At 36.7% G+C, this 57,671-nt stretch carries 51 protein-coding genes and 3 tRNA genes (1 of these 54 running past the window's edge); 32 read left to right on the top strand and 22 right to left on the bottom strand.

Annotated elements, in window-relative coordinates; translation table 11 throughout:
* Window positions 1-94: 94 nt before the first annotated feature.
* The 15 genes from ftsH to QM857_RS07195 form a co-directional block, all read right to left on the bottom strand.
* A complete protein-coding gene (gene ftsH, locus QM857_RS07125; protein ID WP_036756480.1) occupies window positions 95-2,053 on the bottom strand; it encodes an ATP-dependent zinc metalloprotease FtsH in 1,959 nt (652 codons plus the stop codon).
* 16 nt (window positions 2,054-2,069) lie between these two features.
* On the bottom strand, window positions 2,070-2,612 hold the full coding sequence (gene hpt / locus QM857_RS07130; RefSeq protein ID WP_004250918.1) for a hypoxanthine phosphoribosyltransferase: 543 nt from the start codon (window positions 2,610-2,612) through the stop codon (window positions 2,070-2,072).
* A gap of 4 nt (window positions 2,613-2,616) precedes the next feature.
* The gene (tilS, locus tag QM857_RS07135) at window positions 2,617-3,894 is read right to left on the bottom strand and encodes a tRNA lysidine(34) synthetase TilS (protein WP_195184353.1); all 1,278 of its coding nucleotides are present in this window, start codon (window positions 3,892-3,894) and stop codon (window positions 2,617-2,619) included.
* The gene (locus QM857_RS07140; RefSeq protein WP_414275514.1) at window positions 3,891-5,159 is read right to left on the bottom strand and encodes a serine hydrolase; all 1,269 of its coding nucleotides are present in this window, start codon (window positions 5,157-5,159) and stop codon (window positions 3,891-3,893) included. The genes tilS and QM857_RS07140 overlap by 4 nt, the downstream gene beginning before the upstream one ends.
* A complete protein-coding gene (locus QM857_RS07145; protein ID WP_414275515.1) occupies window positions 5,152-5,274 on the bottom strand; it encodes an SP_0009 family protein in 123 nt (40 codons plus the stop codon). Before QM857_RS07145 ends, QM857_RS07140 begins: the two co-directional genes overlap by 8 nt.
* 6 nt (window positions 5,275-5,280) lie before the next feature.
* Entirely contained in the window at window positions 5,281-5,649 is a 369-nt protein-coding gene (locus QM857_RS07150) for a septum formation initiator family protein (protein WP_414275516.1), read from the bottom strand.
* Entirely contained in the window at window positions 5,642-5,908 is a 267-nt protein-coding gene (locus QM857_RS07155) for an RNA-binding S4 domain-containing protein (RefSeq protein WP_414275517.1), read from the bottom strand. Before QM857_RS07155 ends, QM857_RS07150 begins: the two co-directional genes overlap by 8 nt.
* A 65-nt stretch (window positions 5,909-5,973) precedes the next feature.
* A complete protein-coding gene (mfd, locus tag QM857_RS07160) occupies window positions 5,974-9,477 on the bottom strand; it encodes a transcription-repair coupling factor (protein ID WP_414275585.1) in 3,504 nt (1,167 codons plus the stop codon).
* Window positions 9,470-10,039 carry an aminoacyl-tRNA hydrolase gene (pth, locus tag QM857_RS07165; RefSeq protein ID WP_178894383.1) on the bottom strand — a complete coding sequence of 190 codons (570 nt, stop codon included), beginning with the start codon at window positions 10,037-10,039 and terminating at the stop codon, window positions 9,470-9,472. Before pth ends, mfd begins: the two co-directional genes overlap by 8 nt.
* A 72-nt stretch (window positions 10,040-10,111) precedes the next feature.
* Entirely contained in the window at window positions 10,112-11,227 is a 1,116-nt protein-coding gene (ychF, locus tag QM857_RS07170) for a redox-regulated ATPase YchF (RefSeq protein WP_195184356.1), read from the bottom strand.
* Window positions 11,228-11,311: 84 nt separating this feature from the next.
* Complete coding sequence (locus QM857_RS07175; protein WP_006150549.1) at window positions 11,312-11,506, bottom strand: DUF951 domain-containing protein; 195 nt, start codon at window positions 11,504-11,506, stop codon at window positions 11,312-11,314.
* A 66-nt stretch (window positions 11,507-11,572) separates the two neighbouring features.
* Window positions 11,573-12,709 carry a DNA polymerase III subunit beta gene (dnaN, locus tag QM857_RS07180; protein ID WP_195184357.1) on the bottom strand — a complete coding sequence of 379 codons (1,137 nt, stop codon included), beginning with the start codon at window positions 12,707-12,709 and terminating at the stop codon, window positions 11,573-11,575.
* 158 nt (window positions 12,710-12,867) lie between these two features.
* Window positions 12,868-14,226, bottom strand: a complete 1,359-nt coding sequence (dnaA, locus tag QM857_RS07185) for a chromosomal replication initiator protein DnaA (RefSeq protein WP_414275518.1) — start codon at window positions 14,224-14,226, stop codon at window positions 12,868-12,870.
* Between the two features lie 212 nt (window positions 14,227-14,438).
* A complete protein-coding gene (locus tag QM857_RS07190) occupies window positions 14,439-15,203 on the bottom strand; it encodes a ParB/RepB/Spo0J family partition protein (protein WP_414275519.1) in 765 nt (254 codons plus the stop codon).
* A gap of 56 nt (window positions 15,204-15,259) precedes the next feature.
* Complete coding sequence (locus tag QM857_RS07195; protein WP_414275520.1) at window positions 15,260-16,444, bottom strand: S1C family serine protease; 1,185 nt, start codon at window positions 16,442-16,444, stop codon at window positions 15,260-15,262.
* A gap of 184 nt (window positions 16,445-16,628) precedes the next feature.
* Here QM857_RS07195 and rlmH point away from each other — a divergent pair, with 184 nt between their 5' ends.
* The 6 genes from rlmH (at window position 16,629) to QM857_RS07225 (ending at window position 19,662) form a co-directional block, all read left to right on the top strand.
* Complete coding sequence (gene rlmH, locus QM857_RS07200) at window positions 16,629-17,108, top strand: 23S rRNA (pseudouridine(1915)-N(3))-methyltransferase RlmH (protein WP_414275521.1); 480 nt, start codon at window positions 16,629-16,631, stop codon at window positions 17,106-17,108.
* 41 nt (window positions 17,109-17,149) lie between these two features.
* Window positions 17,150-17,223 (top strand) — tRNA-Arg (locus QM857_RS07205).
* A gap of 168 nt (window positions 17,224-17,391) precedes the next feature.
* Window positions 17,392-18,711, top strand: coding sequence for a competence system sensor histidine kinase ComD (gene comD / locus QM857_RS07210; protein WP_414275522.1), 1,320 nt, complete (start codon window positions 17,392-17,394; stop codon window positions 18,709-18,711).
* Complete coding sequence (gene comE / locus QM857_RS07215; RefSeq protein ID WP_049494633.1) at window positions 18,708-19,460, top strand: competence system response regulator transcription factor ComE; 753 nt, start codon at window positions 18,708-18,710, stop codon at window positions 19,458-19,460. Before comD ends, comE begins: the two co-directional genes overlap by 4 nt.
* Window positions 19,461-19,511: 51 nt before the next feature.
* A tRNA-Glu gene (locus tag QM857_RS07220) sits at window positions 19,512-19,583 on the top strand.
* Between the two features lie 5 nt (window positions 19,584-19,588).
* Window positions 19,589-19,662: transfer RNA gene (locus tag QM857_RS07225), tRNA-Asn, on the top strand.
* Between the two features lie 39 nt (window positions 19,663-19,701).
* Here the strand turns inward: QM857_RS07225 and QM857_RS07230 are convergent.
* On the bottom strand, window positions 19,702-20,244 hold the full coding sequence (locus QM857_RS07230) for a TetR/AcrR family transcriptional regulator (protein WP_004250951.1): 543 nt from the start codon (window positions 20,242-20,244) through the stop codon (window positions 19,702-19,704).
* A 128-nt stretch (window positions 20,245-20,372) separates the two neighbouring features.
* Between QM857_RS07230 and QM857_RS07235 the strand changes: the two genes are divergently transcribed.
* Entirely contained in the window at window positions 20,373-23,027 is a 2,655-nt protein-coding gene (locus QM857_RS07235; RefSeq protein WP_414275523.1) for a YhgE/Pip family protein, read from the top strand.
* 194 nt (window positions 23,028-23,221) lie between these two features.
* Here QM857_RS07235 and QM857_RS07240 read toward each other — a convergent pair whose 3' ends face one another.
* Complete coding sequence (locus QM857_RS07240) at window positions 23,222-24,844, bottom strand: ATP-binding cassette domain-containing protein (RefSeq protein WP_195183552.1); 1,623 nt, start codon at window positions 24,842-24,844, stop codon at window positions 23,222-23,224.
* 207 nt (window positions 24,845-25,051) lie between these two features.
* Here QM857_RS07240 and trpS point away from each other — a divergent pair, with 207 nt between their 5' ends.
* Together trpS and guaB are read left to right on the top strand one after the other, a co-directional pair.
* A complete protein-coding gene (gene trpS, locus QM857_RS07245; protein WP_414275524.1) occupies window positions 25,052-26,077 on the top strand; it encodes a tryptophan--tRNA ligase in 1,026 nt (341 codons plus the stop codon).
* A gap of 162 nt (window positions 26,078-26,239) precedes the next feature.
* Window positions 26,240-27,718, top strand: a complete 1,479-nt coding sequence (gene guaB / locus QM857_RS07250) for an IMP dehydrogenase (protein ID WP_368910438.1) — start codon at window positions 26,240-26,242, stop codon at window positions 27,716-27,718.
* Between the two features lie 54 nt (window positions 27,719-27,772).
* Here guaB and recF read toward each other — a convergent pair whose 3' ends face one another.
* Window positions 27,773-28,864: a DNA replication/repair protein RecF gene (gene recF, locus QM857_RS07255; RefSeq protein ID WP_414275525.1), complete on the bottom strand. Its 1,092-nt coding sequence runs from the start codon at window positions 28,862-28,864 to the stop codon at window positions 27,773-27,775.
* A 2-nt stretch (window positions 28,865-28,866) separates the two neighbouring features.
* The gene (gene yaaA / locus QM857_RS07260) at window positions 28,867-29,235 is read right to left on the bottom strand and encodes a S4 domain-containing protein YaaA (RefSeq protein ID WP_414275526.1); all 369 of its coding nucleotides are present in this window, start codon (window positions 29,233-29,235) and stop codon (window positions 28,867-28,869) included.
* Window positions 29,236-29,394: 159 nt separating this feature from the next.
* Here yaaA and yfmF point away from each other — a divergent pair, with 159 nt between their 5' ends.
* From yfmF to tsf, 12 genes are all read left to right on the top strand, one after another.
* Window positions 29,395-30,645 (top strand): EF-P 5-aminopentanol modification-associated protein YfmF, encoded by a 1,251-nt coding sequence (yfmF, locus tag QM857_RS07265; RefSeq protein WP_414275528.1) that lies wholly within the window; start codon window positions 29,395-29,397, stop codon window positions 30,643-30,645.
* Window positions 30,642-31,922 carry an EF-P 5-aminopentanol modification-associated protein YfmH gene (gene yfmH / locus QM857_RS07270; protein WP_414275529.1) on the top strand — a complete coding sequence of 427 codons (1,281 nt, stop codon included), beginning with the start codon at window positions 30,642-30,644 and terminating at the stop codon, window positions 31,920-31,922. Before yfmF ends, yfmH begins: the two co-directional genes overlap by 4 nt.
* A gap of 42 nt (window positions 31,923-31,964) precedes the next feature.
* The gene (gene rodZ / locus QM857_RS07275; protein WP_414275530.1) at window positions 31,965-32,792 is read left to right on the top strand and encodes a cytoskeleton protein RodZ; all 828 of its coding nucleotides are present in this window, start codon (window positions 31,965-31,967) and stop codon (window positions 32,790-32,792) included.
* A gap of 11 nt (window positions 32,793-32,803) precedes the next feature.
* Entirely contained in the window at window positions 32,804-33,343 is a 540-nt protein-coding gene (gene pgsA, locus QM857_RS07280) for a CDP-diacylglycerol--glycerol-3-phosphate 3-phosphatidyltransferase (protein ID WP_004250966.1), read from the top strand.
* Between the two features lie 2 nt (window positions 33,344-33,345).
* Window positions 33,346-34,173 carry an energy-coupling factor ABC transporter ATP-binding protein gene (locus tag QM857_RS07285; protein WP_414275531.1) on the top strand — a complete coding sequence of 276 codons (828 nt, stop codon included), beginning with the start codon at window positions 33,346-33,348 and terminating at the stop codon, window positions 34,171-34,173.
* Complete coding sequence (locus QM857_RS07290; RefSeq protein ID WP_414275532.1) at window positions 34,158-34,997, top strand: energy-coupling factor transporter ATPase; 840 nt, start codon at window positions 34,158-34,160, stop codon at window positions 34,995-34,997. Before QM857_RS07285 ends, QM857_RS07290 begins: the two co-directional genes overlap by 16 nt.
* On the top strand, window positions 34,990-35,784 hold the full coding sequence (locus QM857_RS07295; RefSeq protein ID WP_004250971.1) for an energy-coupling factor transporter transmembrane component T family protein: 795 nt from the start codon (window positions 34,990-34,992) through the stop codon (window positions 35,782-35,784). The genes QM857_RS07290 and QM857_RS07295 overlap by 8 nt, the downstream gene beginning before the upstream one ends.
* A gap of 31 nt (window positions 35,785-35,815) precedes the next feature.
* Complete coding sequence (gene mreC / locus QM857_RS07300) at window positions 35,816-36,637, top strand: rod shape-determining protein MreC (RefSeq protein WP_004250973.1); 822 nt, start codon at window positions 35,816-35,818, stop codon at window positions 36,635-36,637.
* Window positions 36,634-37,128 (top strand): rod shape-determining protein MreD, encoded by a 495-nt coding sequence (gene mreD / locus QM857_RS07305; protein WP_414275533.1) that lies wholly within the window; start codon window positions 36,634-36,636, stop codon window positions 37,126-37,128. The genes mreC and mreD overlap by 4 nt, the downstream gene beginning before the upstream one ends.
* A gap of 92 nt (window positions 37,129-37,220) precedes the next feature.
* Window positions 37,221-38,423: a peptidoglycan hydrolase PcsB gene (gene pcsB / locus QM857_RS07310; protein ID WP_414275534.1), complete on the top strand. Its 1,203-nt coding sequence runs from the start codon at window positions 37,221-37,223 to the stop codon at window positions 38,421-38,423.
* A 223-nt stretch (window positions 38,424-38,646) separates the two neighbouring features.
* The gene (rpsB, locus tag QM857_RS07315) at window positions 38,647-39,429 is read left to right on the top strand and encodes a 30S ribosomal protein S2 (RefSeq protein ID WP_004250981.1); all 783 of its coding nucleotides are present in this window, start codon (window positions 38,647-38,649) and stop codon (window positions 39,427-39,429) included.
* Window positions 39,430-39,507: 78 nt separating this feature from the next.
* Window positions 39,508-40,548 (top strand): translation elongation factor Ts, encoded by a 1,041-nt coding sequence (gene tsf, locus QM857_RS07320; RefSeq protein ID WP_414275535.1) that lies wholly within the window; start codon window positions 39,508-39,510, stop codon window positions 40,546-40,548.
* Window positions 40,549-40,648: 100 nt separating this feature from the next.
* Here the strand turns inward: tsf and cysK are convergent, their stop codons facing one another.
* Together cysK and QM857_RS07330 are read right to left on the bottom strand one after the other, a co-directional pair.
* On the bottom strand, window positions 40,649-41,575 hold the full coding sequence (gene cysK / locus QM857_RS07325; protein WP_006149073.1) for a cysteine synthase A: 927 nt from the start codon (window positions 41,573-41,575) through the stop codon (window positions 40,649-40,651).
* Between the two features lie 155 nt (window positions 41,576-41,730).
* A complete protein-coding gene (locus QM857_RS07330; RefSeq protein ID WP_414275536.1) occupies window positions 41,731-42,366 on the bottom strand; it encodes a YigZ family protein in 636 nt (211 codons plus the stop codon).
* Between the two features lie 55 nt (window positions 42,367-42,421).
* On the opposite strand from QM857_RS07330, the gene QM857_RS07335 reads away from it, so the two are divergent.
* The 9 genes from QM857_RS07335 to polA all read left to right on the top strand — a co-directional run bounded on the left by QM857_RS07335 (window position 42,422) and on the right by polA (window position 53,160).
* Window positions 42,422-43,720 carry a DEAD/DEAH box helicase gene (locus QM857_RS07335; protein WP_414275537.1) on the top strand — a complete coding sequence of 433 codons (1,299 nt, stop codon included), beginning with the start codon at window positions 42,422-42,424 and terminating at the stop codon, window positions 43,718-43,720.
* Window positions 43,717-44,379 (top strand): ComF family protein, encoded by a 663-nt coding sequence (locus tag QM857_RS07340; RefSeq protein ID WP_414275538.1) that lies wholly within the window; start codon window positions 43,717-43,719, stop codon window positions 44,377-44,379. The genes QM857_RS07335 and QM857_RS07340 overlap by 4 nt, the downstream gene beginning before the upstream one ends.
* A 79-nt stretch (window positions 44,380-44,458) precedes the next feature.
* Window positions 44,459-45,007 (top strand): ribosome hibernation-promoting factor, HPF/YfiA family, encoded by a 549-nt coding sequence (gene hpf / locus QM857_RS07345; protein WP_414275539.1) that lies wholly within the window; start codon window positions 44,459-44,461, stop codon window positions 45,005-45,007.
* A 278-nt stretch (window positions 45,008-45,285) separates the two neighbouring features.
* A complete protein-coding gene (locus tag QM857_RS07350) occupies window positions 45,286-47,133 on the top strand; it encodes a DHH family phosphoesterase (protein ID WP_414275586.1) in 1,848 nt (615 codons plus the stop codon).
* A complete protein-coding gene (gene rplI / locus QM857_RS07355; RefSeq protein ID WP_004250991.1) occupies window positions 47,130-47,582 on the top strand; it encodes a 50S ribosomal protein L9 in 453 nt (150 codons plus the stop codon). The genes QM857_RS07350 and rplI overlap by 4 nt, the downstream gene beginning before the upstream one ends.
* A 42-nt stretch (window positions 47,583-47,624) precedes the next feature.
* Window positions 47,625-48,983 (top strand): replicative DNA helicase, encoded by a 1,359-nt coding sequence (dnaB, locus tag QM857_RS07360; protein ID WP_247922285.1) that lies wholly within the window; start codon window positions 47,625-47,627, stop codon window positions 48,981-48,983.
* A complete protein-coding gene (locus QM857_RS07365) occupies window positions 48,980-49,246 on the top strand; it encodes a Veg family protein (RefSeq protein WP_004250994.1) in 267 nt (88 codons plus the stop codon). The genes dnaB and QM857_RS07365 overlap by 4 nt, the downstream gene beginning before the upstream one ends.
* A 94-nt stretch (window positions 49,247-49,340) precedes the next feature.
* Entirely contained in the window at window positions 49,341-50,462 is a 1,122-nt protein-coding gene (locus tag QM857_RS07370; protein WP_414275540.1) for an SH3 domain-containing protein, read from the top strand.
* Window positions 50,463-50,526: 64 nt separating this feature from the next.
* The gene (gene polA / locus QM857_RS07375; RefSeq protein ID WP_414275541.1) at window positions 50,527-53,160 is read left to right on the top strand and encodes a DNA polymerase I; all 2,634 of its coding nucleotides are present in this window, start codon (window positions 50,527-50,529) and stop codon (window positions 53,158-53,160) included.
* Window positions 53,161-53,494: 334 nt separating this feature from the next.
* Here polA and QM857_RS07380 read toward each other — a convergent pair whose 3' ends face one another.
* Window positions 53,495-55,582 (bottom strand): GH92 family glycosyl hydrolase, encoded by a 2,088-nt coding sequence (locus tag QM857_RS07380; RefSeq protein WP_414275542.1) that lies wholly within the window; start codon window positions 55,580-55,582, stop codon window positions 53,495-53,497.
* Between the two features lie 170 nt (window positions 55,583-55,752).
* On the opposite strand from QM857_RS07380, the gene QM857_RS07385 reads away from it, so the two are divergent.
* Both QM857_RS07385 and QM857_RS07390 read left to right on the top strand, forming a co-directional pair.
* The gene (locus QM857_RS07385) at window positions 55,753-57,033 is read left to right on the top strand and encodes a glycoside hydrolase family 125 protein (protein ID WP_414275543.1); all 1,281 of its coding nucleotides are present in this window, start codon (window positions 55,753-55,755) and stop codon (window positions 57,031-57,033) included.
* Window positions 57,034-57,109: 76 nt separating this feature from the next.
* Window positions 57,110-57,671: the beginning of an alpha-mannosidase gene (locus QM857_RS07390; RefSeq protein WP_414275544.1), read on the top strand. It continues 2,084 nt past the right edge of the window; only the first 562 of its 2,646 coding nucleotides appear in the window; it begins with the start codon at window positions 57,110-57,112; its stop codon lies off the right edge, out of view.

Raw genomic sequence — 57,671 nt, forward strand, 5'->3', positions numbered from 1 at the left:
CTGAAATTTTTTACTGGTTTTCATAGATTAGTTTTTATAAATAAGAAAGAGAGGGTATAATAGTATCCTCTCTTGTATCTCGTCTACTAATATTTTAGTTTTCTTCAGCCATTTTTGATTTGACTTCATCATATGATAGGGCACGTGATTCCTCTTCTACTGATTCAGGCATTTTCCCTGTTTCGTAAAGAGATTTGATTTGTGTACTATCCAATGTTTCATATTTCAATAATGCTTCTGCAATTAATTTATGCGTTTCACGATTTGATTGAATAATTTCAGCTGCTTTATTACGTGCTTCATTCAACAATGCCCGAACTTCTTCGTCAATTTCATAAGCTGTACGCTCTGAAATAGATTTTTGTGGAGTTTGAGCACCAAACATTGCATGATTTCCTTCGTATTGAACAGGTCCAAGTTTTTCACTCATACCATACTCCGTAACCATTGCACGCGCCATTTGTGTAGCTTGCTCAAAGTCGTTTGATGCACCTGTTGTTTGGACATTAAAGATGATTTCTTCAGCAACACGTCCACCCATCAAACCAGCTAATTGTTCTTTCATATCTTCTTTAGACAGCAACATTTGATCTTCTTTTGGAAGAGCAATCATGTACCCACCAGCTCGACCACGTGGAACAATTGTTACTTTATGAACGACACGCGCATTTGATAAGACTAACCCTACGATAGTGTGCCCGGCTTCGTGATAAGCAACCATTTCACGTTCTTTTTGGGAAACAGTTTTATCTTTCTTAGAAGGCCCTGCAATAACGCGATCTTCTGCCTCATCAATATCAGAAGCATCAATGACTGATTTGTTACGACGGGCAGCAACCAATGCCGCTTCGTTCAATACATTTTCTAAATCAGCACCAACAAAACCTGGAGTTTGTTGTGCGACTAACTTCAAATCCACATCTTCTGCTAGAGGTTTATTTCTAGCATGGACTTTCAGAATTGCTTCGCGTCCTTTAACATCTGGACGACCAACCAATACTTTTCTGTCAAAACGACCTGGACGAAGAAGAGCTGGATCTAGAACATCTGAACGGTTCGTTGCCGCAATGACAATGATCCCTTCATTTCCTTCAAAACCATCCATTTCAATCAAGAGTTGGTTCAAGGTTTGTTCACGTTCATCATTACCTCCACCAAGACCGACACCACGTTGGCGACCAACGGCATCGATTTCATCGATGAAGATAATAGCTGGTGCTGCTTTTTTAGCGTCCTCAAAGAGTGAACGTACACGGCTGGCACCGACACCGACGAACATTTCTACGAAGTCAGAACCTGAAATACTAAAGAATGGTACTCCAGCTTCTCCTGCTACTGCTTTAGCAAGTAATGTTTTACCAGTTCCCGGAGGTCCCTCTAAGAGAACACCAGCTGGGATACGAGCACCTAATTTTGTAAAGCGTTTTGGATCTTTCAAGAATTCAACAACTTCAACAAGTTCTTGTTTTTCTTCCTCAGCTCCTGCTACATCTGAAAAGCGTACTTTGATATCTTCCTTATTAGCAGCCTTAGCTTTACTGCGTCCAAAGCTCATCGGATTGCGTCCACTATTTCCTCCCATATTTCCCATCATAGAAAATAGGAAGAAGAATAAAATGGCAAATGGCACTACCGAAACTAGGATGTTAATCCACATACCACTTGAGCTTTCGTGCTTGACCTCAACTTGTGTTTGGTGTTCACCAGCTAGTTTTTGCAAATCTGCTACAGTAGTATCCGATGGAAGAATAATACTTGTAAATTTTTCTACTTTTGTTGCAGAAGGTGTGAAAAACTGAATACCTGTTTCCGGTTTTTCTGTTTTAGCAGTTTTATAGACACCAGACACTTCAATAACACTACCACTTGGTTGATAGGTTATTTCTTTTACATTGTCATTAGTGATTTCCTGCACCAATTCTGAGTATTTAATTTGTTGACTATGCCCTGCAGCCCTTCCAGCAAAGAAGTACTGGAATCCCGTTACTAGCAAGAAAATCATCAATAAATAAAGAAATGGATTTTTTATAAAACCATTATTTTGTTTTTGCATTCAACAACTTACCCTTCTATTTTGAGTAAACTTCCTCTTTCAATACGCCTACATAAGGAAGGTTACGATAATTTTCATTATAGTCTAAACCATAGCCTACAACGAATTCATTTGGAATTGTAAAACATGTATAATCTGCTTCAATTTCTACAGTACGTCCTTCTGGTTTATCCAGCATAGTAACAATCTTAACAGACGCTGCTTCTCTAGCAGTAAACATATCTCTCAAGCTTTTTAATGTTTGTCCAGTATCAATAATATCTTCTACAAAGACAATGTGTCTACCTTTAACATCTTGAGTGACATCTTGTTTGATATTGATGACACCACTACTTACAGTTCCACCATGATAACTAGAAACCATCATAAAATCCATTTCAAGATGAGTGTCGATATATTTGACTAATTCTGCCATAAAAGGAATAGATCCTTTTAAGATTCCAACCAGAATTGGATTCTTACCTTCGTAATCTTTTGTCAATTGAGCACCTAACTTCTTAGCTGCTTCTGTAATTTCATCTTGCGAAATCATAATTTTCTTGATGTCTTGTTCTAACATGATTTTACCTATCTATTTTTTCTATATAAAGTACAGTGTTCATTATATCATTTTTCATTTTTATACTCAAATCACTGAGTTCAATTCCTAAAATTGAACAAATCTTTCCGAATTGCTCAACAATAATCGCATTTTTTCGTTTTTCTGCAGGAATTTTTAAATCAATAAAAAGTCGCCTTACTTTTTTTCGATGACCATTTATTATCAAATAATCACCTGGCTGTCGATGTCGCAAAATCAATGATGTTTCACGGGAAACATTTATTTGTTGAACATTTTCACCTTTTAGAGGAATTCCAAATGAAAATAGAAAACCTTTATAAAAAACTTGATTTTGATAGTTTAACACACACTCACTACTATTTTCATCAGACTTTGGTCTGATTTTACTAATTTGAAAGTGCTGGTATTCTTTTATAAGTTCATAACCATTTTTTATATTATGGCGATATTGACTCTTAGTTTTTAAAATATGATGAATTTCTTGAAATTGTTCTCTTGTTACATTTAAATCAGCAAAACGACGAAGGTATTGTTGTAGTAAAACTCCTTGCGTTGCTTCACTAAAAGATAAAAACTGAGTTAAATCTTCTACATCAACCGCTTGAGATAATTCAGCCAAAGCAATTTGATAGTCAGAAACTTCTTTTCCAAACTCTAAAATTGCTTTTTTTACCTGAACATTTTCTTTTTCTAACTGTGGCAGATAGAGGTTGCGAATACGATTGCGAAGATAGTGATTTTCTTTATTCGTTGAATCTTCAAAATGCTCAATTTCAGGAAAATCCTTCTTATAAAAAGACAACAAAGGACGAATCAACTCTCCCTTATCAAATATTTGTCTTTCTTTAATAGCTGATAAATGTTGTAGTCTAACACCTCTAATCAATCGCATAAAGATTGTCTCAACTTGATCATCTGCATGATGAGCTGTTACAAGAGCTGTAGATGAAGTTTTCTCCATCACTTCTCTAAAGAATTCATAGCGAAATTGACGAGCATTCGCTTCTGAAAAATCTCCAGTAAAACAAGCTACATAAATTGGAACTCCAGCTTGTTCAGCTAATTTTCTTAATTCATTTTCTTCCTTATCTGACTCTGGTCGTTGTTTATGATTTACATGAGCTAAAAACAATTCAATACCAAGTTCTTTTTGATAGGTCAAAAGAAGTTGAAAAAGAAACATCGAATCCAATCCACCAGACAAGGCCAGCACAACTCTTGAATGCCCTTCAAAGTAACCTTTTTCTAGAAAATGATTTAAAAAATCGCGGTCTCTCATTTTAGGACCTCGTAGACATCCTTAGCAATTTTAGAAATAGTATCGTAATCAGAATTTTTGGTAAAGATTGAAATAACGAAAGGAGAATCTGTATAGACTATTCCCACATCGTGTTTAAATTCATCTGCATCCCCAATTTTATGGGCTACCTTAGCAGAAATATTCTTAGCAATCCGCTGATTATCAAAAGATGTTTGTGAAAGAGATTCTAAAACAAAACCATTCTGATTGTAAATAGATTCCATAACTTGACCAGCCATTTTAGCTGAAGCCATCTTATCTGTCACATCCCATTCCTCACCTGCGATAGTAGTCATCTCTTTTTTAAAGGCTTCATCTGATTTATTCGTAATATAATAAGCAAGAATATTATGAGCTACATTGTCAGATTCTTTTGCAGTTTTTGTGATTAAATCTTTGATTGTGTATTCTTTATTGTCCGCTGTTTTAGGAAGACTTCCGCTTCCTTCCGGTTTATAAGAACCAGGGAAATCATTAACTTCGGAAACATACTTCAATTTCGTGTCAAGTTGGTAATCACCTTGATTGATTTTTTCCTGAACAGAATAAAGATAAGGTAATTTCATAACACTAGCAGCGTACATTTTTTTATTTTCATTAATGCCAGCTTCCTTACCTGTACTCAATTGTTTAATATAAATAGAGAACTGTTCATTTTGATAATTAGCAGATAGCAACTCTTGTACTTTCTGAATACGATTATCATCATCGGAAATATAATCCGTCGAAATCCAGCCCGTTTGCTTGATATGTAAGAATTCACGACCTTCAGCAAAAACTGACATATCTGCCTCAACTTCTTGATAAGACGCTAAAGTAGACTTTAATTCTTGTTGATCATAAGGACTATTATAAACGACAAATCCCGGTTCTAGCCATACTCGTTTAGAAAAATCGGTTACGATGGAACTATCGTATAAAAGTCGTTTATCAGCCATTACAAATTGATTATTAGACAATTTAAAGACAGGCTGTCCTTGTTTATTTAATCGCCATTCTAAAACAGATAATTTTGTTTCTGCATTTACTTTACCCGATTCATTAATCAGGTCTTCTGTAGAATAAACTGGCGTCTCACCATAAAATTTTGGAGATTCTATAGTATCTTGATAATAAAAATGATACGGAGCGTGAGTTAAGGAATAAACTTCTTGCTTTGGAATAATAACTTGATTCTCAGTGCTTACTACTTGTACACTTTTTAGGAAAATAGGAAGTAGTAATATCACTAAAAATTTACGCATTCTTTTTCCCCTCTTCTTCTTGCAATCGTAATAGATGATTCTTTTGAGCTAACTCATCTAATTTTTCATCTGATTGACTTAAAAATTGTTCGATAATATCTAATAAATTTTCCATTTCGCATTACCTAGGAAGTAAGTCCGGAATTGTATAAACTTCCTCCCATGTTTTTGAATAATAATATTTTGCACGGGAATATTTAGCCGCATAGGATTCATCTTTTAGCTTAGTTGCTAAACTAGTTTCTTTATCCTTTTCATCGCTCAAGTCCTGATATTGTTTTTTCAAATCAGCTAGTTGCTGGCGACGTGTTAGTAATTGTTGGTAACTTTGTGCTAAATTGTAAGTTGGTAAGATGAATAGCAATATAATCAAAATCAAAACCCAACCCATAAAACGATTACGTTTTTGACGTTCTTCCATCATGTATTTACGTCGTTGGTGTTCATTTTGAATAAATGAATTATTCATTTGGACTATTTTTTTATACATCGTCTTCTACCTTTGTTTCACTGATGATTTCATACATTCCAGCTGCATCTTCTTTTTTTGTGCTATCTTTCATTTCGAGCACCTTTACAAGCAACAATTTATTTCCAAAACGAATTTCAACCTGATCATTGATTTTTAAATCAGTTGAACTTTTAGCAAGGATACCGTTTACCTTAATTCGCCCTTTATCTGCAACTTCCTTAGCTACCGTACGGCGTTTAATAATTCGTGATACTTTTAAATATTTATCTAATCTCATCTTATAATACCTCAAATTATTATTGTACCATTTTTCTCCCTTTTATAGAAGAAAAAAGGTAATCCCTAATGTGACTCTTTTAAGTCTTTTATCTTCGATAACGATTCTCCAAAGGTTAAGAGTCCTTCTAAAATCTCATAATCTTTTTTATTTCGGATATCAAATACAACTTCAATCAAACCTTGATTCTCAGAAATATTAGCCTTCAGATTTGTCTGAGAAAGAGCCTGGAAATAATCTTGGGTTAAAAATAGTTGTTGCGATATTTTTTCAAATTGAATGACAAGCTTATTATTCTTTCTTTCTACACGATTGACAAATACTTTATCGAGATATGCTTTGGCTAATCCAATTTCTAAGAGATAGGCAACTACATCTGGATATTCTCCAAATCGGTCTATCAACTCATCCTGTAATTCTTCATAGTTGACACGATTGTCAATCTGACGAATTCTCTTGTAAATTTCAATTTTATGGCGCTCATCTGATATGTACTCATCTGGAAGATAGGCATCAATTTGTAGAATTAACTCAGCATTTCCTTTTTCACGTTTCTTGTCAGTTCCATTTTTCTTAGCAATTGCTTCTTCTAGTAACTGAGAATACAATTCAAAACCAACAGAATCTATAAAACCAGACTGAGAACTTCCTAAAAGATTACCTGCCCCACGAATGGATAAATCACGCATAGCAATTTTGAAACCAGAACCTAATTCGGTAAAACCTTTGATAGCTTCTAATCTCTTTTCTGAAACTTCTGTCAAAGATTTGTCTGGTCGATACATGAGATAAGCATAAGCGATTCGATTACTACGACCAACTCGACCTCTTAATTGATACAAGGTTGACAAGCCCATGTGATCTGCGTTTTCAATAAACAAGGTATTAGCATTTGGAATATCTACACCTGTTTCAATGATTGTCGTAGTTACTAAAATGTCATATTCGCCTTCAATAAAATCAAGTAATGTATTCTCTAAACGAATTTCACTCATTTGACCATGAACAAAACCAATAGAAGCTTCAGGAATCAGTTCTTGTAATTCTGAAACCTTCTTTTCAATCGTGTCAACTTTGTTGTAAAGATAGTAAACCTGACCACCACGATCGATTTCTCTCAACACAGCATCACGAATCACACGATCATTTTGTTCAAGAACATAGGTTTGAACAGGATATCGATTTGTTGGAGGGGTTTCAATGACAGATAAATCTCGGATACCTAGCATAGACATATGAAGAGTTCGAGGAATTGGTGTAGCTGTCAAGGTTAAGACATCCACCTTCTTTTTTAATTCCTTAAGTGCTTCCTTATGCTTGACACCAAAACGTTGTTCCTCATCGATGATGATCAATCCTAAATCTGCAAATTCAACATCTTTAGACAAAACTCGATGGGTCCCAATCAAGATATCTACCTGGCCTTTTTTCAATTTTTTAAGTGTTTCAGTTTGCTCTTTTTTACTTCTAAAACGACTTAAAACATCTACGTTTACAGCAAATTGCTCAAACCTTTCTTTGAAATTACTGTAATGTTGCTGCGCAAGAACAGTTGTTGGCACTAAAACGACAACCTGTTTATGATCATTGACAGCTTTAAATGCAGCTCGCATGGCAACTTCTGTCTTACCAAAACCAACATCTCCAACTAAGAGTCGATCCATTGGTTGAGAAGTCTGCATATCCCTTTTAATTTCATCTATACTTCGAAGTTGGTCCTCAGTTTCAACATAAGGGAAAGCCTCATCAAAAGCAACTTGGTCTTCATCATCTTTTGAAAATGCAAAACCTTCAAGTTGACTCCTCTCTGCATATAACTTAATTAAGTCATCTGCGATGTCTTCAACTTGATTTTTAACTTTTTGCTTAGCTTTTTTAAAACGTCCATCGTTTAATTTGTTTAACTTTGGAGCCTTACCGTCACTTGAAACATACTTAGATAAGGTTTGGATTTGTTCTACAGGGATAGAAATTCGATCTCCATTTTGGTATTGAACACTTACGTAGTCTCTATGAATCCCTTTGATTTCAATCGTTTCAATTCCTAAAAATTGACCAATCCCATGAATTTGATGAACAACATAGTCTCCTTTTTGGAGTTCACTATAATCCTTTAATCTTTCAGCATTGCTAATATTTTGTCTTCTATATTTGCGTTTAATCTTCTTTTTGAATATTTCATATTCAGTGATGAATACAAGATTCTCATCCACAAAATGAAAACCATGACGAAGGTTTCCTTCAACAATATTGACAGTTCCTTTACAGAATTCATTCGCACTAATATTATCAACTTTTATGTCATATTCTTCTAAAATACTTGACAATTTTTTTAGTTCATTCTCGCTACTTGACTGAAGAACAATCGTATATTTTAATTTTTTATAGCGTTCAATTTCTTCTTTCAGAAAAGAAAATTGATTGAAGAACTCTTGCATTGGATATTGATTAAATTGATAAAGATGATCAAATTTTAGATTTCCAAGTCCCTTTTGAAAATTAGAAAAGAAGCTAGCTGGTAAATATTTTTTAAATTGACTTTCTACATCTGCAAAGTATTGTAAACTTGATACAGCTTTACTATTATGTAAATCCTCTGTAAAGTAGCTAGCTGTTTCCTTATCAAAAATATCATACTGATCCATGATTTTTTGAAAATCATCAAAGATAATAGGCGCTTGGTTCAAGTAGTCAATCAAGGTCGACTGTTTTTTATACAAAACAGATAAAAACTTTCGAATATCTGCATGAAAAACTTGCTCTTTCGTGCAACTAAAAACTTCTTCTAGGTAAGACTTTACAGTTGGTGACAATGTCTTGTCAATCTCTTTTTCTAAAAATTCCTGACCACGATGATAATCTTCAGCAGTTAGTAAAATATCACTAGCGAGATATATAGAAATTTCAGGGCGACTTTCCTTTGATAATTGTGTCTCTGCATCAAATTCTCTAATCCCATCTATTTCATCACCGAAAAATTCAATTCGGTAAGGAGAAATTTGTGATGTTTCAAAGATATCTAAAATATCCCCTCGAAGACTAAATTCACCTTGACTCTGAACTTGTGTAACTTTCTTATAACCAAGTGCAGTTAACTTATTTTTTAATTCTCTTTGTTCACACTCTTGTCCGACTTGCAGTTTTAAAACACTATCATCGAAAATCTTAGGATCAGGCAAGAATATACGACTAGCTGCCATGTTACAAACTAATATTCCTTTTTGAGATTTATCTCTTAGAAAACGTAAGGCTTCAACGCGAGAAAAAATCTTTTCTTGTGACGATACTAAAAATTCTACCATTGGTGAATCATCTACTAAAAATGGATAAACCATATCAGTACCCAGGATAGAAATTAAATCATTTACTAGACGCTCAGCTTCTCCATAAGTAGATGTCATCACTAAAATCTTGTCCTGATTTTTAGCACTACTTGCAATAGCTAAGGATTTTGCTGATCCTGATAAACCAAGTAGTAATTGTCTTTGTTTGAGAGATAAATGCCCATTCCATGATTGTATATGATTATTCTCTAAAAAGAATTCGATTAATGACATTCCCTTACCCATTGTATTTCTGCATTGTTTTTTCAAAGTTTTTCTCTTGTAAATAATAATTTACAGCATCGTCAACCTTGTCAATAGACTGTAAAATACCTATATAGTCATCCTTGTCAAATTTACTCAAAACGTGGTGAACAACAGACATTCCTTTTTTAGGTCTACCTATACCAATCTTTACACGATTAAAAACCTGTGTACCAATATGTTGGATAATTGACTTGATACCATTATGACCGCCAGCTGATCCTTTAGCGCGAAGACGAATTTTTCCTACTTCCATGTCAAGATCATCGTAAATAATCAGTAAATCTTTAATATCTAAACCATAGTAGGTTAATAAAGCATGAACTGCTTTCCCACTTTCATTCATAAAAGTTGTTGGTTTCACTAGATAAATTTTTTCACCATTAAGGAAAAATGAAGCTAATTCAGCTTGGAATATTTTATCGTGTGTAAAGGATACATTCTGTTTTTTTGCTAGTTGGTCAATCAACATAAAACCAACATTATGTTTTGTCTCAAAATATTTATCTCCTGGATTTCCCAATCCCACAAGTAATTTTGTCATTTAAATTTCCTTTCAAAAGCCAAAAGGGCTGGAATTTTTTTCCAACCTAATTGACACTATTAAAAATGTTGATTATACGTTAAAGCGGAATTCCATAATATCGCCATCTTGAACGACATATTCTTTTCCTTCTTCACGCAAGCGTCCAGCTTCTTTTACAGCCTTTTCAGATCCGTATTTAATCAAATCATCATAAGACATAGTTACTGCACGAATAAATCCTTTTTCGAAGTCAGAGTGGATAATTCCAGCTGCTTGAGGAGCTTTCATACCACGTTTAAAGGTCCAAGCACGAACTTCTTTTTCACCAGCTGTGAAGTAAGTTCCAAGTCCTAATAGATGGTAAGCTGCACGAGTCAACTTATCCACACCTGATTCTGTCAAACCAATGGCTTCAAGAAACTCTTTTTTATCTTCATCGTCTAACTCAGAAATTTCTTCTTCAGCACGCGCAGAAATAACCACTACCTCTGCATTTTCTGTTGCTGCAAATTCACGAATCTGCTTCACATAATCGATAGAGTCTGGGTCTCCAACAACATCCTCATCCACATTCGCTACATAAAGAACTGGTTTCGTGGTCAAAAGGAAAAGACCTTTAACTACTTTTTGTTCTTCATCTGTGAATTCAATCGTACGAGCTGATTTACCATCTTCAAGAACTGGTTTAATCTTTTGGAGAACGTTAAATTCTGCAACTGATTCTTTATCTTTTTGCGTACGTGCCATCTTTTCCACACGCGCATAGCGTTTATTAACAGATTCTAAGTCAGCAAGAATCAATTCTAGGTTAATGGTATCAATATCTGCTAATGGATCTACAAAAGCATCTTCACGACCTTGCTCACGCATGACATTTTCATCATCAAAGGCACGAACTACATGGACAATGGCATCAACTTCACGAATATTGGCCAAGAATTTATTCCCAAGACCTTCTCCTTTTGATGCACCTTTTACAATCCCTGCAATATCTGTAAATTCAAAGGTTGTTGGGACTGTCTTCTTAGGAGTAATCATTTCAGTCAATTTTTGTAGACGTTCATCTGGAACTTCTACCATCCCAACGTTTGGGTCAATAGTTGCAAATGGATAATTTGCAGCCTCTGCTCCTGCTTTTGTAATTGCATTAAATAGGGTTGATTTACCAACGTTTGGCAAACCCACGATACCTGCTGTTAAAGCCATAATTTCTCATTCTCCGTTCACATTTCAATCTTCAATATTATAACACAAAAAGGGAAAACTTGCTAACCCTCTAATTCAGTGTTTCTAGTCGATGATTTTATTCATTTTTCTTTCAAAATCATAGCGACTCATCATGACAACATGATCACAATTACTGCATTTTATTTTGATATCTGCACCTAAACGTGTAATTTCCCAACGATTGGCTTTTTTACCTGTAGACTTGATTGTACAAGCGTGTGGTTTTTTCATTTCAACAAAATTTCCAACTTGATACATACTACTCTCCTTTTCATATTTCTGATTATATCATAAAAGAGGTGAGCTAAGCTCAACCTCTTTCCATTAATTTGTACGAACTGGTGTAATCAGTTGCATGAAATCTTCATCTGTATCAGCTGGTACCAAGGTAAATGGACGAACTGCTGAAATGAAGCTGATTGTTACCTTTTCACTATTCAAAGCTTTTAGTGCTTCAATCAAGTAAGTTGGGTTAAAGCTAATAGTTAAATCTTCACCAGATACACTTTCTGTATCGATTTCTTCGTTTACTTTACCAACTTCTGGAGAATTTACATGAGCTGTAACTACTCCTTGTTTGATTTCTAATTTTACAGTTCCATTTTGAGTAGCACTTGATAAAAGACGTGCACGTTCCATAGATTGACGTAGATTCACAACATCAAAAGTCGCTGTCGTATTAAAATCTGTTGGAATCAGACGATCTGTATCAGGATAATTACCTTCTAAGAGACGTGTATAGAAGCTAATATTTTCGCTTCTAAAGAGAATTTGGTTGTTTGCGAAGAAAATCTCTACTGTTTCGATATCGTCCGTAAAAACAGCTGAAAATTCGCGTAGAGAGCGACTTGGGATGACAACATCAAAATTATCACTATTTTTTTCAAGTGTCAATTTCTTCTGACTGAGACGGTGAGAATCTGTCGCAACTGTTTTCAATTCTTGATGATTACTTAGGACAAAGTGTACACCAGTCAAGATTGGACGGCTTTCTTGTACACTAGCAGCAAAAGCAGTTTCATTGATAATTTTCTTAAGAAGTTTCGTTTCAAGAATTAGAGGATTACTTGCTGCAATTTCCTGAATACGTGGATACTGTTCGCTGTCTTTTCCTTTCAGAGTAATTTCTGATTTTCCACTTGTTAGTACAATTTGATGTTGTTCAATTTCTTTAAAATCAAGAGTCACATCTGGAAGACTTGATACTACATTGATAAAGAAAGAAGCTTCTAGAAGGATAGAACCTAAAGAGTTAATCAAAAGACCTGCATTTTCATCTTTTTGAGAAATGAAATTCTCAATTGAAATTTGACCATTTGATCCAATTAATGTAATTCCTTCGTTAGTCACATCAATTTTAATAGTTGATAAAACAGGAATAGCATTTTTTGAACTAATAGCACGTTTAGTAATATTTAATGATTGCAGGAATAAATTTTTGTTAATTGAAAAATGAATCATGGAATCTCCTTTATTTATTTTTATTATTAGAAGGTTAATAGTAATAGTAGGCTGTGTGAAATCTGTGGAAAACCAAGTTTAGTTTAGAAAAATCAAGAAGTTATACTTGTTTAAAATTTGTTAATAAATCAGTAAAATTTTAAACACTTATCCACAAGTTATTTGATTTTCTTTTTGATAGTTTCGATTTCTATACGTAATTTATCATCAGTTTCAATCATAGATTTGATTTTTGCATGAGCATGAATGACGGTTGTATGATCTTTACCACCAAATTCTTTTCCGATTTTTGGAAGACTGTTATCAGTTAATTCTCTAGCTAGGTACATAGCAACTTGGCGAGCTAGAACAATATTCTGAACACGTCTAGTTCCCTTCATCTCCTTAACGCTCACATCATAAAATTTTCCGACTTCCTCTTGGATTTTTTCAATCGGAATGACGATCATGGTGCTGACGCTTTGTTTTCGAGCACGTATAGCTTCAGATGCAATATCAACAGTTATAGTGTTGATTTGTTTGACTTTAGCCATGAGACTAATATCTTTGAGCGCACCTTCTAATTCACGTACATTTGAATCAAACTGGCCAGCCAAATATTCGATTGCGTCAGGTTGAAAATGATAATCTAAATCCTCTGTTTTACTATTTAGGATAGCGATACGAGTTTCGAAATCAGGTGGAGTAATATCCGTTGTTAATCCCCATGAGAAGCGCGTGACAAGTCGTTCAGGTAGATTTTCTAGTTGTTCTGGCCTACGGTCACTCGTTAAAACGATCTGTTTATTATTACTGTGAAGTTTGTTAAATGTATTGAAAAATTCATCCTGAGTTTGCACTTTATTTCCACTGAGAGATTGAATATCATCAATAAGAAGGAGATCTAGACTTCGATAGGTTTTTTTAAAATTATCCATATCATTCAGTCTTAAATGATCTAAAAATTCATTAATAAAGCTTTCAGCAGGAATATATTTTACACGCGCATTAGGATTTTTTTTGAGAATTTCATTCCCAAGAGCATTGAGCAAGTGAGTTTTCCCTAGACCAGGTCCTCCATATATAAACAGAGGATTATAAGTTAGTCCGGGATCTTCCGAGACAGCTAAAGCAGCAGACTTAGCCCAAATATTTCCATCACCTTGGATAAAATTATCAAAAGTATAGATGTCTCTTAATCCTGTTTCTGAATAGGGTATAGATTTTTTAATTTCTTCCTGTTGATAATTACTATTTTCAACATTGCTTTCTATATCGGAGGTATTAGAATCTTCTTTAGTCAATACATATTGAGCTTTTATTTCAGTGTCATAGATTTGAAAACCGACAGCTACAATAATATCATTGAGTTTTGTACTCCAAACCATTTCCATTTCAGATCTTGGCAAAAATATGGTAGCTACATTTCCCTCAACCTTTATTAATTCAGCAGGTGTTGCGTAGAAATCAAACATTGATCGTGTCAATCTCTCTTTAGCTAATTCTAAAATCTGATTCCAAAATTGTTTTTCTTTCAACAACAAACTCCTCCTTTTCTAAATGGTGTAATCTCAAACACTATTTTATCACATAGCAAACAATTTTTCCACAACTTGTGAAAAACAATCCACAATGTTTAAAAGGTTTATCCACAACTTGTGGATAAAAGGTCTAGATTTTGATTTAATAGACTTTTTCTATACTAATCCAGTGGATAAGTATGTGAGTTTAGAAAAATAAAATAACAGCCTTATTTCAGGCTGTTAATAAAACGTTGGTATTCTTCTTGATTATGAAAAGAGATAGTTATTTTTCCTGCCTCTTTTTTTTGAAGGACGATTTGGACATCTAATCCCAACAATTTTTTCAAATTTTCTTCTTCTTCTTTGATAAAGTGATCTTTTTCTCTACTTTTCTTCTTATTATTTTTTTCTTCTTTAAGTAGATCTTCCACCTGTCGAACCGATAAATCCTCAGTCTGAATGCGATTGAGTAATTTTTTTTGTTCGTCAGTAGATAGTTGAATCAGGAGCCTAGCATGTGCTTGAGACAATTTTCCAGTTTCTACTTTTGTTAAAATAAAATCAGGGAGCGTTAGCAATCGAACAAGATTAGTGATATACGGACGTGATTTCCCCATTTTTGCAGCAATGTCTGCATGAGTATATCCTTTATCAATTAAAGATTGATAAGCTTTTGCTTCTTCAATCGGATTTAAGTCTTCTCGTTGTAAATTTTCAATGATTGAGTGAACCATCATATCCTGATCAGATAACTTTTTGATGATTACAGGAACTTCTGTGAGCCCAGCTGCTATTGATGCCCGATACCGTCTTTCTCCAGCTAGGATTTCGTATCCGATAACTGGAGATTGACGGACAATAATGGGTTGAATTAAACCATTTTCTTTAATAGATTGGGCAAGTTCTTCAATTTTTTCTTTTGAAAATTCTTTACGAGGTTGATAGGGATTTTTTTGAATATCACTGATACGAATTAATTTGAATTCTTCCATATTTCTACAGTATCACATCTTTGATATTCTGTAAAGTAGGTTTACAAATATGTAAACTATTGATTTAAATCACTTGTACTCTTATCTAGTTTGATTGTAGTTTTTTCTTCTTTACCATTACGGTAATAAGTTACAGTTATTTCATCTCCAATAGAGTGACTGTATAGCGCATTTTGCAATTCAGTAGTAGATGAAATCTTGGTATCATCTACTTTTGTGATGACATCATACTGTTGTAAATGTCCATTTGCAGGCATGTTCTTTTGAACAGAACGAACAGCTACACCAGAAGTAACGTTGTCAGGAAGTTTTAATTTTTGTAGATCGGCAGTGCTAAGGTTTGTCAAATTAACCATGTGTATACCAAGAGCTGGTCGAGTTACTTTTCCATCTTTTTCCAACTGTTTGATAATATTCTTAACATCATTTGCAGGAATAGCAAAGCCAAGACCTTCTACGGATGTTCCACCATTAGAGGCAATTTTACTTGATGTAATACCGATAACTTGTCCCTGGATATTAATCAAAGGACCTCCAGAGTTACCAGGGTTAATAGCTGTATCTGTTTGGATGGCATTTGTTGAAATAGCTTGGCCATCTTCAGATTTCAAAGAAACGTGTCTGTTCAAGCTTGATACAATCCCTTGTGTAACTGTATTTGCATATTCTGAACCCAAAGGACTACCGATTGCGATAGCTGTTTCCCCAACAGATAATTGACTTGAGTCACCAAACTCAGCTACTGTAGAGACCTTTTCTGAAGATATTTTTACTACTGCAATATCAGAATAGGTATCAGAACCAACAATTTCACCTGGTACTTTTGTTCCATCTGCTAGACGAATATCAACTTTTTTAGCGCCACTAATAACGTGAGTGTTGGTTACAATATAAGCATCATCCCCATCTTTTTTATAGATGACACCAGAACCTTCACTGTTAATTTGTTCAGTATTTGAATCTGTAACAGTATCATCAGTTCCAACAAAGCCACCTTGAGAGTTTTCTGAATAAGTGATAATCGATACAACTGCATCTTTAACTTTATCTACAGCCTGTGTGGTAGAATTTTCATTTTTCGAAGCAGTCTGAGTGACTGCTGCACTATTTTGTTCTCCACTTCCCTGCTTTTGGTTGAACTGAAGAACAGCCAAACTTCCTAATAGACCACTAAAAAAGCTAATAAGAATAACTAGTAAAAGTTGTCCAATTGTTTTTGAAAACTTGTTTAAGTTTTTCATAGAATCCTCCATATTTGATTAATTAGTGAAAGTATAAAATTATTAACTTAATCCTAGCTTAAAAAAGTTTAAGTTTTTAACAATCTGTGGATAACTGATTAAAACTTGTGAATTTATTGTGTTTTTCACCTTTTTCATTTGTGAATAAGCTGTGAATAGAATGCGATTATGATAAAATAGAAGCATGAAAATAAAAATTGTAACAGTTGGAAAACTAAAAGAAAAGTATCTCAAAGATGGAATTGCAGAATACTCTAAAAGAATATCACGATTTGCTGCCGTAGAAATGATTGAATTAGCTGATGAAAAGACACCAGATCGTGCCAGCGATTTAGAAAATGAAAAAATCTTGAATTTAGAAGGAAATCGAATCCTTTCCAAAATTGGTGATAGAGAATTTGTTGTTGTTTTAGCCATTGAAGGGGAAACCCTCTCTTCTGAAGAATTCAGTAAACAACTAGAACAAGCTTCTATTAATGGTTATTCCACCTTAACATTTGTGATTGGTGGGAGTCTGGGTCTTTCTCCTCAAGTAAAAAATCGAGCGAATCTATCCCTTAGTTTTGGTAGACTGACTCTTCCACATCAATTAATGCGTCTAGTTCTTGTAGAACAGATATACCGAGCCTTTACCATCCAACAAGGTTCTCCCTATCATAAATAGGATTGACTATTCTCGATTATTTTGATAAGATAAACTAGTTAGGTCTCATAGCTCAGCTGGATAGAGCATTCGCCTTCTAAGCGAACGGTCGCAGGTTCGAATCCTGCTGGGATCATATACTAGATTTAACGCTGGGGTGACCCAGCGTTTTTTGTAAAAATTGACAGTTCAGGTACAAAAATGTGCAGTTGAGAATGATCACTTATAATATAAATCACATTTTGTATAATAGATTGGTAAGTTCATTTATAAGAAAAAAGAGAAAACATTATAGGGAGATATAATGGATTTATTGAAAATACTCATAGTTATTCTTCATATTCTTATTCTAACAAATAGCTATGAACTCATTTGTAAGGCAACAAAAAAAGAAAGATATCTGTTTATTTCTTGGGTATTTATATTACAGTCTATTGTTGAAATTTTATTCTATTTAACTTCTTTACATGGATTAGGAATGGAAAAAATTTCATTTACCTGTATTATCTTTGCTTATTTAATAGGATTTAAAAAATATAATAAGTTCAAGGCTATTTTTATCAGTTTACTATTGTCTCTACTATATCAAAGTACTCATACTTTTATAGCAGTAATCATATCCTCTATAACAGGTGTTTCTTTCGTAACAAAATATGAAGATTTCTTTTTTGTAGTAGTTTTATTGCTGACCTATTTTGTAATCAAAAAAATTATTTTTTATTTCCACTTGGAAATCAATTATTTTGATAAAGATTACCTCTATCCATTTTTTAAAAAGGTCATTTTTGCTTTCTTTGCTTTACATATTCTATTATTTATTTCAGACATGGTGAATATTCATGAACACTTTTATAGTTTTAGTAGTATTTTAGCAACAATTGTCTTTATTTGTTTACTACTAATCTTCTTTGCAATGAATGCCAAGAAGGTTCAAATTGAAAAAGAAATAGCCCTAAAACAGAAAAAATTTGAACAAGAACATTTACAGACCTATACAGATGAAATTGTTGGTTTGTATAATGAAATCCGTGGTTTCCGTCATGATTATGCAGGTATGCTTGTCAGTATGCAAATGGCTATTGACAGTAAAGATTTACAGGAAATTGACAGAATTTACAATGAAGTCTTAGTAAAAGCTAATCAAAAATTACGTTCAGATAAGTATACATACTTTGATTTAAACAATATAGAAGATACAGCTTTACGAAGTTTAATTGCACAATCCATTGTATATGCAAGAAATAAGGACGTAGAGTTTACACTAGAAGTAAAGGATATCATCACAAAGTTGTCAATTGATTTACTTGATCTTGTGCGTATTATGAGCGTTTTATTGAACAATGCTGTCGAAGGTGCTGCAGAAAGTTACTCGAAACAAATGGAGGTTGCAGTGATTAAGATGGATTTAGAAATAGTTATCGTGATTCAAAATTCGTGTAAATATACTATGATGCCTTCAGAAGACTTGTTTGAACTAGGTTTTTCTACTAAAGGTAGAAATAGAGGAATAGGCCTTAATAATGTCAAAGAGATTTTGGATCAGTATGAAAATATCATTTTAGAGACAGAGATGGAAGATAGTAAGTTTAGACAGATTATTAGATTTAAGAGAGAGTTTGAATGAAAGTATTAATTTTAGAAGATGTTATTCAACATCAAGTCAGATTAGAAAGAACCTTGGATGAAATTTCAAAGGAATTGAATATTCCTATTTCTTACAAAACAACAGGTAAAGAACGAGAATTTAAGGAATATATCGAAAATGATGAAGTAAACCAGCTTTATTTTCTAGATATTGATATTCATGGCGTTGAGAAAAAAGGATTTGAGGTAGCACAGTTTATTCGTCGCCACAATCCCTATGCAATTATCGTATTTATCACTAGTAGATCAGAATTTGCTACCTTAACTTACAAATATCAAGTATCAGCCTTGGATTTTGTTGATAAAGATATCAATGATGAATTATTTAAAAAACGTATCGAACAGAGTATCTTATATACCAAAAGTATGCTACTTGAAAATAAAGATGTTGTGGATTATTTTGACTATAATTACAAGGGAAATGATTTGAAAATTCCCTACCATGATATTTTATATATTGAAACAACAGGAGTATCTCATAAGTTAAGGATTATTGGTAAGAATTTTGCCAAAGAATTTTATGGTACTATGGCGGATATTCAAGAAAAAGATAAAGATATTCAAAGATTTTATTCTGCTCATAAATCATTTCTTGTCAATGTAGGAAATATTAGGGAAATTGATCGAAAAAATTTAGAAGTGGTTTTTTATGAGGATCATCGTTGTCCAATTACCCGTCTAAAGGTACGGAAATTAAGAGATATTCTGGAGAAAAAATCTAAAAAGTGATTGACAATTAGTAAGAAATTGATATAATGGTTATATCTGCTACAGATAGATGGTCCGTTGGTCAAGGGGTTAAGACACCGCCTTTTCACGGCGGTAACACGGGTTCGAATCCCGTACGGACTATATTATCCGCCATAGCTCAGTTGGTAGTAGCGCATGACTGTTAATCATGATGTCGTAGGTTCGAGTCCTACTGGCGGAGTTAAACAAAAAGAACACCAATGGTGTTCTTTTTTTGTCTCTAATTTGCATCTCCCAACATTTTCATAAGAAAGTTTGTCATTTCTTGTGGACTTTCTTTTTTTCCATGAGCAATCCAGGTTTGGCATACACCAAATAGTGCGTTTGTTAGATAAATACTGCTATACTCTAACTCAATATTGTTTAAATTTAATTGCATAAAGCGTTTTTGGAGGTCAGTGCTAAGCATAATGTGAAGTTTATTTCTCAAGAAGTTTTGTATCTCTTTTGTACCATTTTCAGATAGAAGAGCAGCTAGTAAAGGTTCAGACTCTAAGTATTCAAACACTTCTAGAATAGCATCTCTTTTATGATTTGCGTGTTTTTGAAAAATATACTCAAAGGTATGAAAAAGCTTACTTTGGTAATGTTCAATCATATCATACTTATCTTTGTAATGAGTATAAAAACTAGAACGACTAATTCCGGCTTTTTCTGCCAGCTTAATAGTGCTAATTTGATCAAATGGTTGTTCCGTTAATAATTGAACCATGGCGTTCTCAATAGTACGTTTGGTTTTTAAGCGTTTGTTGCTCTCTTTCATAGTTCCTCCTTGTGAACAAAAATAGACTCAGTGTCTAAAAATAAAAATTTTGACTTGTAAATAAGAATTTTTAATGTATAATCTATTATATCAAAATTTTAGACAATATGTGTAAAAAAGGAGACAATATGTTTAAAGAATGGAAAGCAATTTTTAAAAAACCAACCTTTATCATTGTAATGATAGGGATTTCTCTTATTCCTGCTTTATACAACATCATATTTTTATCATCTATGTGGGATCCATATGGCAAATTATCTGAGTTGCCTGTAGCGGTCGTTAATAATGATAAAGAAGCATCTTATAATGGAAACACAATGACTATTGGAAAAGACATGGTGTCCAATTTAGAGCAAAATAAATCATTAGATTTTCATTTTGTCAGTGAAGAAGAAGGTAAGAAGGGTCTAGAAGACGGTGATTACTATATGGTAGTAACTTTGCCAAGTGACTTATCTGAAAAGGCTGCTTCTATTCTATCAGATCACCCAGAACAAATGAATATTAACTATCAAACTTCTAGTGGACATAGTTTCATTGCAAGTAAGATGAGTGATTCTGCCATGACACAGTTAAAACAGAATGTTTCTGCTAATGTAACCGAAACCTATACGAAAGCTTTATTTCAAAAGATGGGAGATTTAAAATCTGGTTTAACGAAGGCAGCTGATGGAAGTGAACAATTGGCCAATGGGGCTAGTCAGTTAGCTGTAGGAAGTCAGACATTGTCTTCTAATCTTGATACTTTAGCTAGTTCAAGTTTAACCTTTTCTGATGGCACAAATCAATTTACAAAAGGATTGACAACGTATGTAACAGGAGTAAAGCAACTGAATAGTGGCTTAGGTACATTTAATGATGGTTTACAGAACTATACAAGTGCAGTTTCACAGGTTGACACTGGACTTAATCAATTATCTTCTAAGACTCCAGAATTAGTAGCAGGTGTCAATCAGCTAAATACTGGAATGAAGTCATATGCAGGAGGAGTTTCGCAACTGAATACAGGTCTCAATCAATTTTCAGTTGGTGTCAATGCTTATACAAGCGGTGTTGACAAGCTATCTATTGGGGCAAACCAATTATCTAGTCAATCAGATACATTGAGAAACGGTATTACCCAATTAAATAAAGGGATTAAAGAAATTTCTACTCAATTGAATACTTCATCTCAACAAAAAGAGGAAATCACTCAATTAGCAACTAGTTTAGATGAATTGAATAAAGCACTTCAAGCTGTAACTGTTTCAGATAATACTGAACTTAAAAGTACAATATCTAATGATTTAGCGAATATATCTACTCTTGCTCAAACTATTGTGACTAATAGTCAAACAGAGCAAGAGAAAACTCTTACCAATCTTCAAGCAACAGCAACTTATCAATCTCTTACTGATACTCAGAAACAAGAACTGACTGCAGCTGTTTCAAATAATTCTAATTCTACGATAGAGTCAGCAAAAGCAATTTTAACGACGGTAGGAGATTTAAAAGAAAATTTGGGAAGTGTAAACCAACCAGTCTCTAATCTTTCTACTTTACAGACTAAAGCAAATCAAGTATTACCTGTGGCGTCTAGTTCCTTGACATCTATGTCAAGTGGATTTACACAGTTGCAAAATGCTGTAGATAATCAGTTAGTTCCTGGAAGTCAATCGATTGAAAATGGAGTTAATGACTATACTAAAGGGTTGGATACTATTTCTTTAGGTGTAAACCAACTAAGTGAAAAGAATACAACTTTAACAACAAGTTTGGATCAATTGGTTTCTGGATCAAGTAAGTTGACAGAAAACTCTTCAACCTTGACATCTGGTTTGGATTCGCTAGCTGGGAAAACTCCAGAATTAGTAACAGGTATTGAAAAACTATCATCTGGTTCTAGCCAATTAAATAGTAAGAGTTCAGACTTAATTGCAGGACTTGATAAAATACAGCTTGGTTCAAGTCAATTAACAGATAAATCAAGTCAATTGCTTTCAGCTAGCTCTCAGTTAGGAAATGGAGCAGCAAAAATTGCAGATGGTGCTGGAAAATTAGCTGAAGGTGGAGCAACTTTAACTGCTGGTATTGAAAGTTTACAAGTAGGAACTACTGATCTAGGACAAGGCTTAAGAAGTGCTAGCAATCAACTAAAATCAGCATCAACAGAGTCTAATAATGCAGAAATATTATCTGAGCCTTTGAGTCTTTCAAAAAAAGATAATGATCAAGTTCCTGTAAATGGGATTGCTATGGCTCCTTATATGATATCAGTCGCTCTCTTTGTCGCTGCATTATCAACAAATATGATTTTTGCTAAATTACCTTCAGGTCGTCATCCTGAAACTCGCTGGGCTTGGTTCAAATCTCGCTTTGAGATAAATGGAGTTATAGCTGTTTTAGCCGCTGTCTTAGTCTATGGAGGAGTTCATCTTATTGGATTAACATCAAATCATGAAATGAGGACTTTACTCTTAATCATCATCGCAAGTCTGACCTTTATGTCTATGGTAACCGCATTAACGACATGGAATAGTCGCTTAGGTGCTTTCTTCTCTCTTATTTTATTATTATTACAATTAGCATCAAGTGCAGGAACTTATCCACTTGCTCTGACAAATAGTTTCTTTAAGGCTGTCAATCCTTGGTTGCCAATGAGTTATTCAGTTTCAGGTTTGAGACAAACAATTTCAATGACAGGGAATATTCATCATCAGGTAATTTTCCTTCTTGTAACTTTAATTCTATTCATAGGATTAGGTATGCTTGCTTATCAACCTAAAAAACTGGAAGAAGATTAAAAAAAAATCGACCAATTTGGTCGATTTTTTGTGAGTATGAATCATGTTAAGAATTTATAAATCTAATAATAGAATGTTTCACGTGAAACAATGAATATGTTGAATAGAATCAGATTGACAGAACTATCAACTAAAAATTCATAAGAAATAAAAAAACTCAGTTGGGCTCCCAACTGAGTTTTTTAAAGTTATACTTAATCTTTCCAAAGTTCTTTTACTTTTGCTTGTACTTCAGCATTTTCTAAGAATTCATCATAGGTTTCATCAATACGATCGATGACGCCGTTTTTAGATAAGACAATAATGTGGTTAGCCAAAGTTTGGATGAATTCATGGTCGTGACTGGCGAAGATGATAGATTCTTTGAAATTTTTCAATCCATCGTTCAAACTTGAAATAGATTCCAAATCTAAGTGATTAGTAGGATCGTCAAGTACAAGAACGTTTGATTTCAAAAGCATGAGTTTCGAAAGCATCACGCGCACTTTTTCTCCCCCTGACAAGACGTTTACAGGCTTGTTAACCTCGTCTCCAGAAAAGAGCATGCGACCAAGGAAACCACGTAGGAAGGTATTGTCATCTTCTTCTTTACTTGCAAATTGACGCAACCAGTCAAGGATTGATTCACTGCCAGCAAAATAAGCTGAATTGTCTTTTGGTAAGTAAGAGCGACTAGTTGTAACTCCCCATTTGACAGTTCCCTCATATTCAATTTCACCCATGATTGCACGAATCAAGGCAGTTGTTTGGATGTCATTTTGTCCAATAAGAGCTGTCTTGTCACCTGGACGCAAGATGAAGCTGATGTTGTCAAGAATAGTTTCACCATCAATCTTTACAGATAAGTTTTCTACTGTCAAGAGGTCGTTCCCAATTTCTCGTTCAGCTTTAAAGCTGATGAATGGGTATTTACGACTAGAAGGGACAATTTCCTCAAGTTCAATCTTGTCAAGCATTTTTTTACGTGAAGTTGCTTGTCTTGATTTAGATGCATTAGCAGAGAAACGAGCAACGAATTCTTGAAGTTGTTTGATTTTTTCTTCTGCTTTAGCATTACGGTCTGCTAGTAATTTAGCAGCAAGCTCAGAAGACTCCTTCCAGAAGTCGTAGTTTCCTACATAGAGTTTGATTTTTCCAAAGTCAAGGTCAGCCATGTGAGTACATACTTTATTCAAGAAGTGACGGTCGTGGGATACTACAATGACAGTATTATCAAAGTCGATTAGGAAATCCTCTAGCCAAGTGATGGATTGAATATCCAGACCATTGGTTGGCTCGTCCAAAAGAAGGACATCTGGTTTACCGAAGAGGGCTTTAGCAAGGAGAACCTTTACTTTGTCGCCATTTGCTAGTTCACTCATATTTTGGTAATGAAGTTCTTCTGGAATATTCAAATTTTGTAAGAGTTGTGAAGCTTCACTCTCAGCTTCCCAACCACCTAGTTCAGCGAATTCTCCTTCAAGTTCAGCTGCGCGAACACCATCTTCTTCTGAAAAATCTTCTTTCATATAAATGGCGTCTTTTTCTTTCATGATGTTGTATAGTTTTTCATTACCCATGATAACAACATCAATAGCACGCTCATCTTCGTAGTCAAAGTGATTTTGACGAAGTACTGAAAGACGTTCGTCTGGTCCAAGAGAGATATGCCCAGTTGTCGGTTCAATATCCCCAGCTAAGATTTTTAAAAAGGTTGATTTTCCAGCACCGTTGGCACCAATCAAACCATAGGTATTTCCTTCTGTAAATTTGATGTTTACATCATCAAAAAGTTTACGATCACTAAAACGTAGTGAAACATCAGATACTGTTAGCAAAGTTTTTCTCCTATTATATGTAATACTCTAATTCTACTAGAAAATCACCAATTATTCAAATTTTTATTTGTCAATTTTCTGTAAACAAAGTTGACAACCCCTTTACGATTGAAAGGGGTAACATCTCTATTGTTTCAATAAAAAAATTATCTGTCTTTTTATTAAAAAAATGCTATAATTGAAAGGAGCATATCAAAGGAGAATAAGATGAGTAAACCCATTATTTTAACAGGAGATCGTCCAACGGGGAAATTACATATTGGGCACTACGTTGGTAGTTTGAAAAATCGTGTCTTACTACAAGAAGATAATAAATATGACATGTTTGTTTTTTTAGCTGACCAGCAAGCACTAACAGACCATGCAAAAGATCCACAAACTATTGTAGAGTCTATTGGGAATGTTGCTTTGGATTATCTTGCAGTGGGATTAGATCCTAATAAAGCAACGATTTTCATTCAAAGCCAGATTCCAGAATTGGCAGAGCTCTCTATGTATTATATGAACCTAGTTTCATTAGCTCGCTTGGAACGAAATCCAACCGTAAAGACTGAAATTGCTCAAAAAGGCTTTGGAGAAAGTATTCCAACTGGATTTTTAGTTTATCCAGTTGCGCAAGCAGCAGATATTACAGCATTTAAGGCTAACTTGGTTCCAGTAGGGAATGATCAAAAGCCGATGATTGAACAAACACGTGAAATTGTGCGTTCTTTCAACCATGCCTATAACTGTGATGTTTTAGTAGAACCAGAAGGAATTTATCCTGAGCATGAAGGTGCGGGACGTTTACCAGGTCTTGATGGTAATGCCAAAATGTCGAAATCACTTAATAATGGAATTTACCTAGCTGATGATGCGGATACTTTGCGTAAAAAAGTAATGAGTATGTATACAGATCCAGACCATATTCGTGTTGAGGATCCAGGTAAGATTGAAGGAAATATGGTTTTCCATTACTTGGACGTATTCGGTCGACCTGAGGATGCTCAAGAAATTGCTGAAATGAAGGAACATTATCAACGTGGAGGCCTTGGTGATGTTAAGACCAAACGTTACCTACTTGAAATCCTAGAACGTGAACTTGGTCCAATCCGTGAACGTCGCCTAGAATATGCTAAAGATATGGGTGAGGTTTATAACATGCTCCAAAAAGGTAGTGAAAAAGCTCGAGAAGTTGCTGGGCAAACACTATCAGAAGTAAAAGCTGCAATGGGTCTAAATTACTTTCACTAATGGATAAAATATGAACTATAAAACTATTTCTTCTTTAAAATAAGAGGGATAGTTTTTTATTTATTCTCTTATAAATTTAATTGACAAATTTTCATAGAATGGTATGATAGATACAATACAAAAAGCGTTTAGCTCAATAAAGAAAGAAAAGAGGAAACTTCAATGTCTAATTGGGACACTAAATTTTTGAAAAAAGGTTTTACCTTTGATGATGTATTGCTAATTCCAGCAGAGAGTCATGTGTTGCCTAATGATGCGGATTTAACAACAAAATTAGCAGATAATTTGACTTTAAATATCCCAATTATTACAGCTGCAATGGATACTGTAACAGAAAGCCAAATGGCCATTGCAATCGCGCGTGCAGGTGGACTTGGAGTTATCCATAAAAATATGTCTATCGAACAACAGGCAGATGAAGTTCGTAAGGTAAAACGTTCTGAAAATGGTGTTATCATTGATCCATTCTTCTTGACTCCTGAACATACAATTGCTGAAGCAGATGAACTCATGGGCCGTTACCGTATCAGTGGTGTCCCAGTGGTTGAAACTCTAGAAAACCGTAAGTTAGTTGGTATTTTGACCAACCGAGATCTGCGTTTCATTTCTGACTACAACCAACCAATTTCAAAACACATGACTAGTGAAAACCTAGTTACTGCTCCGGTTGGTACAGATTTAAAAACTGCTGAGAGTATTCTTCAAGAACACCGTATTGAAAAACTACCTCTAGTTGACGAAGAGGGTCGTCTTTCTGGTTTAATCACCATTAAAGATATTGAAAAAGTGATTGAGTTCCCAAATGCGGCAAAAGATGAATTCGGTCGTCTTCTAGTTGCTGGTGCGGTAGGAGTTACTTCTGACACATTTGAACGTGCAGAAGCCCTCTTTGAAGCAGGAGCTGATGCTATTGTTATCGATACTGCCCATGGTCACTCAGCGGGTGTACTTCGTAAAATCGCTGAAATTCGTGCTCATTTCCCAGACCGTACACTGATTGCTGGGAACATCGCTACTGCTGAAGGTGCGCGTGCTCTTTATGATGCAGGTGTTGACGTTGTTAAAGTCGGTATTGGCCCAGGTTCAATCTGTACAACTCGTGTTATTGCTGGTGTAGGAGTTCCCCAGGTAACAGCAATTTACGATGCAGCAGCAGTTGCTCGTGAATATGGTAAAACAATTATCGCTGATGGTGGAATCAAATATTCTGGAGATATTGTAAAAGCCCTTGCTGCTGGAGGAAACGCAGTGATGCTCGGATCAATGTTTGCAGGAACAGATGAAGCTCCAGGTGAAACTGAGATATTCCAAGGGCGTAAGTTCAAGACATACCGCGGTATGGGTTCAATCGCTGCTATGAAGAAGGGTTCAAGCGACCGTTACTTCCAAGGTTCTGTCAATGAAGCAAACAAACTAGTTCCAGAAGGAATCGAAGGTCGTGTTGCTTATAAAGGTGCAGCAGCTGATATTGTTTTCCAAATGATTGGTGGTATTCGTTCTGGTATGGGTTACTGTGGTGCTGCTAACTTAAAAGAATTACATGATAATGCTCAGTTTATCGAAATGTCAGGTGCGGGTCTAAAAGAAAGCCATCCACACGATGTGCAAATCACTAATGAAGCACCAAACTATTCAATGTAATAAAAAAATCTCCTGTTAAACGGGAGATTTTTTTATTTTACAAAGATGTAAAGTTTAATTTACAGTCAATTGACCATTATCTACTGTAAAGACGCTCAAGTTATCAGGTAAGTTTTGAAGATGGTCTAAACTAGTAGTTGTAATAAAAGTTTGAATGTTATGAGAAATAGTTTCCAATAATTTAAGTTGACGAGTATTGTCAAGTTCACTCATGACATCGTCAAGCAAAAGAATGGGAGATTCTTTGGTAATGCTCTCCATCAATTCGATTTCAGCAAGTTTTATAGAAAGCACCAAGCTACGATGTTGCCCTTGACTTCCGAAACTTGCTTCCATTCCATTAATCATGAAAATCATATCATCCCGATGAGGACCAACTCCAGTATTCTTCTTAAATAAATCTCTGGTTCTACTTTTTTGAAGCGCTATATGGAAAGATTCAGCCAAATGTTCCTTGTCAACAAAGTTTACAGAAGGTTGATAACGGATTGACAGTTCTTCTAACTGACCTGAGATGTCAAAATGTTTTTTCTTGCCAAAGAGTTCCATTTTCTGGATAAAGTCAGCTCGATGAATCATTACACGACAGCCATATTCTACTAGTTGGTCATCAAGAACAGATAGGAAAGTCTCATCTATGTTTTGTGTAGATTTTAGATAGCTATTTCTCTGTTTAAGGATGTGGTTATAACTTGACAGGTCTGACAAGTATATTGGTTTGATTTGCCCCAACTCCATGTCAATGAATTTACGTCGAATGGCTGGAGCACCTTTGACAAGCTGTAAATCTTCTGGGGCAAATAAGACAACGTTCATATGTCCGATATAATCAGAAAGACGAGCTTGCTTTAAATGGTTTACTTTTGTAATTCGACCTTTTTGTGTGAGATCTATTTCAAGTGGTATAGTTGCCGTTTTTTTCTGCAAGATTCCAGAAACTTGTAGTTGCTCTTCTTCAAATTGAATTAAATTTTTGTCAGTCTTTGTTCTGTGACTTCTTGTTAGAGCTAAAAAGTAAATACTTTCAAGAAGATTTGTTTTTCCTTGAGCGTTCCGGCCAACAAATACATTTAATTTTGGGTTAAAATCAATTTCTGTATTACGATAGTTACGAAATTGTTTAATGGATAAGTTTTTCAGCCACATATTTACCTACCTGGGAAACGTGGTGCACTTTTTGCTTTTGGTGTCTGGTTCTTTTTGTCTGGTTTGTTTTGAACCTTTTTATTCATTTCTTTAACAAGTTTAGCTACACGCTCTTTCTCGATTTTATCTTGTTTAAATTCCTCAAGTTCTTCAGGATTTGGTTGAACTAAAACAATTTGAGTTTTTAAATCAGGAATGTCAATAGTATCACCAATTCTAATTTTTTTGCCACGACGATTTTCTAATTCCCCATTAAAATATACAAGATGGTCCGCTAAAAAAGATTTAATAGCACCTCCACTTTGGATGATTCCAAGATCTTTCAAAAGAGCTTGGAGAGTAATAAATTCTTCAAATAATTTGTATTCCATAGTTCACCTCAATCTTTGGTATTATACCATATTTTGCTTAAAATAGCGGAGAAGAAACCCGTTGAGTGAAAACGATTTTAATTTCAAAAGAGTCAAAGAGAACAAGAAAAATTTTCATTTTCATGGTATAATAGAACTCTATGTAAAAGGAGGTAAAAGATGGAGCTATTCCCGGGAATTGCAGTGCATTTTATCCAATCTAAAAAGTTTAAGACAAATAAAATAACCATGCGTTTCACAGCTCCATTATCTCTGGATTTAATCTCTGGTCGCATGCTAAGTGCCAGTATGCTTGAAACTGCTAATAAAGGCTATCCAACTGCCCAGGTTCTTAGAAAACATCTGGCAGCATTGTATGGAGCAGATTTGTCAACTCATGCTTATAGAAGGGGACAAAGTCACTTAGTAGACGTGAGTTTGACTTATGTTCGAGATGAATTTTTAAGTAAGAAAAACGTATTAACTGCTCAGGTTTTAGAATTATTGTATCAAGTCATATTTAATCCATTGTCAAATGAAGATGAATTTGAGAACAATGCCTTTGAAATTGAAAAAAAACAATTGTTGGCGAGACTAGAATCAGAATTAGAGGATCCTTTCTTTTTTGCCCATAAAGAATTGGATCAGTTGTTTTTCCAAGAAGAATCAATGCAGTTAGTTCCTAGAGATTTAATTGCCAGAATTTCTGAAGAGACTTCTAAATCTTGCTATTCAAGTTTTCAAAAAATGCTGAAAGAAGATAGAATTGATTTATTCTTTTTAGGTGATTTTAATGAAATTGAAGTTCTAGAAAGCCTGAAGAAATTTAACTTGACAGGTCGTAAAGAAACTGTAAACATTCAATATCAGCAAGGTTATTCAAATGTTCTTAGAGAAGGAATTGCTAGGAAAAACCTAGGTCAGTCTATTCTAGAAATGGGTTATCATAGCACAATTGGTTATGGAGATGATCAAAAGATGGCCTTGCTTCTCGTGAATGGTTTGCTTGGAGTTTACCCGCACTCTAAATTGTTTACCCAAGTTAGGGAGAAGGAAGGGTTGGCCTACACTGTTTTTAGTCACTTGGATCTCTTTAGTGGATTTTTAAGATTGTTTGCTGGGATAAATCGTCAAAACCGAAACAAGGTAAGAAAATTGATGAATGATCAATTGTTAGCTATCAAAAATGGTAGATTTACAGATGCTGAAGTTAATCAAACTAAGGAAATGATTCGTAGGACGATGTTGTTGAGTCAGGATAATCAAGATTCGATTATAGATAGAGAATGCTTAAGCCTCTTTTTTGGTAAATCGGTTTTAGACCTGGATACTTTGATAGGGAGACTAGAGCAAGTTGACAAGGATGAAATCTGTAGGGCGGCATCTAGTTTGAAATTGCAGGCTATCTATTTTATGGAAGGGGCAGAATGACTAGAGTTACTTTTCAAGAGAAATATTATCCTGCTGTAAAGGAAACTCTTTATCAAGCAAAATTAGAAAACGGATTGACAGTTTCTTTACTTCCTAAAAATGATTTTAACGAAGTTTATGGTGTAGTAACTGTCTACGTTGGTTCAGTTGACACTGAGTTTACAGCTAGAGATAGTAAAAAGAAAACATATCCTAAGGGGATTGCTCATTTTTTAGAACATAAACTTTTTGAAAGAGAAAATTCTGAAGATATCATGGCTGCATTTACCAAATTAGGTGCAGATAGTAACGCCTTTACAAGCTTTACAAATACAAGTTATCTTTTTTCAACCTCTGACAATGTCGCTGAGTGTTTGGAATTGCTTGACGAGCTTGTTACTAGCTTTAACATTACTGAAGAATCTGTCGAACGAGAAAAGGATATTATTCAACAAGAACGCGAAATGTATCAGGATGATCCTGATTCTTGCTTGTTCTTTAAAACACTGGCAAATCTATATCCGGAAACTCCACTAGCTTCAGATATTGTTGGGACTGAAGATTCGATAGAAGATATTAGTTTAGAGGATCTACGGGACAATTTTGATGAATTTTACACTCCTGTCAATAGCCAAATTTTCCTCGTTGGAAATTTTGATTTAGAGTTGATACAGAATTATTTCTTGCAAAAGGATGTTGGAGGTTGTATAGTTCAAAATCCAAAAGAACCAATCGCTTTACACCCTGTAAAGAAGGTTGAGAGCATTCGTAGGGATGTTGCATCACCTAAATTAGCAATAGGAGTTCGAACGAATTCTGATATGGGGCATCAGGACTGCTATCGATATAGCGTTCTATTAAGAGCGTTATTTACGATGATGTTTGGTTGGACCTCTAAAAGATTTCAGAGTTTGTATGAAACTGGAAAATTAGATTCTTCATTATCTTTAGAAGTTGAGATCAATCGACGTTTTAACTTTTTGATGCTGACAATGGACACAAAGGAACCTGTTGCTATTTCGCATCAATTCCGAAAGGCAATTAAGAATTTTGCTACAGATTCGGATGTATCAGAGGAACATCTTGATTTGATCAAAAGTGAAATTTATGGAGAATTTATCCATAGTATGAACTCTTTAGAGTTTATTGCGACCCAATATCAGTCACATTCTGAAGAAACAACCCTGTTTGATTTACCAAAGATTATACAGGAAATGACCTTGGATGATGTTCTTGAGGTAGGACATCATTTTATCGACAATAGTGAAATAGTTGAATTTACAATTTTTCCACTATAGCCATTGAAATATAAAATAAACTAGAAAGAAGGCATGGTAAGTATGAGAAAAAAAACAATTGGTGAAGTGTTACGTTTAGCAAGAATTAATCAAGGTTTGAGTTTAGAGGAATTGCAGCGCAAGACAGACATTCAACTGAATCTGCTTGAGGCTTTAGAATCAGATGATTTCGACCAATTGCCAAGCCCTTTTTATACACGTTCTTTTTTGAGGAAGTATGCTTGGGCAGTTGAGTTGGATGAAAATCTTGTTTTAGACGCATATGATTCAGGGAGTATGATTACCTATGAGGAAGTTGATGTTGATGAGATAGAACTATCAGGTCGTAGACGTTCTAATCGCAAGAAACGTTCCTTGCTCCCTCTGTTTTACTTTATTCTCTTCTCCTTATCTATTATAATTTTTGTTTCTTATTATGTTTGGAATTACATTCAAACACAACCGACAGCAACAACTTCAGCTAACTATAATGTTGTGACTACGACAACAAGTGCAACAAGTAGTGAAACAACAACTAGCAATCAAACCACTAGCCCATCAAGTTCGAGCGACGCATCAACTGTGACGGTTTCTGGTCAGGGAGATGTTATATCGGTAGAATATAAAACTGCTAAAGATACTGCCGAACTTCAACTATCTGTAACGGATGCAACAAGTTGGGTTAGTGTTTCAGATACTGAATTGGCTGGAGGAACTACTCTTGAGCCTAATAATAAGATGGCCAAAACAACAGTTTCTAAAGGCTCTCCAGTAACTATCACATTAGGCGTTGTCAAAGGCGTGAAAATCAAGATCGATAATCAGGAAATTGATACTTCGAAATTAACTGGTCAAACTGGCTGGATTACATTGAAATTAAGTTCAAATTAAGGAAGGATAACATGAAAAAAGAGAATATTCCTAACATACTTACGCTTGGTAGAATTTTATTTATTCCGATTTTTGTTCTCCTTCTATCATTTGGACAGTCTCCTGTGTTACATAAAATAGCAGCAATTATTTTTGCCATTGCCAGTATCACTGACTATCTAGATGGCTATTTAGCAAGAAAATGGCAAGTAGTTAGCAATTTTGGGAAATTCGCAGATCCAATGGCAGATAAGTTGTTAGTTATGTCGGCCTTTATCATGCTAGTAGGTTTAAATATGGCTCCTGCTTGGGTAGTAGCTGTAATCATTTGCCGAGAACTTGCTGTTACTGGGTTGCGCCTACTCTTAGTTGAAACTGGTGGAACTGTTTTAGCTGCAGCAATGCCAGGAAAAATAAAAACATTTAGCCAGATGTTTGCGATTATCTTCTTGTTATTTCATTGGAATTTACTTGGTCAGATAACTCTTTATATCGCTTTGTTCTTTACAGTTTATTCTGGTTATGATTACTTCAAGGGAAGCGCGTATTTGTTTAAAGGAACCTTTCGCTAGATATGGAATCGATTATTGAAATTAAGAATCTGTCATTTCGATATCAGACAGATCAAGAACACTATGATGTTCATAACACTTCGTTTCACGTGAAACGTGGAGAATGGTTGTCTATCGTTGGTCATAATGGTAGTGGAAAATCAACAACTGTTCGCTTGATTGACGGTTTGCTAGAAGCGGAATCTGGAGAAATTTGGATAGACGGTGATTGCCTAACTCCGGAAAACGTCTGGGAAAAAAGACGTAAGATTGGTATGGTATTTCAAAATCCTGATAACCAATTCGTGGGGGCAACCGTAGAAGATGACGTTGCTTTTGGGCTTGAAAATCAAGGGATTCCACTTGAAGAGATGAAGAAGCGAGTTTCTGAAGCTCTGTCATTAGTTGGGATGGCTGAATTTTCTAAAAAGGAACCAGCTCGCTTGTCAGGTGGCCAAAAACAGAGAGTGGCTATCGCAGGAGTTGTTGCTCTGCAACCAGACATTTTAATTTTGGATGAAGCTACAAGCATGTTGGATCCAGAGGGACGACTTGAGTTGATTAAGATCGTCCAAAAGATTCGTCAAGATCACCAAATGACAGTGATCTCCATTACGCATGATTTAGATGAGGTGGCCATGAGTGACCGTGTTTTGGTGATGAAAAAAGGAGAGGTCGAGTCAACAAGCACTCCTAGAGAATTATTCTCTAGGTCAGATTTAGATCAAATTGGTTTAGATCAACCCTTTGTCAACCAATTAAAAGAATCGCTACGTACTAGTGGCTTGAAATTACCAGAGCACTACCTGACCGAAGAGGAGCTCGAGGAGGCTTTATGGGAATTATTCTAGACAATGTGAGTTATACGTATCAGGAAGGAACACCCTTTGCCTCAGCTGCCTTGTCCGATGTTAATTTGTCAATAGAGGATGGATCTTATACAGCAATTATTGGGCATACAGGAAGTGGGAAATCCACAATTTTGCAGCTTTTGAATGGGCTGCTAGTTCCTACGGAGGGAAGTGTTCGTGTTTTTGATACATTGATTACACCAACATCAGTTAATAAGCAAATTCGTCAAATTCGCAAACAAGTTGGGTTGGTATTTCAGTTTGCAGAAAATCAAATCTTTGAGGAGACAGTCTTAAAAGATGTGGCTTTTGGACCTCAAAATTTTGGAGTTTCTGTAGAAGAGGCAGAAGCTATTGCGCGTGAAAAACTAGCTTTAGTAGGAATTGATGAGTCACTCTTTGAACGAAGCCCGTTTGAACTTTCAGGCGGACAAATGAGAAGGGTTGCGATTGCTGGTATTTTGGCGATGGAGCCTAGCATTTTGGTCTTAGATGAGCCAACAGCTGGTTTGGATCCAATTGGTCGAAAAGAGTTAATGGCCTTGTTTAAAAAACTTCATCAGGAAGGAATCACGATTGTTTTAGTGACTCATCTGATGGATGACGTGGCCGAATTTGCTGACCAAGTTTATGTGATGGAAAAAGGAAAGTTGGTCAAGAGTGGGAACCCAAGTCTTGTTTTTCAAAATGTCGAATTCATGGAAGAAATCCAATTAGGTGTTCCAAAAATCACAAGATTTGCTCAAAGGCTAGCTGAACGAGGAGTTTCTTTTAAACAATTGCCGATAACGATAGAGGAGTTTAAGGAGTTCATCAATGGATAACATGATTTTAGGTCGTTACATACCAGGAAATTCGATTGTTCATCGTTTGGATCCTCGTAGTAAGTTAGTAGCGATGATTTTATTAATTTTGATTGTTTTTTGGGCCAATAATCCAATAACAAATTTGATCCTTTTCGTTGCAACTGGCATTTTTGTAGCTTTATCAGGAGTTCCCTTATCTTTTTTCATAAAAGGTTTGCGGTCTATGTTTTTTCTGATCGCCTTTACAACACTTTTTCAACTTTTCTTTATTTCTGGTGGTCAAGTCCTATTCGAGATGGGGTTTATTAAAATCACGAGTCATGGCATTGAGCAGGCGGGAATCATTTTTTGCCGATTTGTGTTGATTATCTTTTTCTCAACTTTGCTTACCTTGACAACCATGCCATTAAGCTTGGCTACAGCGGTTGAATCCTTGCTTGGACCCTTGAAAAGATTTAAGGTTCCTGTTCATGAAATCGGGCTTATGTTGTCTATGAGTTTACGTTTTGTACCAACCTTAATGGATGATACGATTCGCATTATGAACGCTCAAAAGGCGCGTGGTGTAGATTTTGGAGAAGGAAATGTAATCCAAAAAGTTAAGGCTATGATACCTATTTTGATTCCTTTATTCGCTACAAGTTTGAAACGAGCAGATTCTCTTGCTACAGCTATGGAAGCTAGAGGGTATCAAGGTGGGAATGGACGTAGTCAATATCGACAGTTGAAATGGATGAATAAAGATAGTGTAGCTCTATTACTTATTTGTGTCTTGGGTGGTATTCTATTTTTGTTGAAATCCTAAAGTGAAATATAGAATGAGATAGGGTAGAGGTATGAATCGTTTTAAAAAATCAAAATATATCATTGTTCTATTTGTCGTTATACTAGTAGTTTCTGTTTTTTTAGTGACGACACAATCAAGTACAGTTGTGACAAAAGCTGGAGATGGCATTTCTCTGATAGATAGAATTGTACAGAAACCATTTCAATGGTTAGAATCTACAAAGTCAGATTTAGGAAATTTGACGAGAGCTTATAATGAGAATGAGACTCTTAAAAAAGAACTCTATCAAATGGAAAAAGAAACAAATGAAGCAGACAGTCTGAAGGAAGAAAATGAACAATTACGTCAATTGTTAGACATGAAGTCAAAATTAAACGCGACCAAACTAATTGCTGCAGATGTCATCATTAGAACTCCTGCGGCTTGGAAACAAGAACTAACAATTAATGTTGGTTCCCAACAAGGTGTAACAACTAGTATGCTCGTTGTTTCTGGTGGAGGGTTGGTTGGAAGCGTTGAAAAAGTAGAGGATAGCTCAACCATAGTCAATTTATTAACAAATGCTGAAAATACAGAGAAGATTTCTGTTAAAATCCAGCATGGTTCTAGTAGCATTTATGGTATCATCATTGGTTATGATAAGGAAAAGGATCTTCTAAAAATTAGTCAATTAAATAGCAATAGCGACATTAGTCAGGGAGACAAAGTGGTAACTGGAGGTTTGGGAAATTTTAATGCTACAGATATCCCTGTAGGAGAAGTCGTATCAGTGACACATAGTACGGACTATCTAACAAGAGAAGTCATGGTTAAATTGCATGCGGATCCAATGAACCTTAAGGTTGTAGAGTTAGTGGGGAATCCATCATGAGACTTTTTAAGCAGATAGGAATGTTTGTACTATTGCCCTTGATTATCTTGATTGATAGCCATTTAGGGCAGTTTGTAAATAGTTTTTTCCCACATATACAAATTGTTAGCCACTTTATTTTTATCTTCTTATTATTTGAAACGATAGAAGTATCTGAGTATCTGTTTTTAGCTTATTGCCTAGTTGTAGGACTTGTATACGATATTTATTTCTTCCATTTGATTGGAATAGCTAGTCTACTATTTGTAATTATTGGAGCAATAGTGTATAAAAGCAACTCAGTTATTTTGTCAAATAGATGGACTCGAGTACTTGCCGTTTTAATGATGACTTTTATATTTGAGTTTGGCAGTTTTATGTTGGTAGAGGCGGTTGGACTAACAGCCGAGAATCTACCTGTTTTTATAGTTTATAGTCTGGGTCCTACTATGATATTGAATTTTATATGGATGTTAGTTTTCCAATATATTTTTGAAAAAATATATCTATGAGAAAGAAACAAAACTGTAATAAAGGCGTAATATTTATTAGGCCTTTTTTTGATATACTAGTATTGTCTTTTTAAAGAAGGAGTATTTACACTATGAAGAAAAAAATTCTAGCATCACTCTTATTAAGTACAGTATTAGTTTCACAAGGAGCTGTACTTTCAAGTGTCCAAGCCAATACAACAGATGAAAAAATTGCTGCTCAAGATAGCAAAATCAGTGAATTGACAACACAACAAAAGGAAGCTCAAAAACAAGTTGATGAGATTCAAACTCAAGTAACAGCTATTCAAACGGAACAAGAAAAGTTGCAAGCTGAGAATGAAAAACTTCAAGAAGAGTCTAAAAAACTTGAAGGTGAAATCACAGAGCTTTCAAAAAATATCGTAGCTCGTAATGAATCGCTTGAAAACCAAGCTCGTAGTGCACAAACTAACGGAACTGCTACAAGCTACATTAATACAATTATTAACTCTAACTCAATCACAGAAGCTATTTCTCGTGTAGCAGCTATGAGTGAAATTGTCTCAGCAAATAATAAAATGTTGCAACAACAAAAAGAAGATAAAAAAGCTATCTCTGAAAAACAAGTTGCAAACAATGATGCAATCAACACAGTTATTGCCAACCAACAAACACTTGCTGATGACGCTCAAGCCTTGACAACAAAACAGGCAGAATTGAAAGCCGCTGAGTTGAATCTTGCAGCAGAAAAAGCTACCGCAGAAAGTGAAAAAGCTACTTTATTAGAGCAAAAAGCAGCAGCTGAAGCAGAAGCTAAGGCAGCAGCTGAAGCAGAAGCAGCATACAAAGCGAAACAAACAAGTCAACAACAAACAGTTGCTGCTTCAGCAAATACAACCTTTGCAGCACAAGTACAAGCAACTTCAAGCTCATCATCAGACGATGATTCAAGCTACACACCTGCAGTAACTCCTGTAAGCCAACGTCCTACATATAGTACAAACGCTTCAAGTTATCCAACAGGTGAATGTACATGGGGAGCTAAAACATTGGCACCTTGGGCTGGAGATTACTGGGGTAACGGAGCGCAGTGGGCAACAAGTGCAGCTGCAGCAGGTTTCCGTACTGGTTCTCAACCACAAGTTGGTGCGATTGCATGTTGGAATGATGGTGGCTATGGACACGTAGCGGTTGTTACAGCTGTTTCATCATCATCAAGTATCCAAGTATCAGAATCTAATTACGGTGGAGATCGTACAATCAGTAACAAACGTGGATGGTTCAACCCAACTACAACTTCTGAAGGTTATGTTACTTACATCTATCCAAACTAATGAAAAATTGAGACTCTTTCCGAGTCTCTTTTCTTGTCTTTAAATTGTGACGTTCTGCTAAAAAACTATCAAAATAGCTTGATAATATTGAGAAATTGTGGTAGAATGAAACTTGTCGTGTGAACGATAATACTCATTCTTGATGAATTGTGAAACTGTTGCCTTTGGGTTGTTTTGCAAGTTGAAATCAAGAAGAGGAAAAAACAAAAAAGGAGAAATACTCATGGCAGTAATTTCAATGAAACAACTTCTTGAGGCTGGTGTACACTTTGGTCACCAAACTCGTCGCTGGAACCCTAAGATGGCTAAGTACATCTTCACTGAGCGTAACGGAATCCACGTTATCGACTTGCAACAAACTGTAAAATACGCTGACCAAGCATACGACTTTATGCGTGATGCAGCAGCTAACGATGCAGTTGTATTGTTTGTTGGTACTAAGAAACAAGCTGCTGACGCTGTTAAAGAAGAAGCAGAACGTTCAGGTCAATACTACATCAACCACCGTTGGTTGGGTGGTACCCTTACTAACTGGGGAACAATCCAAAAACGTATCGCTCGTTTGAAAGAAATCAAACGCATGGAAGAAGAAGGAATCTTCGACGTTCTTCCTAAAAAAGAAGTTGCACTTCTTAACAAACAACGCGCTCGTCTTGAAAAATTCTTGGGTGGTATCGAAGACATGCCTCGCATTCCAGATGTAATGTACGTAGTTGACCCACATAAAGAGCAAATCGCTGTTAAAGAAGCTAAAAAATTGGGTATCCCAGTTGTAGCGATGGTTGACACAAACACTGATCCAGATGATATCGATGTAATCATCCCAGCTAACGATGACGCTATCCGCGCAGTTAAGTTGATCACAGCTAAATTGGCAGACGCTATCATCGAAGGTCGCCAAGGTGAAGATGCTGTAGCAGCAGTTGAAGCAGAATTTGCAGCTTCAGAAGCTCAAGCAGACTCAATCGAAGAAATCGTTGAAGTTGTAGAAGGCGACAACGCTTAATTCAAATAAGTAATCATTACCTAGGAGGGCGGGGCTTAGCCCGGCTCTCCTATTTTTAAAAAATATAGGAGAATCAAAATGGCAGAAATTACAGCTAAACTTGTTAAAGAGTTGCGTGAAAAATCTGGTGCTGGTGTCATGGACGCTAAGAAAGCATTGGTCGAAGTTGAAGGTGATATCGAAAAAGCGATTGAATTGCTTCGCGAAAAAGGTATGGCTAAGGCAGCTAAAAAAGCTGACCGTGTTGCTGCAGAAGGTTTGACTGGTGTATTTGTTAACGGTAACGTCGCAGCAGTAGTTGAAGTAAATGCTGAAACTGACTTCGTTGCGAAAAATGCTCAATTCGTTGAATTGGTAAATGCTACAGCTAAAGTAATCGCTGAAGGAAAACCAGCTAACAACGAAGAAGCTCTTGCTTTGACAATGCCTTCAGGTGAAACTCTTGAAGCAGCTTATGTGTCTGCAACAGCAACTATCGGAGAAAAAATCTCATTCCGTCGCTTTGCTTTACTTGAAAAAACAGATGCACAACACTTCGGTGCTTACCAACACAACGGCGGACGTATCGGTGTTATCTCTGTAATCGAAGGTGGAGACGAAGCACTTGCTAAACAAATCTCAATGCATATTGCTGCGATGAAACCAACAGTTCTTTCATTCAAAGAATTGGATGAGCAATTTGTTAAAGATGAGTTGGCTCAATTGAACCACGTAATCGACCAAGATAACGAAAGCCGTGCAATGGTTAACAAACCAGCTCTTCCACACTTGAAGTATGGATCAAAAGCACAATTGACTGATGAAGTTATCGCTCAAGCTGAAGCTGACATTAAAGCAGAGTTGGCTGCAGAAGGTAAACCAGAAAAAATCTGGGATAAAATCATTCCAGGTAAAATGGATCGCTTCATGCTTGACAACACTAAAGTTGACCAAGCATACACACTTCTTGCACAAGTCTACATCATGGATGACAGCAAGACAGTTGAAGCATACCTTGAATCAGTTAACGCTTCAGTAGTTGAGTTTGCTCGCTTTGAAGTTGGTGAAGGTATCGAAAAAGCTGCAAATGACTTTGAAGCTGAAGTTGCAGCTACAATGGCAGCAGCTTTGAATAACTAATAATAAAAAGAGGAAGCAGATTTGCTTCCTTTTTCATATAAAAAAATTTTATAAAAAAAATTAAAAAGCCCTTGTTAAAGGGCTTTGTGTATTTAGGAGACTAGACTTCGAACTCATAGAGTGCTGTAGATAGGTAACGTTCTCCGTTATCTGGTGCAAGCGCAAGGACTTTTTTACCTGCCCCAAGTTTTTTAGCAACTTCGATTGCTGCATAGATAGCTGCGGCAGAAGAAATACCTACCAAGAAGCCTTCTTTTCCACCAATTTCGCGACCAAGTGCAAGAGCATTGTCTGATGTCACGCGAACGATACCATCATAAGCTTCTGTATCAAGTGTTTCTGGGATGAATCCTGCAGAGATACCTTGAATTTTGTGAGGTCCTGGTTTTTCACCTGATAAGATTGCTGACTCGTCTGCCTCAACTGCAAAAACTTGAATGTTTGAGTTAGCAGTTTTAAGTGCATGAGAGACACCTGAAATAGTTCCTCCAGTACCTACACCAGCAACAAAGGCATCTAAACCATCAGCTCCGAAATCAGCTAGAATTTCAGCTCCTGTTGTTCTTTCGTGAACTTCTGGGTTAGCTTGGTTATTAAACTGTAATGGCAGAAAACCATCGCGTTCAGCAGCAATTTCTTGCGCTTTAGCAATCGCACCTTTCATACCTTCACTACCGGGAGTGAGGACTAGTTCAGCACCATAAGCTTGGATGATCTTACGGCGTTCAACACTCATTGTTTCAGGCATAACGATGACAACTTTATAACCTTTAGCAGCACCAACCCATGAAAGACCGATACCAGTGTTCCCGCTTGTTGCTTCTACAATAGTAGAGCCTGGTTTCAGTTTACCCTCTTGTTCTGCTTTTTCAATCATACTAAGAGCGATGCGGTCTTTAACGGATGAACCTGGGTTAAAAGCTTCTAGTTTTACGTAAACGTCTGCCGCACCTTCTGGTACAATGTTATTCAATTTAACAATCGGTGTTTTTCCGATAAGTTCTGTGATATTGTTATAAATAGCCATGTTAGCACCTCTTTATATAAGATGCTTCTAGTATAACGCTATCTTAAACTTTTGTAAAATATAGAAATCCTATCGAAGCGATAGGATTTTTTTATAACAATCTGAAAAATAGTCAGTGTAAATCTAAAAATGGAGGGAAGATATTTAAAAGTGCTTTACACAAGGTTTACAGGGACTTCAACTTCTCGTAAGCCCTGATCTGTTAGGATAACTTTCCCATTAAAAAATTCTATAAGGGCAGCTCTGGTATACTCTTTATCTTCTTTATCGACAAAGATAATTGTGTCAACTTGATCTGTGAAGTTGGTTTCGAGTTCCATAAGATTATGTTCTTTAAGAAAATTCCCATACTCTTGATATTGAGCATAGCTCATTTGAATTTGAATCCCTGTTTGTTCTTTAATTTCAACAATTCCAATTTCTTTGACAGCAAAGGCAACACTACCTGCATAAGCGCGAATAAGACCTCCTGCTCCCAATTTGATACCACCAAAATATCTGGTAACAACTACACAAACATTGGTCAAATTGTGATTTTCTAGAACTCCTAGCATAGGTACACCAGCAGTTCCACTTGGCTCCCCATCATCACTGGTTCGCTTGATTTCACTGCGCTCACCGATAATAAAAGCAGAGCAGTTGTGGGTAGCCTTATAGTGTTCTTTTTTGATAGCAGTGATAAAGGCACGAGCTTCTTCTTCACTACAGACACGTTTTGCATGACAAATAAATCGTGATTTTTTGATTTCTTCTTGGACTTGTCCGTCCTCTTTTATCGTTCTAAATTCCATATTTTTATTGTACTAAAAAATAGTCTAAAGTTCTAGATTTTACGAATAAAGAAGTATGAAAATAAATCCAAACTATTTAGGCCGACTTTTTACAGAACAAGAATTAAGCCCTGAAGAACGACAACTGGCGGAGAAGCTGCCAAGCATGAGAAAAGAGAAGGGGAAACTCTTCTGTCAACGATGTGATAGTATGATTCAAGATGAATGGTCTCTACCTATTAATGCTCATTACTGCCGAGAATGTTTGTTGATGAAGCGAGTTAGGAGTGATCAGGCCTTATATTATTTCCCTCAAGAAGATTTTCCTAAACAAGATGTTCTTAAATGGAAGGGACAATTGACTCCATTTCAAGAGAAAGTATCAGAAGGATTACTTCAGGCAGTAGAGAACCAGCAACCGACTTTAGTTCATGCAGTGACTGGCGCTGGGAAGACAGAGATGATTTATAAAGTTGTTGCGAAAGTTATTAATGATGGTGGCGCAGTTTGTCTAGCAAGTCCACGGATAGATGTTTGTTTGGAATTGTATAAGCGATTGCAGAATGACTTTGCTTGCGAAATAGCTTTACTGCATGGTGAGTCTGAACCATACTTTCGGACACCACTAGTTGTTGCAACAACTCATCAATTATTAAAGTTTTACCACGCTTTTGATTTACTAATAGTAGATGAAGTAGATGCTTTTCCCTATGTTGACAACAAGATGCTTTACAAAGCTGTAAAGAATTGTGTAAAGGAAAATGGACTCAGAATTTTTCTCACTGCAACTTCTACAGATGAGTTGGATAAGAAGGTTCGCTTAGGAGAACTGAAAAGGTTGAGTTTGCCAAGGCGGTTCCATGGAAATCCTTTAATTATTCCAAAACCCGTTTGGTTATCTGATTTGGATAAATGTTTGGATAAGTTTCTCCTACCACCAAAGCTAAAAAGATATGTTGAAAACCAGAGAAGAACTGGCTACCCCTTACTAATATTTGCATCAGAAATTACAAAGGGAGAGAAGTTGAAGGAAATCTTACAAGAGAAATTTCCAAATGAGAAAATTGGTTTCGTATCCTCAGTTACTGTAGATAGATTAGAGCAAGTTCAAGCTTTTAGGGATAGGGAATTGACCATATTGATAAGCACAACAATATTGGAGCGCGGAGTTACCTTCCCTTGTGTTGATGTCTGTGTCGTAGAAGCAAACCATCGTCTTTTTACAAAATCAAGCCTCATTCAAATTGGAGGACGTGTAGGTCGTAGCATGGATAGACCTACAGGAGATCTAATGTTCTTTCATAATGGATTAAATCGTTCGATTAAGAATGCTATAAAGGAAATTAAACTGATGAACAAGGAGGCAGGCCTATGATTTGTTTACTATGTGCCCAACATTTGAAGAAAAATCTAACCTTTGGAGAGCTTCTTTTTTTGAAAAAGGAGGAGGGCTCACTTTGTTTAGCTTGTTACTCAAGTTTTGAAATGATTGGGGAAGAACATTGCCCAAATTGTCATAAAAAAGGAGTGTCAAGTTCGTGTCAAGATTGTCAACTATGGTGTAAAGAAGGGATTGAAGTAAGCCATGAAGCGATTTTTAGTTATAATCAAGCCATGAAAGACTTCTTTAATCGTTACAAATTTGATGGCGATTATATTCTCCGAAAAGTTTTTGCTATGATTTTAAAAGAGAATTTAAAAAAATACAAGGATTATCATTTTATTTTAATACCGTTAAGCCCTGAGAGGTATGCAAAAAGAGGTTTTAACCAGGTTGCAGGCCTAATAGAAGCGACAGGACTTTCCCATCTGGATGTATTAGGGAAAAGAGAAGAAAAAGCAAATTCTTCTAAAAATCGTTCAGAGCGTTTGGCCACGGAACTTCCGTTTTTTATTAAAGATGGTGTCACGGTCCCCAAAAAGATTTTATTGATTGATGATATATATACTACCGGAGCGACTGTTAACCGTATCAAGAGTATGCTAGAGAATGCAGGAGCAGAAGAGGTTAGAACATTTTCCCTCGTAAGATGAGGAAAAAGATTGCAATAATTTTTTGAAAGCGTTATAATAAATATAGAAAAACAAATATGTTTAGAAAGAAGGTACTTATATGATTAAATATAGTATCCGTGGTGAAAACCTAGAAGTAACAGAAGCAATTCGTGATTATGTAGTTTCTAAACTCGAAAAGATCGAAAAATACTTCCAAGCAGATCAAGAACTAGATGCACGTGTAAATTTGAAAGTGTATCGTGAAAAGACTGCTAAGGTAGAAGTAACAATTCCACTTGGATCTATTACTCTTCGTGCAGAAGACGTTTCTCAAGATATGTATGGATCTATTGATTTGGTGACAGATAAGATTGAACGTCAAATCCGTAAAAATAAAACTAAAATTGAACGTAAGAACAGAAATAAAGTTTCTACTAGCCAACTATTTACAGATGCCTTGGTAGAAGAGACAGATGTTGCTCAACCTAAAGTTGTTCGTTCAAAACAAATTGATTTAAAACCAATGGACCTTGAAGAAGCACTTCTTCAGATGGACTTATTGGGCCATGATTTCTTCATTTATATCGATGTTGAAGATGAAACAACAAATGTCATTTATCGACGCGAAGATGGAGATATTGGTCTTCTTGAAGTGAAAGAATCATAATACTTAATATGCTTAGATTAAAAAGGTGGTTTACACTAGTGTAAACCACCTTTTGTGTTCATGAATACTACATTTGAGCACAAGTGTTATTCCTTCTTTAAAGGTCGCTTTTTCAGTGCAAATATGGTATAATATTGCGCAAGAGGTTTGTAATGAAAAAAAATGAAATGAATCCCTTTTTTATATACTTATTTGTTGGGATTGCCTTTATAATCATGACTGTATTGGTTATTTTTCTTCAAAATAACTTAGTCACAATAGCATGCTTATTTTTCTTAATGGTGGCATTTCTTTTGCTATTTTATTTTCAGAAGAAATCTTATCAAAAAACAGAAATTGAACAAATCCAGTACGTAAACCATCAAGCGGAAGATAGTTTAAGTTCACTCTTAGAACAGATGCCGGTTGGAGTTGTCAAACTAAACATGGAAAGTAGTGAGATTGAGTGGTTCAATCCCTACGCAGAGTTAATGCTGACAACGGAAGATGGAGAAATTGACCTTCCTCAAGTTCAAGAAATTATAAAAACATCCATATCTTCTCCTGGAATTTATGCAAATGTGGGAGAAAAACGTTATGCGGTACATCTAGATAGAAATTCTGGTGTGCTCTACTTTTTTGACGTTTCTGGAGAGTACGAAGCCACAGTAGAATTGGTTACAAGTCGCCCTGTTATTGGTATTATTTCGGTAGATAATTATGATGATTTAGAGAACGAAACATCTGAATCTGACATCAGTCACATTAATAGTTTTGTTGCAAATTTTGTATCAGAATTTACTGGAAAATATCAGATGTTTTCTCGTAGAGTGACCATGGATCGTTTTTACTTATTTACCGACTATACGGTATTGGAGCAATTGATGCAGGATAAATTTTCTGTAATTGATACCTTCCGTGAAGAAGCTAAGCAGAGAGATTTAGCCCTAACCATGAGTATGGGCTTGTCATACGGTGATGGCGATCATGAGGGTATTGGTAAAGTTGCTTTATCAAATCTCAACCTTGCAGAAGTTCGTGGTGGAGACCAAGTTGTTGTCAAAGAAAATGACGAAACGAAGAATCCAATTTATTTTGGTGGTGGAACGGCGGCTTCTATTAAGCGAACAAGAACACGTACTAGAGCTATGATGACAGCAATCTCTGAGAAATTGAAGAGTGTTGATCATGTTTTCGTTGTTGGTCATAAAAACTTAGACATGGATGCTTTGGGCTCTGCGGTCGGAATGCAATTGTTCTCGAGTAATGTCTCGGATGAAAGTTATGTAGTCTATGATGCTGAACAAATGTCTCCTGATATTCATCGCGCAATTCAATTTTTAGAGAATGAGGGAGTAACAAAACTCCTTACTCTAAATCAGGCTATGGAAATGGTCACTAATCGTTCTTTGCTTATAATGGTGGACCACTCTAAGACAGCCTTGACCTTGTCAAAAGAGTTTTATGATTTATTCACGCAAACGATTGTTATTGACCATCATAGACGAGATCAAGATTTCCCAGATAATGCAGTGATTACCTATATCGAGAGTGGCGCAAGTAGCGCAAGTGAACTTGTGACAGAGTTGATTCAATTCCAGAATTCTAAGAAATCACGCTTAAGTCGCATTCAAGCAAGTGTTCTCATGGGTGGTATAATGCTAGATACCAAGAATTTCACCTCTCGTGTGACCAGTCGAACATTTGACGTAGCGAGCTATCTAAGAACACGTGGAAGTGATAGTATTGTAATTCAAGAACTTGCAGCGACTGACTTTGAAGAGTATCGATTGGTGAATGAACTCATCTTGCAAGGACAGGCTGTACAACCTTCTATTCTTGTCGCTCAGGCCAAGGATACTAAGGAATATGATACTGTAGTGATTAGTAAAGCAGCCGATACGATGCTGGCCATGTCAGGTATTGAAGCTAGTTTTGTCATTGCAAAAAACCGCCAAGGGGATATTTCCATTTCTGCACGAAGTCGTAGTAAGATTAATGTGCAACGGATTATGGAAGAATTGGGTGGCGGAGGCCACTTCAACTTGGCAGCTGCTCGACTTGCAGATATGAGTCTGCAAGAAGCGGGTGATAAACTAAAAACCGTTATTTCTAATGAAATTAGAGAAAAGGAGACAGAAGAATGAAAGTAATCTTTTTAGCAGATGTAAAAGGAAAAGGGAAAAAGGGCGAGATCAAGGAAGTGCCAACAGGTTATGCGCAAAACTTTTTGATTAAGAAAAACCTTGCTAAAGAAGCGACTTCTCAAGCAATTGGTGAGTTGCGCGGGAAGCAAAAATCTGAAGAAAAAGCACATGCTCAACTTCTTGCAGAAGCACAAGAAATTAAGGCGAAACTTGAAGCAGAAGAAACAATTGTTGAGTTTGTTGAAAAAGTTGGTCCAGATGGAAGAACTTTTGGTTCAATTACTAGCAAGAAAATTGCTGAAGAACTCCAAAAACAATTTGGAATTAAAATTGATAAACGTCATATTCAAGTTCAATCTCCAATTCGAGCAGTTGGCTTGATTGATGTTCCGGTAAAAATTTATCAGGATGTAACTAGCGTCATCAATCTTCGTGTAAAAGAAGGCTAAGCTAGATTTGAGTAATGATTTTGTAAAAGGAAGGAAAGTCTGATGGCAGAAGTAGAAGAACTACGAGTTCAGCCCCAGGATATTTTGGCAGAACAATCTGTATTGGGAGCTATATTTATCGATGAGAGTAAACTCGTATTTGTTCGAGAATATATTGACTCTCGAGACTTCTTTAAGTATGCTCACCGTTTGATTTTTCAAGCCATGGTTGATTTGTCAGATCGAGGCGAAGCCATTGATGCAACGACTGTTCGTACGATATTAGATGATCAAGGTGATTTGCAAAATATTGGTGGCTTGTCCTACCTTGTTGAGATTATAAACTCTGTACCAACCTCTGCAAACGCTGAATATTATGCAAAGATTGTAGCAGAAAAGGCCATGCTTCGTCGCTTGATTGCTAAGTTGACAGAATCTGTCAATCAAGCTTATGAGGCCTCTAGTCCTGTAGATGAAATCATTGCACGAGCAGAAAAAGGTTTGATTGATGTCAGTGAGAATGCGAACCGTAGTGGTTTTAGAAATATTCGAGACATTTTAAATCTTAATTTTGGGAATCTGGAAGTTCGATCACAACAAACGTCGGATATTACGGGGATTGCTACTGGTTATCAAGATTTGGATCATATGACAACTGGTTTGCACGAGGAGGAGTTAATCATTCTTGCTGCTCGTCCTGCGGTTGGTAAGACTGCTTTTGCCTTGAATATTGCTCAAAATATTGGAACCAAGCTTGACAAGACCGTTGCAATTTTCTCTCTCGAGATGGGTGCTGAGAGTCTGGTCGATCGTATGTTGGCTGCCGAAGGACTAGTAGAGTCTCACTCTATCCGTACAGGGCAATTGACTGAGGAAGAGTGGCGCAAATATACGATTGCTCAAGGTAATCTTGCAAAAGCAAGTATCTATATTGACGATACCCCTGGAATTCGAATTACGGAGATTCGTTCACGCGCCAGAAAATTGTCTCAGGAAACAGGCAATCTTGGATTGATCTTGATTGACTACCTGCAGTTAATTACAGGAACTGGTCGTGAGAACCGTCAACAAGAGGTTTCAGAGATTTCACGTCAGTTGAAAATTCTGGCCAAGGAATTGAAGGTGCCTGTTATCGCGCTAAGTCAGCTGTCACGTAGTGTTGAGCAACGTCAAGATAAAAGGCCAGTATTATCAGATATTCGTGAGTCTGGATCTATCGAGCAGGATGCGGATATCGTAGCCTTTCTCTATCGAGATGACTATTATGAGCGTGGTGGTGAAGAAGAGGAAGGACTTCCAAATAACAAGGTAGAAGTTATTATTGAGAAGAACCGTAGCGGGGCACGTGGAACGGTAGAATTGATTTTTCAAAAAGAGTATAACAAGTTTTCAAGTATTTCGAAGAGAGAGGAACAAAGATGACAGATGCATTTACAGATGTAGCCAAGATGAAAAAAATCAAAGAAGAAATCAAGGCGCATGAAGGACAAGTCGTGGAAATGACCTTGGAAAATGGTCGTAAACGCCAAAAGAATCGCTTGGGAAGACTTATTGAAGTTTATCCATCGCTCTTTATCGTTGAATTTGGGGATGTTGAAGGGGACAAACAGGCCAACGTCTACGTTGAATCCTTCACCTATTCTGATATTTTAACGGAAAAGAATTTGATTCACTATTTGGATTAAGGTTGAAAGTGGGAGTTTTCTCACTTTTTTCTTTTTCTTTCGAATGATATAAATGAGGTCAACCTCAAAAATTTATCTATTCGAAGGAGAATGAATGACATATAGTAAAAAGGGAACTTTTCTTAAGAGAACGACAGTGGGGACAGCTTCCCTACTGTTAGCAGGTGCTTTTTTGTTTGGCGGAGGAGCTGTTCATGCCAATCAGGCAAACAATGGCTCACTGGCACGAGGAGATGATTATCCCTATTATTATAAAAATGGAAGTCAAGAAATTGATAAATGGCGTCTATACTCCAGACAGTGTACATCTTTCGCTGCCTTTCGTTTAAGTAGTGTTAATGGATTTGAACTACCAGCTGCTTATGGGCATGCGAAAGAATGGGGATACCGTGCTCAAAAAGAAGGATATCGTGTAGATCAGAGACCAGCGATTGGAGCTATTGCTTGGAGTACGAGGGGAACACATGGCCACGTAGCTTGGGTTTCTAACGTGATTGGAGACATGGTTGAAATCGAGGAGTACAATTACGATTATACAGAAACGTATTATCGTAGAATAGTAAAAGCAAGCTCTATGACTGGTTTCATTCATTTTAAAGATGTGGGGAATGCTAGTGTAGGAAATTATCAATCTGTACTAGCTTCTAGTGGAACTCATTACTTTACAGAAAAGGCAGCTATTATGAATCAGCCATCATTGACATCTACTATTATCGATTACTACGAACCTGGAATGAGTGTTCATTATGATCAAACTCTTGAAAAGGATGGCTATAGATGGATTAGTTATATTTCAAGAAGTGGGAACAGACGTTATATCCCCTTAATTAAAACGGTAACCTCGAAGAGTGGATGGGAAAAACAGGGAACAATCTGGTACTACTATGAAAATGGCAAAGTCGCACTTGGATGGAAAAAGATAAACGGCAGTTGGTACTATTTCCAAACTAATGGTTCAATGAGAACAGGTTGGCTAAAAGACGGTTCCAAGTGGTACTACTTGAAATCATCTGGAGAAATGCAGACAGGATGGTTGAAGGATAAGGGTATTTGGTATTATCTCGAAAGCTCGGGTGCTATGAAAGCTAGTCAGTGGTTCCAGGTTTCAGGGAAATATTATTACGTGAACGCATCTGGAGAATTGGCAGTAGATACGACTATCGATGGTTTCCAAGTTGATAGCAATGGTGCGCGAGTTGAAAAAACATCCCAATAAGCCTTGACCGATAATCTAACTCTTGGCAATGGTATTTTTCCCTGCTTTCCTTTATAATGGGTGTATGGACAAGAAAAAATTATTATTGATTGATGGATCTTCAGTTGCTTTCCGAGCATTTTTTGCACTTTACCAGCAGCTGGATCGTTTTAAAAATGACAATGGCCTACATACCAATGCAATCTACGGTTTTCACCTGATGCTAAATCACCTATTGGAACGTGTTCAGCCAAGCCATATTTTGGTTGCTTTTGATGCAGGGAAGACGACTTTCCGTACAGAGATGTATGCAGACTATAAGGGCGGTCGTGCTAAGACACCAGATGAGTTTCGGGAGCAATTCCCCTTCATTCGTGAGTTGCTAGACCATCTGGGGATTCGCCACTATGAGTTGGCTCAGTATGAGGCGGATGATATCATTGGAACTCTTGGTCGCTTGGCTGAAAAGGAATCTTTTGATGTAACAATCGTCAGTGGAGATAAAGACTTAATTCAGTTGACGGATGAACATACGGTAGTTGAGATTTCTAAGAAAGGTGTCGCCGAGTTTGAGGCCTTTACCCCAGAGTATCTCATGGAAAAGATGGGCCTCACACCAGCTCAGTTTATTGATCTTAAGGCCCTTATGGGGGATAAGTCTGACAATATCCCTGGGGTGACCAAGATTGGTGAAAAGACTGGTATTAAGCTCTTGTTAGAACACGGCTCACTCGAAGGTATTTATGAAAATATCGATGGCATGAAGGCTTCCAAGATGAAGGAAAATCTCGTAAATGACAAGGAACAGGCCTTTTTGTCTAAAACACTGGCAACTATTGATACCAAGGCGCCAATTGAGATAGGTCTAGATGACTTGGTTTATAGTGGTCCAAATGTAGAAAGTTTAGGTAAATTCTACGATGAGATGGGCTTTAAACAGCTCAAACAAGCCTTGAATGCTTCTCAGGCGAATCAATCTGAGACTTTGAATTTCACCATGGTGGACAAAGTGAGTGAAGACATGCTGAGTGCCGACTCTATCTTCCACTTTGAACTTTTTGGTGAAAACTACCATACAGATGACTTGATTGGTTTTGCCTGGTCATGCGGAGACAAGCTCTATGCTACAGATAAGCTGGAACTCTTGCAGGCTCCGATTTTTAAGGATTTTCTAGAAAAAACACCTTTGAAAGTATATGACTTTAAGAAAGCTAAAGTTCTCTTAAATCGTTTTGGCTTGGACTTGCAGGCTCCTGCTTTTGACAGTCGCTTGGCCAAATACCTTCTCTCTACTGTAGAGAATAATGAAATTTCAACCATTGCTAGTCTCTATGGTCAAACTTACCTAGTCGATGATGAGACCTTCTACGGTAAGGGTGTCAAGAAAGCTATCCCTGAGAGAGAAATCTTCTTGGAGCACTTGGCTCGCAAGGTTGCTGTGCTGGTTGAGACAGAGCCTGTATTGCTTGAAAAGTTAAGTGAAAACGGACAATTAGACCTTCTCTATGATATGGAGCAGCCTTTGGCCCTTGTTCTTGCTAAGATGGAAATCGCTGGGATTAAGGTTAAAAAAGAAACTCTACTCGAGATGCAAGCTGAAAATGAGCTTGTCATTGAAAAGCTAACTCAAGAGATTTATGAATTGGCTGGTGAGGAGTTTAACATCAACTCGCCTAAGCAGTTGGGCGAACTACTTTTTGAAAAGCTAGGTCTCCCTATAGAATACACCAAGAAAACCAAGACAGGTTACTCAACAGCAGTGGATGTGCTAGAACGCTTAGCTCCTATTGCCCCAATCGTCAAGAAAATTTTAGATTATCGTCAGATTGCTAAGATTCAATCGACTTATGTGATTGGTTTGCAGGATTGGATTTTAGCGGATGGCAAGATTCACACGCGCTATGTGCAAGATTTGACTCAGACAGGTCGTCTATCTAGTGTGGATCCAAACTTGCAAAATATCCCTGTTCGCTTGGAACAAGGTCGCCTCATTCGTAAGGCTTTCGTGCCAGAGTGGGAGGATAGTGTCCTTCTCAGCTCGGACTATTCACAGATTGAGTTGCGAGTTTTGGCGCATATCTCTAAAGATGAGCACTTAATCAAGGCCTTCCAAGAGGGAGCTGATATCCATACCTCGACAGCCATGCGTGTCTTTGGAATTGAACGTCCTGAGGATGTGACTCCGAACGACCGCCGCAATGCCAAGGCTGTCAACTTTGGAGTGGTTTACGGAATTTCAGACTTTGGTTTATCCAATAACCTAGGTATCAGCCGTAAAGAGGCTAAAGCATACATCGATACCTACTTTGAACGCTTCCCAGGAATTAAAAATTACATGGATGAAGTGGTTCGTGAAGCGCGTGATAAGGGTTATGTAGAAACTCTCTTCAAACGTCGTCGTGAGTTGCTAGATATCAATTCGCGTAACTTTAACATTCGTGGTTTTGCAGAGCGTACAGCTATCAACTCACCGATTCAAGGATCGGCTGCAGATATTCTCAAAATCGCTATGATTCAGCTAGATAAAGCCTTGGTGGCAGGTGGTTATCAAACTAAGATGCTGTTACAAGTACACGATGAAATTGTTCTTGAAGTGCCTAAGTCAGAATTGGCATCCATTAAAAAAATCGTCAAACAAACCATGGAAGAAGCCATTCAACTCAGTGTGCCACTGATTGCTGATGAAAATGAAGGCGTAACTTGGTACGAAGCTAAGTAGAGCTTGTTTAAAACTAAAGACAAAAATCCCCTCAGTCTATTGAGGGGATTTTATCAAATTTGGAATGGTAACTTCCGGAGAAATTATTTGAGATAATCCACAACCTGTGGAAAACTATTTATCAATTTGATAGTCAATCATAAAGTGGTATGAAAACAAGAGACAGGAATCATTTACGATATACTAGTAACTAGTAATCTTTGTAGGAGTATATTTTTTGGGGCTTAAGGAGCTAGTCAAACTTAATGAGAGAGAGTTCTTTTATATCCTTTTCAGGCGTGTTAGTATTCTATCTTTTTCCACAACCTGTGGAAAACTTAGAAGCAACTAGCTACTAATTATGCTTCGGTAACCAGCTGAGGGTAAAGTTGAGAGATTGGGCATTTAGTAAATCTTGGTGGTTGACACTCTGAACTTCTTTTCCATCAAGATGACAGTCTTGTACAAAGTGGAAGTGTTCATAATTTTGTTGAGTACGAACATCCAACCACTGATTTTTTTCTGCCAGATAGACACGAAGGTGATCAAAGAGCGGAATTCCAAGATCATAGCTTGCTTTTCCTGGGCAGGTTGGGTAAAGCCCAAGAGCAGACCAGACATACCAAGCCGAAAGACTACCATTATCCTCATCGCCCGGATAAGCATCCCAGCTAGCTCGGAAGGCTTTCTGACGGAGGGTCTTGATTAAGAGACTAGTATATTGGGGATAACTACTGTAGCGGAACAGATAAGGGATGTGGAAACTTGGTTGGTTTGAAATGGCTAGTTGACCAAATTGCGCTGTTGCCATCTCGCTCATCTCATGAATTTCATATCCATAGCCAGTCGTTTCAAAAAGTGGGAGACTTTGACAAGCTTTCAAAAGATAGTTGCTAAAGGCTTTTTCCCCTCCCATTAGTTGGCTAAGTCCAGAAATATCGTGTAAGACACCGAGACTGGCTTGAATAGCTGAACACTCAGCGTAGTCACGACCCCAACTATAGGGAGAAAAGTCAGGACGGAAGTTGTCATCTACATCACGCGCCCTCATGTAACCCGTCTCAGAGTCAAATAGATTCTGATAGTTTTTAGAATATTGAGCATAGGTTTGAGCCAGATCTTCTTGACCTAATTTTTCAGCACAAGTAGAGATACAAAAATCGCTGTAGGAATAATCTAGCGTATGACTGACACTTTCGTGGTAGTCTGTGGATAAATAGCCCAGTTCTTGGTATTGGCTTAGGCCGTGTCGCCCGTTGATAGCTTTTGGATCTCCCTTAGTAGCAGTTTCAATCATGGCTTTGAGAAATTCTTCTTCAAACTCAGGTGCCATATCCTTGCAGGCACTATCCGCAAGAAGGCCATCAATCAAAGTTCCAGGCATCATTCCTCTTTCGTCAGGAGCCAGCCACTTAGGGAGATACTCGGTATCTCTATAGCTATTGAGGAAGCCTTCAAGAAACTGACGATAGTGCTCTGGAATAATCAAGGCAAAGAGTGGGAATGAAGTGCGGAAGGTATCCCAAAAACCATTGTTGGTAAAGAATAGCCCTGGTTTGATAGTCCCTGAAGCAAGGTCTATATGAATATTCTCGCCTTGCTCATTTACCTCATAGAAGGTTTGTGGGAAAAGCAAGAGTCTATAAAGACAGTGATCAAAAAATGTTCGGTCTACAGAGCCAGTTTCCACGACATCAAAACGGCCTAGAAGGTCTTCCCAACTTGCTTTAGCCTCTGATTTCGTTTCTTCAAAGTCTTTTCTAGGCAGATTAAAGAGGGCCTGTTCTTTAGAAATAAAAGAAGTAGCTAGTTGAACCAGAGCTTCTGCTCCAGCCAAGTCGATACACCAGTTTTGCCCCACTTGATTGATAGATAGAATATCCGTAGAGAATACGAGAGCAGTAAACATGACGAGGGGACTTTTGTTGGTTTCGGTTAATCCGCTTTGACCAAGGCTGACAGTACGCTCATCTATTTGCTCTAATGATAAATCATCAGCTGCATGCAGATAGAGTGAGATCTTCTTGCCTTGTATCTGTCTTAGTTGAATAGAAGCCCCATAGCAAGTCGGACTTAACTGGGTTTCAATCTGATAACGCTCAGAAAAAATTCTGAGATAATGGGGATTGAAAATAGCACGATCAAGGTTATAAGAAGACTGACGATGGAAGAGGGTGTCTCCGCTGATTTCTCCTGTAACAGGAGTCAGTAGCAACCAAGAATAATCGCCAATCCAAGGGCTAGGCTGATGGGTTAGTCGAATGCCCTGAAATATGGGAAGATGGGGATCAAAAAACCAAGATCCTTCCTGGTCACTCGTTTGTGGAACAAAGTAATTCATCCCAAAAGGAACTCCAGCGTATGGTAGTGTATTTCCTCGTGAAAATGCATGTTTACTGGCTGTTCCAAAACGCGTATCTATGGTTTCAAGTATAGGTTTCATAGAATATCCTTTAGTCGTTTTCTACATTATATCAGAAAATTTAGCCTTTAGAAAAGGAGTTTTAAATATAACAATTTTGTAGAAAAATGACTATCATTTGTGTATATATTTTCTGGGCTAAAAGCTATATACTGAAAATGAAAATCTGTTTGAAAGAGGCAAAATAGTTTATGGTTTATTCTAAAGAAATCGTTAGAGAGTGGCTGGATGAGGTAGCGGAGCGTGCCAAGGATCATCCTGAATGGGTAGATGTCTTTGAACGTTGCTACACGGACACTTTAGACAATACAGTTGAAATTTTAGAAGACGGCTCGACCTTTGTGCTGACTGGGGATATCCCAGCTATGTGGCTTCGGGACTCGACTGCTCAGCTTAGACCATACCTTCATGTGGCAAAAAGAGAACCTCGTTTGCGCCAGACCATTGCTGGTTTGGTTAAACGCCAGATGACTTTGATTCTCAAGGATCCCTATGCCAACTCTTTCAATATTGAGGAGAACTGGAAGGGTCATCACGAGACAGACCATACAGACCTCAATGGCTGGATTTGGGAACGTAAGTATGAAGTGGATTCGCTTTGTTATCCCTTGCAATTGGCTTACCTTCTTTGGAAGGAAACTGGTGAGACTAGCCAATTTGATGAGACTTTTGTTACAGCGACCAAGGAAATCCTTCACCTTTGGACCGTGGAGCAAGATCACAATAACTCACCATACCGTTTCGTCCGTGATACCGATCGTAAGGAAGACACCTTGGTAAATGATGGATTTGGTCCTGACTTTGCCGTGACAGGGATGACCTGGTCAGCCTTTCGTCCAAGTGATGATTGCTGTCAGTATAGCTATCTGATTCCATCCAATATGTTTGCGGTCGTTGTCTTGGGTTATGTCCAAGAAATCTTTGCAGAATTGAATCTAGCTGATAACGAGAGCATTATTGCTGATGCCAAACGTCTCCAAGCTGAGATTCAAGAAGGTATCGAAAATTACGCCTACACTACAAACAGCAAGGGTGAAAAAATTTATGCCTTTGAGGTAGATGGTTTAGGGAATGCTAGCATCATGGATGATCCGAACGTGCCAAGTTTGTTGGCTGCTCCATATCTTGGTTACTGTGATGTCAATGACGAAGTGTATCAAGCCACTCGTCGCACCATTCTGAGCCCGGAAAATCCTTACTTCTACCAAGGAGAATACGCTAGTGGACTCGGAAGTTCACATACCTTCTACCGCTATATCTGGCCGATTGCTCTATCTATCCAAGGATTGACAACGACGGATAAGGCGGAGAAAAAACATTTGCTAGATCAACTCGTTGCCTGCGATGGTGGAACAGGTGTCATGCACGAAAGCTTCCACGTAGACGATCCGACTCTCTATTCTCGTGAATGGTTCTCATGGGCCAACATGATGTTCTGCGAATTGGTCTTGGATTACCTAGATATTCGCTAATGAGCCTTAGCTCAATAGGTTCTTGTAAAGAATCACAAATCTATTTTTAAATTTAAGTTAGAATGAGGTTTTACTCATGGAAAATGTTGTTGTACATATCATCTCTCACAGCCACTGGGATCGTGAGTGGTATCTACCTTTTGAAAGTCACCGTATGCAATTGGTGGAACTTTTTGACAATCTTTTTGATCTTTTTGAAAATGATCCTGAGTTCAAGAGTTTCCACCTAGATGGACAAACCATCGTCCTCGATGACTATTTAGAAATTCGTCCTGAAAACCGTGACAAGATGCAGCGTTATATCGACGAAGGCAAGCTCAAGATTGGACCATTTTACATCTTGCAGGATGATTACCTGATTTCAAGTGAAGCCAATGTCCGCAATACCTTGATTGGCCAAGCTGAATGTGCTAAATGGGGCAAATCTACTCAAATTGGTTACTTCCCAGATACCTTTGGAAATATGGGGCAGGCTCCTCAAATCCTTCAAAAATCAGGGATTCACGTAGCAGCCTTTGGTCGTGGTGTCAAACCGATCGGCTTTGACAACCAAGTCCTCGAAGACGAGCAATTTACCTCTCAATTCTCTGAGATGTACTGGCAGGGTGCTGATGGTAGCCGTGTACTCGGTATTCTCT

This window comes from Streptococcus infantis (genome assembly GCF_047463315.1).
GTDB classification, from domain to species: domain Bacteria; phylum Bacillota; class Bacilli; order Lactobacillales; family Streptococcaceae; genus Streptococcus; species Streptococcus infantis_AB.

What these genes read in the sequence shown, in the direction of transcription:
- ftsH (WP_036756480.1), bottom strand. Translation starts at nt 2,053, where the DNA reads ATGCAAAAACAAAATAATGGTTTTATAAAAAATCCATTTCTTTATTTA.
- hpt (WP_004250918.1), bottom strand. Translation starts at nt 2,612, where the DNA reads ATGTTAGAACAAGACATCAAGAAAATTATGATTTCGCAAGATGAAATT.
- tilS (WP_195184353.1), bottom strand. Translation starts at nt 3,894, where the DNA reads ATGAGAGACCGCGATTTTTTAAATCATTTTCTAGAAAAAGGTTACTTT.
- QM857_RS07140 (WP_414275514.1), bottom strand. Translation starts at nt 5,159, where the DNA reads ATGCGTAAATTTTTAGTGATATTACTACTTCCTATTTTCCTAAAAAGT.
- QM857_RS07145 (WP_414275515.1), bottom strand. Translation starts at nt 5,274, where the DNA reads ATGGAAAATTTATTAGATATTATCGAACAATTTTTAAGTCAATCAGAT.
- QM857_RS07150 (WP_414275516.1), bottom strand. Translation starts at nt 5,649, where the DNA reads ATGTATAAAAAAATAGTCCAAATGAATAATTCATTTATTCAAAATGAA.
- QM857_RS07155 (WP_414275517.1), bottom strand. Translation starts at nt 5,908, where the DNA reads ATGAGATTAGATAAATATTTAAAAGTATCACGAATTATTAAACGCCGT.
- mfd (WP_414275585.1), bottom strand. Translation starts at nt 9,477, where the DNA reads ATGGGTAAGGGAATGTCATTAATCGAATTCTTTTTAGAGAATAATCAT.
- pth (WP_178894383.1), bottom strand. Translation starts at nt 10,039, where the DNA reads ATGACAAAATTACTTGTGGGATTGGGAAATCCAGGAGATAAATATTTT.
- ychF (WP_195184356.1), bottom strand. Translation starts at nt 11,227, where the DNA reads ATGGCTTTAACAGCAGGTATCGTGGGTTTGCCAAACGTTGGTAAATCA.
- QM857_RS07175 (WP_006150549.1), bottom strand. Translation starts at nt 11,506, where the DNA reads ATGTATCAAGTTGGAAATTTTGTTGAAATGAAAAAACCACACGCTTGT.
- dnaN (WP_195184357.1), bottom strand. Translation starts at nt 12,709, where the DNA reads ATGATTCATTTTTCAATTAACAAAAATTTATTCCTGCAATCATTAAAT.
- QM857_RS07190 (WP_414275519.1), bottom strand. Translation starts at nt 15,203, where the DNA reads ATGGAAGAATTCAAATTAATTCGTATCAGTGATATTCAAAAAAATCCC.
- QM857_RS07195 (WP_414275520.1), bottom strand. Translation starts at nt 16,444, where the DNA reads ATGAAAAACTTAAACAAGTTTTCAAAAACAATTGGACAACTTTTACTA.
- rlmH (WP_414275521.1), top strand. Translation starts at nt 16,629, where the DNA reads ATGAAAATAAAAATTGTAACAGTTGGAAAACTAAAAGAAAAGTATCTC.
- comD (WP_414275522.1), top strand. Translation starts at nt 17,392, where the DNA reads ATGGATTTATTGAAAATACTCATAGTTATTCTTCATATTCTTATTCTA.
- comE (WP_049494633.1), top strand. Translation starts at nt 18,708, where the DNA reads ATGAAAGTATTAATTTTAGAAGATGTTATTCAACATCAAGTCAGATTA.
- QM857_RS07230 (WP_004250951.1), bottom strand. Translation starts at nt 20,244, where the DNA reads ATGAAAGAGAGCAACAAACGCTTAAAAACCAAACGTACTATTGAGAAC.
- QM857_RS07235 (WP_414275523.1), top strand. Translation starts at nt 20,373, where the DNA reads ATGTTTAAAGAATGGAAAGCAATTTTTAAAAAACCAACCTTTATCATT.
- trpS (WP_414275524.1), top strand. Translation starts at nt 25,052, where the DNA reads ATGAGTAAACCCATTATTTTAACAGGAGATCGTCCAACGGGGAAATTA.
- guaB (WP_368910438.1), top strand. Translation starts at nt 26,240, where the DNA reads ATGTCTAATTGGGACACTAAATTTTTGAAAAAAGGTTTTACCTTTGAT.
- recF (WP_414275525.1), bottom strand. Translation starts at nt 28,864, where the DNA reads ATGTGGCTGAAAAACTTATCCATTAAACAATTTCGTAACTATCGTAAT.
- yaaA (WP_414275526.1), bottom strand. Translation starts at nt 29,235, where the DNA reads ATGGAATACAAATTATTTGAAGAATTTATTACTCTCCAAGCTCTTTTG.
- yfmF (WP_414275528.1), top strand. Translation starts at nt 29,395, where the DNA reads ATGGAGCTATTCCCGGGAATTGCAGTGCATTTTATCCAATCTAAAAAG.
- yfmH (WP_414275529.1), top strand. Translation starts at nt 30,642, where the DNA reads ATGACTAGAGTTACTTTTCAAGAGAAATATTATCCTGCTGTAAAGGAA.
- rodZ (WP_414275530.1), top strand. Translation starts at nt 31,965, where the DNA reads ATGAGAAAAAAAACAATTGGTGAAGTGTTACGTTTAGCAAGAATTAAT.
- pgsA (WP_004250966.1), top strand. Translation starts at nt 32,804, where the DNA reads ATGAAAAAAGAGAATATTCCTAACATACTTACGCTTGGTAGAATTTTA.
- QM857_RS07285 (WP_414275531.1), top strand. Translation starts at nt 33,346, where the DNA reads ATGGAATCGATTATTGAAATTAAGAATCTGTCATTTCGATATCAGACA.
- QM857_RS07290 (WP_414275532.1), top strand. Translation starts at nt 34,158, where the DNA reads ATGGGAATTATTCTAGACAATGTGAGTTATACGTATCAGGAAGGAACA.
- QM857_RS07295 (WP_004250971.1), top strand. Translation starts at nt 34,990, where the DNA reads ATGGATAACATGATTTTAGGTCGTTACATACCAGGAAATTCGATTGTT.
- mreC (WP_004250973.1), top strand. Translation starts at nt 35,816, where the DNA reads ATGAATCGTTTTAAAAAATCAAAATATATCATTGTTCTATTTGTCGTT.
- mreD (WP_414275533.1), top strand. Translation starts at nt 36,634, where the DNA reads ATGAGACTTTTTAAGCAGATAGGAATGTTTGTACTATTGCCCTTGATT.
- pcsB (WP_414275534.1), top strand. Translation starts at nt 37,221, where the DNA reads ATGAAGAAAAAAATTCTAGCATCACTCTTATTAAGTACAGTATTAGTT.
- rpsB (WP_004250981.1), top strand. Translation starts at nt 38,647, where the DNA reads ATGGCAGTAATTTCAATGAAACAACTTCTTGAGGCTGGTGTACACTTT.
- tsf (WP_414275535.1), top strand. Translation starts at nt 39,508, where the DNA reads ATGGCAGAAATTACAGCTAAACTTGTTAAAGAGTTGCGTGAAAAATCT.
- cysK (WP_006149073.1), bottom strand. Translation starts at nt 41,575, where the DNA reads ATGGCTATTTATAACAATATCACAGAACTTATCGGAAAAACACCGATT.
- QM857_RS07330 (WP_414275536.1), bottom strand. Translation starts at nt 42,366, where the DNA reads ATGGAATTTAGAACGATAAAAGAGGACGGACAAGTCCAAGAAGAAATC.
- QM857_RS07335 (WP_414275537.1), top strand. Translation starts at nt 42,422, where the DNA reads ATGAAAATAAATCCAAACTATTTAGGCCGACTTTTTACAGAACAAGAA.
- QM857_RS07340 (WP_414275538.1), top strand. Translation starts at nt 43,717, where the DNA reads ATGATTTGTTTACTATGTGCCCAACATTTGAAGAAAAATCTAACCTTT.
- hpf (WP_414275539.1), top strand. Translation starts at nt 44,459, where the DNA reads ATGATTAAATATAGTATCCGTGGTGAAAACCTAGAAGTAACAGAAGCA.
- QM857_RS07350 (WP_414275586.1), top strand. Translation starts at nt 45,286, where the DNA reads ATGGTGGCATTTCTTTTGCTATTTTATTTTCAGAAGAAATCTTATCAA.
- rplI (WP_004250991.1), top strand. Translation starts at nt 47,130, where the DNA reads ATGAAAGTAATCTTTTTAGCAGATGTAAAAGGAAAAGGGAAAAAGGGC.
- dnaB (WP_247922285.1), top strand. Translation starts at nt 47,625, where the DNA reads ATGGCAGAAGTAGAAGAACTACGAGTTCAGCCCCAGGATATTTTGGCA.
- QM857_RS07365 (WP_004250994.1), top strand. Translation starts at nt 48,980, where the DNA reads ATGACAGATGCATTTACAGATGTAGCCAAGATGAAAAAAATCAAAGAA.
- QM857_RS07370 (WP_414275540.1), top strand. Translation starts at nt 49,341, where the DNA reads ATGACATATAGTAAAAAGGGAACTTTTCTTAAGAGAACGACAGTGGGG.
- polA (WP_414275541.1), top strand. Translation starts at nt 50,527, where the DNA reads ATGGACAAGAAAAAATTATTATTGATTGATGGATCTTCAGTTGCTTTC.
- QM857_RS07380 (WP_414275542.1), bottom strand. Translation starts at nt 55,582, where the DNA reads ATGAAACCTATACTTGAAACCATAGATACGCGTTTTGGAACAGCCAGT.
- QM857_RS07385 (WP_414275543.1), top strand. Translation starts at nt 55,753, where the DNA reads ATGGTTTATTCTAAAGAAATCGTTAGAGAGTGGCTGGATGAGGTAGCG.